Origin of the sequence: Pandoraea sp. PE-S2T-3 (assembly GCF_002179965.1) — a bacterium.
Lineage (GTDB): Bacteria > Pseudomonadota > Gammaproteobacteria > Burkholderiales > Burkholderiaceae > Pandoraea.
In genome coordinates, this window is the sequence record NZ_NGUQ01000037.1 from 57,672 (window position 1) to 115,342 (window position 57,671).

The following is a 57,671-nucleotide window of genomic DNA, read 5'->3' on the forward strand; positions in this document are numbered from 1 at the left end:
TGCCCACGTCGAACTTGCCGAGCCTGTCGAACCCGTCGAACGCGGCGAACCACTGCCGTTCGCGAACCATACGTTGCGGCCACGGCACGCGGCCGTATCGTGGCCATCGATCCGAATCGCGCCGCCCCCGCGTGTCACACCCGAACCGTTATCACCCGCGATCGCGGGCGGTGTGTATGCCGCACCGCCATTCGAGCCGGACGATGTGCGCGCGGCGAGCCATGCCACCGACCCCACCGACCCGTTACTGAACACTGGAAGTGCCATCGCCACTTGGACCATGACCCGCGCATTACGCGTGGGACTGAAGTCGCGCACGGTGCAGGTGGGCGGGCTTGCGCTTGGCGCGGTGAGCGTGGCCGCAGCGGCCCGATATGCCTACGACCGGGCCGCGTCATGGCTGAGCGACGATCCGCTGCGGGTGGATTCGCCAACGGATTTGCAGGCAGAGTCACCGGCGGGTTCATCCGCAGAATCGCCCTCGGCTTCGCCCATCAGCGAAGCCCGGCGCGCAGAGGGACCGCCGCCACCGCCGGCCGTCCGGGATCTGCGAGATGGCTTGAGTCTGAGCAAGTTGCTGACACTGGGCGACTGGATGGCATGGGACGACGCCGCGCACACTTACCGGGATGCGGCGGACTCGCACACCGCATGGTTGATCAAGGACGTGCTGACGCAGCGCAGTGCGGGCCTTGTGCCGTCGAACGTGACGGCGATGCTCGACGAATGGGTCAACGTGACGTATCGCTCGATCCCGTTTCTCGTCATGGGGAACGCGCATGGCGTGCCGTCCATGACGTTGACGACCGTCGAGAAGTACCGGTTGCGGGACGTCGCACTGGGGCATCACTACCAGAAAGAGTCACTGAAGCTGGGGGCGACAAAGGAAGTCCGGTCGGTAGCGGTCAGCGACGGTAATCCCGAGGTGGCCCGCTTGTTGAACGCGGTCAACAACGACGACTTCCGGCAGGCCTTGCACGACGCCGACATCGCCCATCTGGCGCAACTGGAACGTGCGCCGGAGGCGGTCGCGGCGTTTGGGCACTACGTCAATGCCCGCACGTTTGCCATGATCTTGCAGGCGAGATTGTCCGAAGGCAGCCCCGCATGGGCCGCCGACATCGTGAAGCAGGCCGCTGCCGAAAGCGAGCGAGGCAACACGTTGCGCCTGTTGACGTTCCACAAAAGAGTCATGCCCGGCTTGCTGGCGGCGCGCCATACCAACGGTGAAAACGCATTGCTGGTCTCGCTCAAGAGCGGCACTTGGCTCTGGTGGGATCGAACGGTCGAGCGAGGCGCGCTCTTCCGGGAGTTCATGACGAGTCACTTGTCGGCGCGCGATCTCGTCAAGCTCGACAACCCCGTACACATCAGCGATCTTCAGTTCCGTATCGGCAGGAAGACGGGCCCGGGGTCGGGCATCGGCTGGGGGCCGGGCGACGGCGGGCCGGTCGGCCTATGGTTCGCCAATACCGAGACGCGGCGGGAGATGTATCAACCCGACTTCGAGTTCCAGTCGAGCAACGCGATCCGGGACGAGTTGTGGAAGGCGGAAGTCCGCACCGTGCGCGAAAACATGGGCGTACGTATTGCCACCAAGTCATGGCGCGATCGCCGCGACCGGCTCGCGATACAGCACGCGATGCTGCAAGGCTCCGGGGTGTTTTTCCCGCTCCTGTTCGGCGCATTCCCGTTGTCAGTCTGGGTGTCGCCGGCCGCGTTCGGCACCGGGGTGGCGACCAGCTTCGCCAACCTGATGCTGATTTCGGCGGAGGCCAAGGACACCGATCTGGCCGGCATGCGCAAAGCGCAGCACGACATGAAGCTGGGCACGCTGATGATGTTCGTGCATCTCTTGCCCATCGGCGCGGCCGAATGGCGGATCTTCAGGGCGGCGTTCGGCTACACGCTGGCGGCGTCGGGCCATTTGCTACGCAGCAGTTATGCGGCCATGGACGCCATGCCGTCCCCGAATTCCGACGAACGCCGCGCCATGGTGCAGAGCCTTGTCGGTCTCGCCGACCTGCATTTGCCTGATAACGCATCGCCGATGGAAACGCCGCAACGCCCGTGGGATGTCATCGATCATGTGCGCGCGGCCTATGGCGGGAGCAGCGACAGCAATATACGCAGGACGGTGGCCATCCGAAACCGCAACGTCAACGGCTTTCTCGGGCTGCGACTCGCCCCGGTCACGACGCGTGATGAACTGTTGCGATTGCCGCAGGGATACGCCATCGCATTGGCCGACGAGTTCGGCACAATGTTCTTCGCCGGCATGACCTGTGGTGACGGCGAGGTGGTGGGCAGCGGCACCGATCCCGCCATCGTGACGTTGCCGACGGATTTTGCGGTCATCGATTTCGCCGGCAAGCATGCCGACATTCTGACGTTTCACGGCAACGGCAGCGTGGAGGTCTCCGGTGCCATGTTCTCGATGTTCATCGACGAAACGATTCGCCAGCGCGTGCCCGCCATCCCGATATTCGACCCCGACGCGGGGCGCGTGGCGGTGCGGCCCGTGCCGTCGGCAGCGCCCGAGACGATACTGCCGAATCCTCCCCTGAATCCGCTGCCGGGCCCGCCGCTGAGCCCACTGGCGAGACTGCTGCCGGCATCGCAAACGTTTGAAGAAAAGGTGTCGTGGTCCGATATCGTGGCGCTGTGGCGAGCCAATCGGTTAGGCATGCGGTTGCGCAAGATCGATCAGATTGCAGCCTATCAAGTGTCCGGGTTTCGTCATCAGATATTCCAGCGCTGGAATGTGTCCGAATTCAAGGCAGCATTGTCCGACGTGCTCGCCCGTGTCGAGACGGGGCTGCTGCTCTGGCACCTGCCGTTTCTCGACGCGGCGAATCAGGGGCTGGCGTTGCGGCGGCTACAAGGGGTCGAGCCACTGCGTACGGCGCGCTTGTACGACGCCACGTTGTACGGCGTGGTGGCATTGAGCGGTGTCGACCGGTTGGATGAAGCGCGGGTGTCGGACGGTGTGCGCAACTACCTGCTGCTGTCGCTGATCACGGGAGACGCGTTCGGCTGGACGGGCAACCTCACGATCAAGGGACGGCAGGCCTTGCAAGCGTTCGTCAGGCCCCATCTCAGCGAACACCGGCTGTGGGTCTACCGGGGCTTGCTGAACGAGGATGGTGCGGTGCCCGGCGTGCCCGGCGACGCGAGCCCGGACCCGCTGGCCGCCGTGACCTTCGTGACCCGTCGGGGCGGGCATGGCGATATGGTGAACGACCTGCATAGTCGAATCTTCTGGGACCTGCATTGCCGGGCCAGCGCGGTCGACATCTGTATGCAGGACGACCGCTCGCACGACCTGCTGTTTCTGGTGGCCTATGCCGCCAGCGTGTTGCCGCCGGACGATGCAAAAAAGCTCACCCGCGCGGTGCGTGCGCTCTTGCGGCCGAGGACATCCGATACGCCGTTTGCACCGCCCCGCGAGATCACCGATGCGGCGTTGGTCCATACCCGATGGACGGGCCCCGATCTCTCGCTGGCCCATTCCATCGGACTGATGGCACGTGAAGCGGCTGCCGCGAACGGCACGTACCCACTGGCCGGCAAGGCACCGGATGATGCGGTGATGCAGGCGATCAACTTTGTCGATGCGCACCTGACGCCTTACACCAAGGGCGTGGCGCGTGGCGAGATGGCCGGCCTCGTCGAGTGGGGCGTGGGCAGCAGCACGTTCGGCCGGTCGCTGCTCAACGCCAGCTTCCATATGCAGGCGACCGACCGCTTTGCGGCAGTCATCGACACCATCTGGGATTCGATGCCGATCAGCGCCGATGGCTACACGTCCGGGACGTCCGGGCGGGGGCTCATCCGCATCAGCGACGCGCCATCGTTCGCCGCCGTGCCGCCGGGCTATCGCCTCTTTCTGACCAGCCCGCTGGGGAACGACTACGACGTGCAGGTGTGGTACGAAATGTTCAGTCTGGGGCAGGGCGTCGTGGCGGGATGGACGAGACGCTTCGAAGATGGACGCCTGCCGCCCCGTCTGGAGCGCATCGATCTGCTGGCAAACAATACGTTGCTCGCATTTACCGGCGACGGTGTGGTGTTGAAAGACGGCACGCCCGTCTCGATGTGCGCAGAAGGGCTCACGCCGGGAATTCATATCGAACCCCGCTGCCCGCCTGCCAGCAACGGGACGGTCGACGGGACGCTGCTGGAGCAGGAGATCGTGGCGGTGCCGCTGGTGCTCACGGCCATCGAGCGGCGCTCGGACGGCGCCGACGCCAATCTGCTAGCGGCGATTCATGCGGCCATGCAACGGTTCAACGTGACCAACATTCGGTGCCGTGTCGTGCTGACGTGGTCGCACGCCAATCAATTCAAACCCGATTGGTCCTATGCGCTGGTCGGCGATGCCGAAAAGCCGTTCCGCCGAAGCGAGACGCCTTGCCGGGTCGTCGTCGATATTTTCGCGAGTCATGCACTGCCCGATACGCTGCATCCCCCGTACTTTGGGTACATCGTCAGCGAAGCGCAGTGGCAGGCCGCTTACATCGCACGGGCGGGTAAGCGACACGTCAAATACGTTGATTTCGACACGATTGAAGACGCTCTGAATGCCGCGCCGACGTTTGCCGATTCGCGGGGCGTGTTGCCGTTCGACTATCAGGAGAATGCGTTGCTGTTGCACGCACCGGCATGGCCGAATTTTCCGCAGCCGGGCTGGCACCCGCGGCAGAACTTCCGATGACACCGGAGGGCATCAGCGGCGCTTAGTGGTCAGTGTTTAGCGGTTAGTGTTTAGCGGTTAGTGGTTCACGGGGCGGCGTGCATGGCTCGGCGGTACCGTTTCGAATTTGTGCCACACGCGGCGCATATGACGCGCCGAAGCGAAACCCGCGCGCTCGGCAATACGTTCAAGATCAAGCTGACTGTTGCCGAGCATTTCTCTCACCAGCGCAATGCGCAGGCGATGCAAGTAGTCGATCGGGGCGGTGCCGGAGTGTTCGCGAAAGAGCCGCGTGACCTGCCGCTCGCTAGTGCTGGCGATCTCTGCCATGGCGGCGAGTGTCCAGTCGCGCGCGGGATCGGCGGCGATGGCGTCTTGCATGCGGTGCAAGGCCGGGTGCAGGTGATTGCGGCCTTCGAGCCACGGCGAGAGTTGCGGGTCGGCGCCTGCGCGGCGCGAATAGACGACCATCTGGCGGGCAATTGCAGCCGCACACAGTGGGCTGGTGACTTCGGCAATGAGCGTGAGCATCAGGTCAAGGCCGGTGGTCACGCCCGCGCTGCTCCAGACGTTGCCATCCTGCACATAGAGCCGGTTGTCGGCCACACGTGCGCCCGGTGCCAGCGCCCGTAGTGCGTCGCAACTGCCGTGATGTGTGGTGCACATGCGCCCGTCGAGCAACCCCGCCCGTGCGGCGAGCAACGCGCCGGTGCAGATGCAGGCCAGCCGGTGTGTGGGACGCACCGTGCGCCGCAGCCACGCGACGGCCAGTGATTCGGCTTCGTCGCCCGAGTCAACTGAGCCGGCCAGTGCCGCCGAAGCCGCCGCGTCGTCGTGGGCCGCCGCGATCGGCAGCGGCTTTTCCACCGTGCCGGTCACGACAACCCATGCATCCTCGGGGACGCCATCGGGCAGCACGGTCAATGGGGAAAGCCGCAACCCGATCGACGTGTCGACCGACGCCCGGGTGCCCACGTAATGCAACACGAAGCGAACCGTATCCTGCTGCAAATTGGCCATGCGCAACGCTTCGGCTGGCGCGGCGATATCGAGCAGCAGCGCGTCAGGCATGACCAGCAGGTAGACAGGTTGAATTCGCGGCATCACGTGAGCGCCCAGACAACGGACAATTTCGGACAGACCCCGACGTTACACCGCCGCGAGCGCTTCCTCAACGGTGACGATGCGCGCGAAGCGGTCGACGAGCACGGTTTCGGTACGTTCTTTGAGGTCTGCCACCGACAGTTCACGGCCAGTGCGCGGGTGCGTCATCGGGAACGTGAGCGTGGCTTCGGTGACGAAATCGACTTGGTAACCGGCGTCGGACGCGGCACGCGTGGTCGTCTCGCAGCACTGTTCGGTGCGGATGCCCGACACGATCAGGCGCGTGATGCCATGTTCCACCAGCCACGGACCGAGCGTGGAGCCGGCCAGTGCGCTGTGCTTGACCTTATCCACCGTAAAGACCGGTTCGATGCGAAGCTCTTCGAGCGTACGCACGAAGCCCGAGGCACGCGCGAACACGCCCGAGTCGATGTGAAAGACCTGCACGACCGGCACGCCACGGGCGACTGCGCCGTCGACCAGTGCCTGTTGACGCGAGAAGTACGTGGCCAGATCGTCTTCACGCCAGTACGGGCGCTGGCGGAACGATTCCTGAGCATCGATGACGAGCAGGGCGGTGCGGGACGCTTGTGACGATTGAGCTTGCGACATGACGAACTCCGTGGGGTGGTGTGACGATGGCCCCATATTACGGAGGTTCACGCGCGGGCGACAGACCTTGTGCGGACGGGAATCGGACGGATTCGGACGGATTCGGACAGGCCTGCGGCGCTCAGATGGCGGCGCGTACCCCAACGTTTTCGCCTGACGGGGTCTGCGCACGCCGATACAGCGCGGCGGCCAGCGCGACGTCTTGCGCGCCCATGCCGAGCGATTTGAACAGCGTGACCTCCTCTGCGCTGGTCCGGCCGGGGTGTCGGCCGATGACCAACTCGCCGAGTTCGGCCAGCAGATCCTCCGGACCGATGCGGCCTTCGGCGGCGGCGGCGAGATAGTCGCCCGATTCGTTGACGGTCGACTCGCGGCGGTCGACAAACAGTCTGGCGCGTGCCATCAACTCGGTATCGGCTTCGCGATGGCGCGGCGTGCTGCTGCCGACCAGATTGACGTGCGTGCCCGGTGCGAGCCAAGCCGAGTGCAACACCGGCTCGGTGGTGTTGGTGACGGTCACGACGATATCGGCATCGCACACGGCGGCTTCGACACTGTCGGCGGCCTCCAGCGTGAAGCTGTAGTTCGGTTGCTCCTTGTCGACAAACGCCTGTGCACTGGCGCGCGAGCGGCTGGCCACGCGAACGTGTTGCAACGGTCGCGCGGCAGCCAAGGCGGCAAGGTGCCAGTGCGCCTGATGGCCCGCGCCAATCAGCGCGAGACAGGTCGCGTCATGGCGTGCAAGCAGGCGGGTCGCCAGCCCGGTGACGGCGGCGGTGCGAATGCCGGTGATCTCGGCGGCATTCATGATCGCCAGCAACTCGCCCGTCTCGCCGCTCATCAGCACGACGCAGCCTTGATGCGGGTCTTTCCCCAGCGTGCTGTTGCCGGGGAAGAATGTGCCGACCTTCGCGCCGTAGACCGGCGGCTTGTCTCCGCCCGCTCCATTCCCTGCGCTTCCGGCAATGAACGCCGGCATCATCCCCAGCATGCCTTTCGCACCGAGCGCTTCCGGCGGCCGGATGATCTGACGCAGGGGCAAATAAATTTGCTCACGCGCCAGTGCGGCGAACATCTCCGACATGACGGGAATTGCGTCGGCGACGGGCATCAGCGCCGCGACTTGTGCGGCGTCGAGCAGCAGAACGGCAGGCGAGGGCGAAGTAGCGGTCATCGTCGATCAGGCGTTGGCTTCTGCCGCCAGTGCGGCGTCGATATGGCGCTGGAACGTGGCCGGGTCGGTGTTCGTGCCGCACAACAGCACGCCCACGCGCTTGCCGGCAAGCGTCTCGCGCAGCGGCCCCATCAGGGCAGCGGTGGCTGCCGCGCAAGCCGGTTCCACGGCCAGCTTCAACTGACGGAACAACGTCAGCATGCCGGCGCGCATCTGGTCGTCGGTCACCGTCACCAGTTCGTCGATATGACGGCGGCACAGCGTGTAGCTGTACAGCTCGGTGTGCGGTGCCATCAGGCTGTCGGCAATGCCCGTCATCGGCCCCATCTTGACCGGACCGTTGTTCGCAAAGCTCTGCGCCATGGCATCGGCACCTGCCGGTTCCACGCCGTAGACCTTCACGTGCGGGGCGAACAGCTTGAACGCAGTCGCGACACCCGCGATCAGGCCGCCGCCGCCGATCGGCACGATGACGGCGTCGAGATCGGGGGCTTGTTGTGCCCATTCGTAGCCGAGCGTTGCGGTGCCCAACACCGTGCGATAACCATTGAACGGATGCACGAAGAAACGGCCTTCCTCCTGCTCCACGCGCTTGACCGTCTCGAACGCCTCATGCACGTTCTCGGCCAGCACGAGGTCGGCACCGTACTCGCGGCACAGCGACGAACGTGCGGGGCTGGCCGTCTTGAGCATCACCGTCTTCGCGCTCACGCCCATCGCCTGCGCAGCGTAAGCAACAGCCACGGCGTGGTTGCCCGCAGAAACGCAGGTCACACCGGCCTGACGTTGCGCATCGCTGAGCGCCAGCAGATTCGAGAACGCCCCCCGTGCCTTGAACGTGCCCGAGGCTTGCAGCAGTTCGTACTTGAAGGTCAGTTGCGTGTCGCCCAGCGTGGGGAAATCGCGACGCGTGAAGACCGGCGTATTGCGCACGTACGGCTTGAGTTGCTCGTGCAGCGCGGCAATGGCTTCTTTGGTGGGCGTGGGCTGGCCGTCGATGGTTTCAGCGTGCAGGTCCGGGGTGGCGTTCGGGTGAGTCACTTGGACATTGTCTCCAGAATAGGCGCGGCGGATAGCGTTAGCGTAGACCGATGCTACGCACGCGCAGCAGGGCGGTAATGCTGATCAATGCCGCAAAAATCAGATAGAAGCTCGGCGCGAGCTTGTTACCGGTAGCGCCGATGAGCCACGTGATGATAAACGGTGCGAAGCCGCCGAACACGGTTGCCGCGATGTTATAGCCCAGCGACAGGCCCGTGGTGCGCACCTGTACCGGGAACAACTCGGTGAGCAGGGCGGGCAGGGCGCCGAAGTAGGTCGTCATCAGCAGACCCAGCACGATCTGGAACACCATGAGCGAACCGAACGTCGGGTTGGCATCCAGAAAGCGGAACATCGGGTAGACGAGTACCAGCAGTGCCACGGCGGCGGCGAGCATCGGCTTGGTGCGGCCATGCGTGTCCGACCAGTGGCCGACGATCGGCGCGACGATCAGTTGCACCACGCCCGTCAGCAGCACGGCCGAGAAGGCGGCCGATGACGGAATGCCCAGTTGCTTGACGGCATACGTCGGCATGTAAAGCACGAGATACGTGGCAACGGTCGCCATGACCACCACACCGATGGCCAGCAGCAGGCGCTCCTTCTGGCTCGTGAACGTGTCGCGCAGCGGGCTTTGCGTCGGTTCGGCGTCGAGGAATTCAGGCGTCTCATCCAGACGGCGGCGAATGTAGTACGCGACCGGGCCGATCAACAGACCGAAGAAGAACGGCACGCGCCAGCCCCACGAGGCCATGGCTTCGGGCGTCAGGTTGCCCGTGAGCAATGCGCCGAAACCGGCTGCGAGCAGCGTGGTGAGGCCTTGGCTCGCGACCTGCCAGCTCGAGAAGAAGCCACGGCGTTGCGGCGCGTGCTCGGCCAGAAACGCCGTGGCACTGCCGAACTCGCCACCGGCGGAGAAGCCCTGAATCATGCGGGCGAGCACGATGCCGATAGGCGCGAGAATGCCGATCGACGAATACGTCGGCATGATGGCGATGAGCAGCGTGCCCACCATCATCAACAGGATCGAGAGCGTAAGGGCAGCCTTGCGGCCCGCGCGGTCGGCATACACGCCGATCACGATGGCACCGAGCGGTCGCATGAAGAACGACACGCCGAACGTGCCCAGCGCGATCAGCAGCGACACCGTGTCGTTACCGGTCGGGAAGAACAGCTTGGCAATGGTCACGGCAAAGAAGCCGTACACCACGAGGTCGAACCATTCGAGGGCGTTGCCGATCGAGGCCGAGACGATCACACGCCAGGCGTGCGGGGAAGTACGGGCGGCCGGGGCCGTCGCGTCGGGGGCTGCTGCGCTCATGTGCGAGATCTCCAGATCCTGTCGTGCGTTATGTATGCGTTGAGTGCTTGTTATCTTGCTCGTTTGGACGTCCTGTGCGCTCTTGCGAAAGTCTTGGCGTTGCGATGCTTTCGACGGGCGTCTGGTACTGCGATCAGGTACTGCAACGCGCTTCAGGGGCGAAGCGCCATGGCAACGGGCCGCACCCAGAAGCGGAATGCGGCCCGGTGATACGTCAGTCGGTGCGGTTGCCGAAAGTGGCTCAGGCAGGGGCTCAGGCGCCGACGGTGTTGCTGCGAATCAGCTTTTGCAGGAACGATTCGCACTGGGCGATCTGTTCGAGCGAAACGAATTCGTTCGGCTTGTGGGCCTGTTCGATATTGCCCGGGCCGCACACGATCGACGGCACGCCTGCCAGTTGGAACTGACCGGCTTCAGTGCCATAGGCCACCTTGCGCTTGTCGGTGTCTTTGGTGAGGGCGCGCACGAGTTGCGTGATGGCGTCCTGCTCCGAAGCGTCGAGCGCCGGGGCGGCAGCAATCTTCTTGAACTCGATGCCGGCGTTCGGGTGTTCCTTCTGCATTTTCGGCACCAGCTCTTCGATCGCGTATTGCTGAATGCGCGCGAAGATGCCTTCGGCGTCAACGCCCGGCAGGTTGCGGTATTCGAAAACGAATTCGCACAGCGCCGGGATCGTGTTCAGTGCGATACCGCCCGAGATCGTGCCCGTTTGCGCCGTGGTGAACGGCACATCGAACAACTCGTCGAACGGGCCGACTTGCTTGAAGTGATCGGCCAGATCGCGGATGTAGCAGATCAGGCGCGCGGCGTATTCGATAGCGTTCGAGCCCTTCGGCGTGAGCGACGAGTGCGCGGCATGGCCACGCACGCAGCACTGATAGGCGTTGATGCCCTTGTGCGCCACGATCACGCGCATGCTGGTCGGCTCGCCGACGATGCAGCCATCCGGGCGAATACCGCGCTCGCGCAGTTCGGCCAGCATCACCGGTGCACCCACGCAGCCGATTTCTTCGTCGTAAGAGAACGCGAAGTGGAACGGCGTCTTGAGCTTGGCGTCGCGCATCTGGGGCAGTTGGGTCATGACCGAGCCGATGAAGCCCTTCATGTCGCAGGTGCCGCGGCCATACAGGTTGCCATCGCGAACTTCGGGCTTGAACGGATCGGTGTCCCACGGCTGGCCGTCGACCGGCACCACGTCGGTGTGGCCCGACAGGACGATGCCGCCTTGCGTGTTGCCGTCGGCCGCGGGCAGCGTGACGAACAGATTGGCCTTGCGTTTGGTGGCGTCATACGACAGCCACGGTTCGACGCCGGCGTCCTTCAGGCTGTCGCGCACCGTCTCGATCAGGCCGAGATTCGATTCGCGACTCGTCGTGTCGATGCTGACCAGCTTCTTGATCCAGTCGAGCGATGCGGGTTGGGCGTCGTTGGCGGCTTGCGTCGCAGAGCTCAGGGGGGAAGCGCTTGTCATTCGAATCTCCGGGAATCTTCCAGTCATACGTACCGGGAAATGGTACTCAAAAATAATTTAGAGGTAAAAGATTGCTTGCACAACCATTCTTGCATTGCGGGAATTCATCGTTATTTGCGCGGGTAAACCATGCACGCCACGCACGCGCATGCGGGTTTGCCCTTGGTTTTCTTCCGATGAATTGCCCGCGGTGTGTTGCTCATGTCAGGCCGCACGGGCGCCGGGTGAACTGATGGCGCGCAAGGTTTCCTTGATCGCACGCACGCGATCGGTCAGTTGCGGGTGCTTCGCTTCGATGCGCAGTTTGTCCTGACCGGCCAGTTTGATGTGGCGATGCTTCTGCACCAGTTCGATGATGCGCATCGGGTCCACGGCGGGCGTGGGCTCGAATTGCAGGGCGATGGCTTCTTCGCTCGCATCGATCTTGGTGATGCCCAGCGGCTTGGCGAGCAGACGCATGCGGTGCGTCTCGATCAGCGCCTGCGCCTGCTGCGGCAGCTTGCCGAAGCGGTCGACCAGTTCTTCCTGAATCGTGTCGATCGCATCGGCGTTCGTGCCGTTGGCCAAGCGCTTGTACAGCGACAGACGCTCCTGCACGTCGCCGCAGTAGTCGCTCGGCAAGATGGCGGGCACGTGCAGGTTGATCTCTGTGGTGACAGCCAGCGGGGCGTTCAGGTCCGGCTCGCGGCCTGCCTTGAGTGCGCTTACGGCGTCGGCGAGCATGTCGGTGTAGAGCTGGAAGCCGATCTCGTGGATTTCTCCCGACTGCTTGTCGCCGAGCACTTCACCTGCGCCGCGAATTTCCAGATCGTGCATGGCCAGATAGAAGCCGGCGCCGAGTTCTTCCATTTGCTGAATCGCTTCCAGACGTCGCTGAGCCTGCTTGGTGAGCGATTTCGGATCGTGCACGAGCAGATAGGCGTAGGCCTGATGGTGTGAGCGGCCGACTCGGCCACGCAACTGGTGCAGCTGCGCAAGCCCGAATTTGTCGGCGCGGTGCATCAGGATAGTGTTGGCGGTCGGCACGTCGATGCCGGTTTCGATAATCGTCGTGCACAGCAGCACGTTGGCGCGCTGGGTCACGAAGTCACGCATCACGCGCTCGAGATCGCGCTCGTGCATCTGCCCGTGGGCGACGACGATGCGCGCTTCGGGCACCAGTGCCTCCAGTTCCAGCTTGCGGTTCTCGATGGTCTCGACTTCGTTGTGCAGGAAGTACACCTGACCGCCGCGCTTGAGTTCGCGCAGCATGGCTTCGCGAATGACGCCGTCTTCCTCGCGTCGCACGAACGTCTTGATGGCCAGACGTTTTTGCGGCGCGGTAGCGATCACCGAGAAGTCGCGCAGGCCTTCGAGTGCCATGCCCAGCGTGCGCGGAATCGGCGTCGCCGTGAGTGTGAGCACGTCGACTTCGGCGCGCAACGCCTTGAGGGCTTCCTTCTGACGGACACCGAAGCGGTGTTCCTCGTCGATGATGACCAGCCCCAGACGCTGGAACTGAATGTCGTTCGAGAGCAGCTTGTGCGTGCCGATCACGATGTCGACCTGCCCCTCGTTGATGGCCTTGACGCTCGTGTTCACTTCCTTGGTGGTCTTGAAGCGCGAGAGTTCGGCAATGCGCACCGGCCAGTCGGCGAAGCGGTCGGAGAAGGTCTGGGCATGCTGTTCGGCGAGCAGCGTCGTGGGGGCGAGCAGGGCAACCTGCTTGCCGTCGAGCACGGCGATGAACGCGGCACGCAGCGCGACTTCGGTCTTGCCGAAGCCGACATCGCCGCACACCAGCCGGTCCATCGGCTTGCCGCTGGTCATGTCGGCCATGACGGCGTTGATGGCGGCGGCCTGATCGGGGGTCTCTTCGAAACCGAAGCTGTCGGCAAATTTTTCGTAGTCGCGCGGCGAGAGTTCGAACGCATAGCCCGAGCGCGCGGCGCGGCGGGCATACAGGTTGAGCAGCTCGGCTGCCGTGTCGCGAATCTGCTGCGCGGCCTTGCGTCTGGCCTTCTCCCATTGGCCCGAGCCCAGCGAGTGCAGCGGCGCGGTGTCCGGGTCGGCGCCGCTGTAGCGCGAGATCAGGTGCAGTTGCGAGACGGGGACGTAGAGCTTGCTCTGGCCGGAATAGTCGAGATGCAGGAACTCGGTTTCCCCTTCGCCGAGGTCCATGCTGATCAGCCCCTGATAGCGGCCGATGCCGTGCTGGCTATGCACCACCGGGTCGCCGACCTTGAGCTCGGCGAGGTCGCGCACCATCGAGTCGACCGACGTCGCCTGTTCCTGACGGCGTTTGCCGACACGGCGCGCCAACCCTTCGTAAAGCTCGTTTTCTGTGATGAACGCGAGGTCTTCCGTCGGCAGCAGAAAGCCTGAAGCGAGCGGTGCCACGCCAATCGCGAAGCGCGCATCCGAGGTCAGAAAATCTTCGAGCGATTCGACCGGGACCGGACGCAGATCGTTGTCGTGCAGCAGTTGCAGCAGTGTCTCGCGACGGCCCGCAGAGTCGGCGCAGAGCAGCACGCGCGCGGGCGTACGGGCGAGATAGGCGCGCAGGGCGGCCAGCGGATCGTCGGCGCGGCGGTTGACCGAGATCGCCGGCAGCGGGATCGCCCAACTGCCGTCGCCGGGCTTCGCCAGCGTCAGGCGGGCGAAGGGCTTGGCAAATGTGAAGAAGTCCTGATCGAGCAGGAACAGTTGCTCGGGCGGCAGCACCGGGCGCTCGCGGTCGTGCGAGAGGAAGTTGTAGCGCTGGCGCGTGTCGCTCCAGAAGCGCTGGATCGCGCCTTCCAGATCGCCGACGAACACCAGTTGGGCATCGGGCGGCAGGTAGTGGAAGAGCGTGGCGGTCTCTTCGAAGAACAGCGGCAGGTAGTACTCGATGCCTGCGGAGGGCACGCCGCTCCCCATGTCCTTGTAGATCGTGCTGCGGCTCGGGTCGCCCTCGAACACCTCGCGCCAGCGCCCGCGGAACGCGGTGCGGGCGGGTTCGTCGAACGGGAACTCGCGCCCCGGGAGCAGGCGTACTTCCTTGACCGGATACAGGCTGCGCTGCGTGTCCGGGTCGAAGGCGCGGATGCTGTCGACCGTGTCGTCGAACAGATCGAGACGGTAAGGCAGGGGCGAGCCCATCGGGAACAGATCGATCAGGCCGCCGCGCACGCAATACTCGCCGGGACGCATCACCTGCGATACATGCTCGTAACCGGCGAGCGTGAACTGCGACTTCAGCTTCGCTTCGTCAAGCCGTTCGCCTTGCCGGAAGTAGAACGTGTAGGCCGCCATGAAGCTGGCGGGGGCCATGCGGTAGAGCGCGGTCGTGGCGGGCACGAGCACGATGTCGCAGCGTTTTTCGCCGAGATCGTGCAAGGTGGCCAGCCGTTCCGAGATCAGGTCCTGGTGCGGCGAGAACGTGTCGTACGGCAGCGTTTCCCAGTCGGGCAGCAGACGCACGCGCGCATCAGGCGCATACCACTTGAGTTCTTGCTGGAGTCGCAGCGCGTCGGTCGCCTGCGCGCAGACAACCGCGAGCAGCGGCATGCGCTCCCGATTGGCTGCGAAGTAGCGGGCGATGAGCAGGGCGTCGGACGACGCGTGGGCACCGGCGAAGGCGTAACGCTGTCCCGCTTTTACGAGCGGCACAGGCACGGTATTACGGGATATGGCGTTAGCGGATGACATAGAAAAGCGTTGCAGAAATGGCAAAGCACGGGGCTGCATGAAGATGGGGCCCCGTGAAGATCAGCGTCTATTATAAAATCCCCGCTTTACCCTTACCTGCGTTTTATCGTGAGCGACCGACTTTTTGCTGTCATCCCGTGCGCCGGGGCCGGTGTTCGCGCCGGGGCCGACGTGCCCAAGCAGTACCGGAGCGTGGGCGGACGCGCCATGCTTCACTATGCGCTCGCCGCGTTTGACGCCTGCTCCGAGTTCGCCCAGACCGTGTTGGTGCTGGCGCCGGACGACAATCACTTCGATGGCCGCCGCTTTGGCCCGCTGCGTTTCGCCGTGCGCCGCTGCGGCGGGGCGTCGCGTCACGCGTCGGTGCTTGGCGGCCTTCAGGCGCTGACCGAATTCGGCGCGCAGGACAGCGACTGGGTGCTGGTGCACGATGCCGCCCGCCCGGGCATCACGCCGGCGCTGATCCGCACGCTGGTCGAAGCCCTGCGCGACGACCCCGTCGGCGGCATTCTGGCGCTGCCCGTGGCCGACACGCTCAAGCGTGAAGCCGCACCGGCGGGTGCCGGCGCACTGGCGGCCGTGGCCGCCACCGAATCGCGCGATGGCCTGTGGCAGGCACAAACGCCGCAGATGTTCCGTCTCGGCATGCTGCGTCAGGCGCTCGAAGACGCGCTTGCCGCCGGCGCTGAAGTGACTGACGAGGCCAGCGCCATCGAGCGCATGGGGCACGCCCCCAAGCTCGTGCGTGGCAGTCTGCGTAACTTCAAGGTCACGTATCCCGAAGATTTCGCGCTGGCCGAGGCATTTCTCGGCACGGCTCGCCCGGCATAAGCCGGGTCTCCTGCATTTGACGATCCCTTCATGACTGAACAAGCTGTTTCTTCTATTTCGCTCGCCGCCTTGTCCAAACTTCGCATCGGTCAGGGTTACGACGTGCATGCGCTCGTCCCGGGGCGCCCGCTGGTGATGGGCGGTGTGACCATTCCGTTCGATCGCGGCCTGCTCGGCCACTCGGACGCCGACGTGCTGCTGCACGCAATCACCGATGCCGTGCTCGGCGCGGCGGCGCTCGGCGACATTGGCCGTCACTTCCCGGACACAGACCCGACGTTCAAGGGCGCGAACAGCGTCGTGTTGCTGCAAGAAGCCATGCGCCGGGTGCGTGCGCAGGGCTACGAGATCGTCAACATCGACTGCACGGTGATCGCACAGGCGCCGAAGCTGGCACCGCATATCGCCGCGATGACGCAGTCGATTGCCGATGCGCTGGGGATTACCGTCGGTCAGGTCAATGTGAAGGCCAAGACCAACGAGAAGCTCGGTTATCTCGGCCGTCAGGAAGGTATCGAGGCACAGGCGGCGGCGTTGCTGATCGGCGCGTAAGGCTTGAGATGTGAGGGGGGGCATGCCCCCTTGCCAATGAAAACGGCGCTGCGGGGATAAACCCGGCAGCGCCGTTTTGCTTGATGCGTCGTCAGACGAAAGCCTGACGATGACCTTTCGACCTATCGGCTTTATGCCGCTTCAGCAGCGATCACTTGCGCGGCAGCGTTGATGACAGCGGCAATACGGCCGACGTCACGCAGTTGCGCGGTGCTCATGCCTTGTTCGGTGGCGAGCAGGTGATAGTGCGACTTCACGCAGAAGTGGCACTTGCCGACGATGGACGCGGCCAGCGCGTACATCTCGAAGCGTCGCTGATCCACGCCGCCACGGGTGGCGTAGGCGTTCATGCGCAGTTGGGCCTTCTCGTTCTTGAGCTCGGCGTTGTCCGCCATCTCAAGATACGGGTACCACGTGTTGTTCATGCCCATGAGCGCGGCAGCGGTCAACGCGCCTTCCAGCTCTTCCGGGGGCAGCACACCCGATTCACGGATGGCCTTGATCAGCGGCTGGCTCTTCGCGGCAAACGCAGCGGCAAGGGCCACGCCCACGGCATCGGTGCCTTCCAGCGAGGAACGAGCGATCGTACCGTCGAGGTTCAGGCGGATGTCCTTGGCGTAATCGGGAATCTGCGCCTTAATCGCGTTCAGGAATTCCATAAATTTCTCCTATTGCGTTGGGCTGAAAAAGCCCGCTCGCGCGGGCTTCGAGGCAAAACTTACAGCGTGTTGCCACCGACCGCACGGTTGCACGGGCAGAGTTCGTCCGTTTGCAGACCGTCCAGAATACGCAGCACTTCTTCCGGGTTACGGCCGACGTTCAGGTTGTTCACCGAAACGTGCTGGATGACGTTGTGCGGGTCAACGATGAACGTTGCACGCAGGGCCACGCCAGCTTCCTTGTCACGCACGCCGAGCTGATCGATCAGCGAACCGGTCACATCGCCGAACGAGTAGTGGTTCAGCTTGTTCAGGTCCTTGTGCTCACGGCGCCATGCCAGCTTCACGAATTCGTTGTCGCTCGAACCGCCGAGCAGCACAGCGTCGCGATCGGCGAAGTCGCCGTTCAGCTTGCCGAATTCGACGATTTCGGTCGGGCACACGAAGGTGAAGTCCTTCGGGTAGAAGTAAATGATCTTCCACTTGCCCGGGAACGAGGCTTCGGTGATGGTTTCGAAAGCCGACACGCCGTTTTCTTCGTGGTTGTTGAAACCAGGCTTTGCCGCTTCTACCGAGAACGCTTCGAGTTTGTCGCCGACAGTTTTCATCGATTTACTCCTTAATTGATGCGGTTAACGTTGGATGTCTTCAAATACATCGCAACCTGCAACTACCCGGGTTCACGCGATCCCGGGCAACTAACGGATTATACGCTATCGAACGATAGACAGCAATAGTTTGTATTTATTGCGGGGATAGTTAAATCAAATCCCGTCGACAGGATTTTGTGAGTGGCCCGGGGTGAGGGCCATCATGAAGCGATTCGGAACCCCATTCGCGAGGGCCAATTTCCGCACGATACGCCTTATTTAGCAAGCGGAAATGACACGATGATTTCAAGACCGGAGCCGGGGCGCACGTTACTCAGCGTTGCCTGCCCTTTGTAGCGCGACGCGATGCGCTGCACGATGGCCATGCCGAGCCCCGTGCCGTCGGCCTTGGTGCGGGCGGTGTCTACACGGTAGAACGGACGGAAGACCAGTGCGAGTTGTTCCTCGGGAATGCCGGGGCCGGTATCGCGCACGCGCATCTCGACGCGCTCACCGAGCACGCGTGTCGTGATGTGGACGTTGGCGATGTCGCTCTCGGCATCGCGTCCGTACTTGCGGGCGTTCTCGATCAGGTTGTTGAGCAGGCGCTTCAGGTCCGTGCGCTCGGCGAGCACGAAGGCCTCTTCGCCCAGTTCGACGGTGATGTTCAGATCTTCGCGGCCCTCGAAGGCGTGCACCGTTTCGCGCACGGTCTCCGAGAGATCGATGGTTTGCAGCACAGTGCGCGAGGCCGGGCGGGCGTAATCGAGGAAGCGGCCGATGATCTCGTCCATCTGTTCGATGTCGCTGATCATGTCGCGCTTGACCGATTCTTCCGAGGGGCTCATCTCGGTTTCCAGCCGCAGACGTGCCAACGGCGTGCGCAGATCGTGCGAGATGCCCGCGAGCATCAACGCCCGGTCGGCTTCCAGCCGCTCGAGCTCCTGCACCATCTGATTGAAGCTGCGGTTCGCCTCGGCGGCCTCACCCATGCCGCGCTCCGGCAAGGGGTCGGGCCGGTGGCCGCCGCCGATGGCGCGCGCGGCGTGCGCGAGCCTCGCGAATGGCCGGTTCACCAGCGCCGTGATGAAGGCCGCCCCGATCAGCGAAAGCGCCAGCGCGAACGTGCCCCAACTGAACAACTGCAAACCGGTGGCGGTGTCGATGCGATCTTGTTCGATGGCGACCCAGTAGTCGTCTTCATCGATCTTGAAGCTGATCCACATCGCGGGGATTTCATTCACCGACGAGGCGATCACCGTGTCGGTGCCGAGCCGGCGCTGCACGTCGCGGGTGATCAGATCGGTCACCACGCCGCTGGCTTGCTTCTCGATCTTGTCGGCGGGTTCGCGCGGGTACACGCGAATGCCTTCGTTGCTCTCGAGATCCTGCAAAAGGGCGCGGCGCAGGTCGGGCTCGGAATAGAGCAGGGCGGTGCGCGTGAGTTTGACGATCGAGACGAGTTGCTGCGCCACGCGTTGCGCGCGCGGTTCGCGCTCGATCACGCGAAAGCTCTGATACCAGGCGGCCAGACTCACGCCGATCAGCAGGGCAATCAGGAAGAAAGTACGCCAGAACAGACCGCCGAACAGCCCGCGTACCATCCGGATCGGATGCATGGGGTTGCTCCGTCTAATGCGAAATGCGTGCGTGCACGGTTGCCCGGCCGGCCATCAGTGGCCTGCTCGGATAAGACACGACGCCGGTGCGCGAAGAGGTCGCGACCGGCGTCGTTTTAATGCGTGAGACGTGAAGCCGAGCGATCACGCGCCGCCGTCCGGGATGAAGACGTAGCCCAGGCCCCAGACCGTCTGAATAAAACGCGGGCTGCCCGGGTCCGGCTCGATCAGCTTGCGCAGACGCGAGATCTGCACGTCGAGGCTGCGGTCGAAGACTTCGTATTCGCGACCGCGTGCCAGCTCCATCAGCTTCTCGCGAGAGAGCGGCTGGCGCGGATGGCGGGCGAACACCTTGAGCACGGAGAACTCGCCGGTGGTCAGTGCAATTTCCTGACCGTTCTTGGTGAGCGTGCGCGTTGCGAGGTTCAGGGCGAAGTCACCGAACTCGAACGTCTCCATGGTTTCACTGGGCGCACCGGGGAGTTCAGGCGGGGCCTGACGGCGCAGCACGGCGTGAATGCGGGCGACGAGTTCGCGTGGGTTGAAGGGTTTCGGCAGATAATCGTCCGCACCCATTTCGAGGCCGACGATTCGGTCGACATCCTCGCCCTTGGCCGTTAACATGATGATCGGCGTGCGGTCGTTCGCGCCACGCAGACGGCGGCAAATAGAGAGACCGTCTTCACCGGGGAGCATCAGGTCCAGCACGAGCAGATCGAAACGCTCGCGCACCCAAAGCTTGTTCATGGCCGTGGCATTTTCGGCCACGAAGACATTGAAGCCCTGTTCCCCGAGGTAACGACGCAGCAAGTCGCGCAAGCGCGGATCGTCGTCGACAACCAGAATTTTGGAAGCGTTTTTATTTTCCATGCCACGTATCTTAGCTCGAAATGCCGCGAACTGAGGAGGCCGCCAAAGCGGGTTACAAAGGGTTACATAATTTACCCTACGGCTTGTGCGCTGACCATAGGCAGTGGGTACACTTGCACCCCTGCCAGGGCGAAAACCTGCCGCGTGGCATGAAGGACATACGCAAAAGATGAGATGGGCTGCTGAGTTTTCGCTACTGTTCGGGGGGATCATGCTCTGGGGACACCTGAGCGTGACGTATGCCCGTCCCGTGCCGCATTTCAGCGCCCAGACGCACGCCGCTCCGAAGGTCGAGCGTGCTTCGCCACAGCAACGCAACGCGCCAAAGAATTCACCCGCCAACGATTCGAATGCCGAGCGTCGTGCCGACGATCTGCCGAATCCGCCGGCGGGCCGCCGTCCCAACGGCCACATGACCCCGGAAGACCGGCGCTTGCTTCGTCAGCATATTCAGGATGCGGTGCGCGAGTTGTATAGCCACTGATCCGTTTAAAGACGAAGCCCAGCCCCGTTCGCCAACGTTGCCCCCTGTGATGCGAGCGCCTCATGAAGCCGAACCGAATCCAGCCAGCCTCGATCGACGCTGGCTTTTTTTGCGCCCGCCGTTGGCCGGGACGTATAGCTTCCGAACGGTTCGTTCGGCCCGATAGCGCGGTAATTGCCCGGTCATCTCTCGCCGCAGCGATGGTGGCGGTAGTCGCGCTGACAGCACTACCCGGGCAGAACGCCGGTGCCAAGCCAGCCATGGCCACGCAGCATGCCTCACACCGCGCAACCCACGCTCCCACCGCTGCCGATCCGGCTCAGCGCACGTTGAGCGAAAGCGATGCCCGCTATCTCCTTACACGGACCGGTTACGCCCCCGACGCACGTGAGCTGGCCCCGTTTGTCGGCCTGACCCGTGCCGAGGCAGTCGACCGGTTGCTCGCGCAGACCCGCCGCACGGCGGTGACGCCGGTGCCCGCATGGGTCAACGAGGGGCCGCTCTACGGCGAGGCGGTCAAAAACCTGACCCAAGAGCAGCGCCGTGCACTCGACCAGCGCCGCAATCTCATGGCGAACCAGTTGGCCGGCTGGTGGGCGCAGGAGATGGCAACCACGCCGTCACCGCTCACCGAGCGCATGACCATGTTTTGGCATAACCACTTCGTCTCAAGCGACGACAAGGTGCGCGAGCCGGGGGTGCTCTATCGCCAGAACGTATTGCTGCGTGCCAATGCACTGGGAAACTTCGGCACCTTGCTGCACAGCGTGTCGAAAGACCCGGCGATGCTGATCTATCTCGATGGGGCAGGCAGCCGCAAGGGACACCCGAACGAGAACTTCGCACGCGAAGTGATGGAATTGTTCACGCTGGGCGAGGGGCATTACACCGAACTGGACGTGCGCGAAGCGGCAAGGGCCTACACCGGCTGGAGCATCGACCGGCCGACGATGACTTACCTCTGGCGGCCGAATTTCCACGATACCGACACCAAGACCGTGCTCGGCCAGACGGGGAGTTTCGACGGCGACCAGATGCTCGACATTCTGCTCGCCCGGCCTGAGACCGCGACGTTCGTCACCACCAAGCTGTGGCGCGAGTTCGTTTCGCCGACCCCCGACACCGCACAAGTCACCCGCGTGGCCGACGTCTTCCGTTCGAGCGGTTATGACATTCGCGCGGCGTTGAAGGCGCTGCTGCTCACCCCCGCATTCTGGGACGCACGAACGCGCGGCACGCTGGTCAAATCTCCATCGGAGTTCGTGACGGACACGGTGCGTGAGTTCGACATCGGCTACGACGATCCGGCGATGCTCGCTCAGCAGATGCGGGTACTGGGGCAGGACTTGTTCCGCCCGCCAAATGTGAAGGGCTGGCCCGGCGGCGACGCGTGGATCGACAGCACGACGCTGCTGGCGCGCAAGCAGTTCGTCGAGCGCATGTTCCGTGCGACGGAGAACGCCAACGCGGGCGGCCCGGCGATGGCGCCGCAGATGGTGACGGCGCGCCCGGGCGTGCAGCGCACGGCGTTCCAGCCGCCGTCTTCGATGCCGCGCACGGTGGCCGGCGTTCGGTTCGATCTGGCGCGCTGGCTGCAACCCTATGCATTGGGGCCGGTCAATGTGCCCGAGGCGGGCACGCGCGACGCCTTGCAGCGGGCGGTACTGCCGTTTGCACCGGCCGCACTGCAAACGGCTAGCGAGAATAGTGCAGCGTATTTGCAGGCGTTGTTGATGGATCCGGCTTATCAGTTGAAGTGAGGTGTGACATGCATCGACGCGATTTTCTGACCTTCGCCGGTGGCCTCGGGGCCGCATGGCTGACCCCGGCACCGTTGCTGGCCGCCACGCAATCGCTCGGCGGTGCGTTCCCGGGGGCGCTTGCCGGGGCGGGCAACTACGGCAATCTGCTGATTCTGATCGAGCTGAAGGGCGGCAATGACGGTTTGAATACCGTGATCCCTTACGCCGATTCTGCCTACGCGACGCTGCGCCCGACCATCGGCATCAAGCGTGATCAGGTCGTGCAGCTCGACGACCGTAGCGGGCTGCATCCGTCGCTGCGGGCGCTCATGCCGATGTGGCAGGCCAAGGAATTGGCGATCGTGCAGGGCGTGGGGTATCCGCAGCCGAATCTGTCGCACTTCCGTTCGATCGAAATCTGGAACACTGCGTCGCGCTCGGACGAGTATCTGCGCGACGGCTGGCTCTCGCGGGCGTTTGCCGAACACGCGGTGCCGACCGGTTTCGACGCCGATGGCGTGATTGTCGGCAGTGCGGAGCTAGGGCCGCTGGCGGGTGGTGCACGCGCGGTTACGCTGACTAACCCGGCGCAATTTCTGCGCGACGCCAGTCTCGCGTCTGCCAATGCGGCGCAGGTAAGCAACCCGGCGCTGGCACACGTGCTGCGCGTTGAGAACGATATCGTGAAGGCCGCCGACGGCTTGCGCCCGCGTCAGGGGCAATACGTGCTCAAGACGCCGATGCCGCAAGGCGCATTCGGCAACGTGGTGAAGACCGCCTTGCAGGTGGTGGCTGCGGCCGATTCACCGACGGGGGTGCCACAACCCGGGCGCGGCGTGGCCGTGCTTCGCCTGACGCTGAACGGATTCGATACGCACCAGAACCAGCCGGGGCAGCAGGCGAACCTGCTGCGGCAGTTGGCGGACGGGATGATGGCATTGCGCGCCGGGTTGACCGAGTTGAATCGCTGGCAGTCGACGATGATCGTGACGTATGCCGAGTTTGGCCGGCGCCCGCGCGAGAATCAGAGCAGCGGTACCGATCACGGCACGGTGGCGCCGCACCTTGTGGCGGGTGGGCGAGTGCGTGGCGGGATGTATGGCGACGTGCCGCGACTGGACCGGCTCGACGGTAACGGCAACCTGCCGTTTGCGGTCGACTTCCGCGATGTCTACGCGACGGTGTTGCAGCGGTGGTGGGGGCTCAACCCGCAATCGGTGCTGGGCGGCCCGTTCCCTCCGCTGGATATTTTGCGGGCATAGCACGGTGTTGCTGGCTGGCGGCAACGTGCCGCCAGCCGTTTATCGTGCTCGCCAGGCGCGCCAGAACTTGCGCAGCGGCGTGAGATCGATACGTTGGTGCAGCACCTGATAGTCGCTCGCGGCGACTTCATCGAGCAGGGCGAGTTGCAGGGCGGCGAGGGCGAGCAGCGGCTTTTGCTTGCGGCGGTCGCGCTTGGGGATGGCGGCCATGGCCTCGCGAATGGCTTTGCGCGCCCGCGCATCCTGAAACTTCATCAGGGCGAGAAATTCCGGCGAATACTTGCCGTTCTGAATATCCGCGGCGGTCACGCCAAAGCGCTGCAATTCATCGATCGGGAAATAGACATAACCGGCGCGGGCATCGACGCCCGCCTCGGTGACGCGCCGTGCCAGCGCGATGGCATGTCCAAGCGCACGCGCGTGTGCGGGCGTCTGCGCGTCGTCGAAGCCATACACATGCGAAGCGAGTTCGGCGGGGGCGCCGCCGGCGGCGTCGCAGTAGTGATTCAGGCCGGCGAAATCCAGATAGCGCATCTGCGACAGATCCATCTCTGCGCCATGCAGTACCGCATCGAACGCGGTGCGCGACAGCCCCGTGTCCTTGATCACCGGCGCGAGCGCCCGCGTGACCGGATGCACCGGTTTGCCTGCAAAGAGATTCGTGAGTTCCTGCCGCCACCAGTCGAGCTTCGCGTGCGCGACGCCGGGGTCGTGCACGGCGCTGTGAATGTCGGTGATTTCCTGACAGAACGCGTGCACGGCATAGGCGGCATCGCGTTTGGACGGCGGCAGTTGCAGCAGGGCGTAGTAGAGCGCCGAGCCTTGCGGCCCCGCTTTCTGACGGCAATACTCGTTGGCCTGTGTGGGGCCGGCGGGGGTGCCGACATCGTCGTCGGCTGTCTCGTGGGGTTGCATGCGCTTCGGGGTATCGGTCGGGTCATTGGCCCGAACGTCGGCGCGCAGACGCGCAGCCGGGGCAATGCCATGAATTGGGGCGAATTCTAGCATTGCTGTCCCGAGGCGGCCTGTCACATGCCCACGCATGAGCACTTCATGACAGTACGCCCTCGATACCCCATCACATCACGCGCGCATTCCAGACGCAATGACGCACCGCCTCACGCCGCTTCTGCTTCCAGTTCGGGGTAGTCGGTGTATCCCTTGGCATCGCCGCCGAAGAACGTCGCCGGATCGGGCTCGTTGAGTGGCGCGTCGCGGCGCAACCGCGTGACCAGATCCGGGTTGGCGATAAAGGCACGGCCGAAGGCGACCGCGTCCACGATGCCTTCCCGAATGCGCGCCTCCGCCGCTTGCGCCGTGTAATTGCCGGCGGCGATGATTTGCCCGCTGTACGTCGCGCGCAAGGCAAAGCGGAACGCGTCGGACAGTGGCTTGCCACCGACCCAGTCGGGTTCCGCCACATGAATGTAGCCTGCACCGAGCCGATTCATTTCCCCCGCGAGATACACGACCGTGTCTTCGGCATCGTGATCCGACATGCCGAACGCCGTGAAGTTGGGCGACACCCGAATGCCGACCCTGTCGCGCCCGAAGACGCCTTGCACGGCCTCCACGATTTCAATGACGAGACGCGCGCGGTTCTGCACGCTGCCGCCGTAATTGTCGGTGCGCAGGTTCGTGTGCGCGGAAAGGAATTGATGCAGCAGGTAGCCGTTCGCCGCATGCACTTCGACCATGTCGAAGCCCACGCGCTTGGCGCGCTCGGCAGCCGCGACGTATTGCTCGATGATGCCGGGCAACTCATGGGCTTCGAGCGCACGGGGCGTGTCGGCGGCGATCATGCCGAACGAACCGTCGTCATGACGCACGAAGACCGTGGTGTCCTCTGCACGAATGGCCGAGGGGGCGACCGGCCGCTCGCGGTCCGCTTGCAACAGGCTGTGCGACACACGTCCCACGTGCCAGAGTTGCAGCGACATGCGCCCGTCTTTGGCGTGCACGGCGTCGACGACTTTTTCCCAGCCGGCTTCCTGCTCATCGGTATAGAGACCGGGCGTGCCGAAATACCCCTGACCCTGCCGCGAAATCTGCGTGCCTTCGGTCACGATCAGGCCCGCATCGGCGCGCTGCTGATAGTAGGCGACGTTGAGTTCGGTGGGGACGTCCCCGGGTTGCGCGGCACGGTTGCGCGTGAGCGGCGCCATGACGACACGGTTATGCAATTGCACGCCGCCGATACGCAACGGCGAGAGCAGGTTTTTCAATGACATGGGAGGTCTCGTAAGCAAATGGCTTTATAAAAACTGGGCGTAGCGTCGACTTCACTGAATTCGCCTTCAGCCTACGCAATCGCTTGCCTTGCCGATAGAATCCCGCGCCGAATTGACTAGTCGTTTTCTCTCAACAGTGGTGCGTGCGCAGGGCCGCCGCTTGCCTCGCTGCACACTGCGCAATAACGAATCTCGTTCCGGATTTCCCGCCCGCGAACCCGCAGTGCGATGCGCAGGCACAACGCTGTCAGGGAACCGTTCTATTGTTCAAAGCGGTGTAATTTTGTTCTATATCCGGTGAGAGAACATTGTCGAGAATGACGACGTACCCCCGGTTGCGGGGCGAAACATCGTGCGTTGAAGGCGATGCCGGAAGCCGGGCGGAGTGATGGCGTGGAGATGGCGTAATTGTCATTTCCGGACCGGTCGATGTCAGCGGATGGAGGGAGGCGGTTATGGAGTCGGAATCGCGCGTTGCTACGGACGTCGGCTTGCGTGGCGGTGACGATGGCGTGGTGTACGTCGTCGACGACGATGCCGGTGTGCGTCGCGCCTTGGCGACGCTCATGCGCTCGGTCGATCTGAAGGTCGAGACGTTCGCGTCGGCGCAGGACTTCCTCGAGTATGCCCGTCCGCTCGTGCCGAGTTGTCTCGTCCTCGACGTTCGGCTGCGAGGCACCAACGGTCTTGCGTTCCATCAGGACATCGTGCACAGCGGCATCCAGCTACCGGTCGTATTCATTACCGGGCACGGCGACATCGAGATGTCCGTCAAGGCGATGAAGGGCGGCGCTGCCGATTTCTTTACCAAGCCGTTTCGCGATCAGGACATGCTCGACGCCATTTCGCAGGCGCTTGCCCGCGACCGCGCGCGTCTGGCCGTCGAATCCTCGCAGGCCGAACTGCGCCTGCTGTACGGCTCGTTGTCCGCGCGCGAAAAGGAAGTCATGGGGTATGTGTTGAGCGGGCTGCTCAACAAGCAGATTGCGGCGCGCATGGGTCTGAGCGAGATCACGGTGAAGGTGCATCGCGGACAGGTCATGCGCAAGATGCTGGCGCGCTCGATCCCGGATCTCGTGCGCAAGGCCGACGCGCTGGGTGTACGGCCCCATGCCACCTCGCCGTAAGGTCTGCCGCCGGGAGTTATTCCGGCAGCGGCGAGCCGATCGCGATCGACAGCCAGTGCTTCATATCGGCCACCTGAAATGGCTTGGGCAATAGCACGAGCGCGCCGTTGGCCGACGCCTTGGACACGACGGCGGGTGTGGCGTAGGCGCTAATGAAGATCGTCGCGGGCCGAAGGCCATCCGCCAGGAGTTGCTCGTGCATTTCGACGCCCGACATCCCCGGCATGCGCACGTCCGACACGAGGCAAGAGGTCGTGCTCGCTTCGCCGGACGAAAGAAATGCTTCCGCCGAGGCGAAGATATGCGCTTCGAGGCCCAGCGAACGAACCAGACTGGCGAGTGCGTAGCGCACGGCGCGGTCGTCGTCGACGATGGCCACGACAGGTGTCTTTGGCAACATGGGTCCCCCTGAATTGCGTCGTGCCGTGGTGCTTCATCGCACGGCTGTTTATCGCTAGCGTAGTGCAAGCGCAGGGTGGGCGCGATGATACCTATGTATATAGGCGGGCTCACGCCGTCGGCAGCGCGGCGAGCCTGAAGGCGAACGTGGCGCCGGTCGCGCCGTCCTTTATGTTCATGCCGGCGTCGCGCGCCGTCGCATTGTTGATGGCTTCGATCGTGCCCCCGTGCGCTTCGACAATCGATTGGCAGATGGCGAGCCCCATCCCCATGCCGGTTGCCTTGGTCGTGAAGAACGCGTCAAAGATCAATGGGATATCCACGGCAGCGATTCCCGGGCCGCTGTCACTGACCGACACCCGCACCCGGCCGTCAGGCAGGCAAACCGACGCGAGCCGGAGGTAACGCGGTCCCTCCTGCGTGGCCATGGCTTGCACGGCGTTGAGCATCAGGTTGATGAGTACCTGCTGAAGCTGGATCGGGTCGCCGCTCACGCGCGGCATTGTCGCCGAGAGGCATAACTCGGGTTGCACGCCGTTCGCGTCGATATCGTTGCGGATCATGGCCACCGATTCATGAATGAGCCGGTTGACGTCTACCGCCTGCACTTCCGGTGCGGCCCCTTTCATCAGCCGGCGCACGCGCTGCACGATCTCGGCCGCCCGGTTGCCTTCTTCGGTCATCTGCACCACGCAGCCTTCCACTTCGCCGTAGTTCGGCGGTGTCCGGTGCAGCCAGCGCAGGCATGCTTCGCCGTTGGTGGTGATGGCCGCGAGCGGCTGACCGACTTCGTGCGCAATCGACGCGCTCAACTCGCCCAGCGCCGTAATGCGGCTCGCCCGTGCAAGCTCGGTCTGCGCTTGCCGCAGCCGGGCGGCCGTCTGACGCGCGTCGGTGACATCCATGACAGCGCCGATGAACTGGCGGCCGTCGGCCTGTGTGATGGTCTGTGCGGTGGCTTCGCGTGCAACCACATGCAGGTATCTGATACGGCCACCGGGCAGGACGATACGATGCTCGAGATCGAAGCGGCTGCCCTGCGCCGTGACGTCGGCGAGCATCGCTTCGAACATCGGCAGATCGTCGGGGTGGATGCGCTCGCGTACAAAGGCGAGGCTAGGGGCAACGTCGGGGCTGGCTTCGAAAATCTCGTACGCCTGCGGCGACCAGAAGAGTGCGCCCGTATCGAGATGCCAGCCAAAGCTGCCGGTTTTTGAAAGGCGTTGGGCTTCCTCCAGATACTGCGCCTGAATCTGATGCAAGCGCGCTTCGGCCTGCTTGCGGCGGGTGACGTTGTTATTGGTCTCCAGCGTGCCGAGCGGTTCTCCGTTGGCGTCGCGCTGCATCGCCCAGCGGCTGGCGACGGTCACGCGTGAGCCGTCGCGCTTGGTGTGCACCAGTTCTCCTTCCCACTCGCCGTCGCGCAGGTAGGCCGCCTCGATGGCGGCCAGCGGCGCGGGGAACTCCGTTTGCAGCAAATCATGTGAGCGCCGGCCGATGGCCTCGTGCCGCCGCCAGCCATAGAGCATCTCTGCCGCGTGATTCCAGTACGTGACGATGTCGTTCGCGTCGCGCACGAAGATCGTGTCGTGCGTGAGGTCGAGCAGGCGCGCATGTTCACGCTGGGTGCGCTCGGCGTCGCGGATACGGCGCACGAGCGAGGTGACCAGCAGCGAGCACAGCAGGAAGGCGGCCAGTGGAATGTAGTCGACGGCCTTGTCGATGCGCAGGCTGAAGACGGGCGGCGTGAAAAAGATGTTGAGCAGCAGCGCCGACGTCACCGAGAAGATGACAGATGACACGAAACTGTCGAAATAAGAGAGCAGCACCACCACGAGCAGCATCGAGAATCCGGTCGTCGCGAGCCGCAGTTGCAGCGTCAGACAAAGCCACGCGATACCGCAAAGTGCCGCGCATCCCGCGATCCATAACGGAATGAGGTAGCCGAGCCGGTTACGCCGTTGCAAAGCCGCGATGTCGATCATGCGATGCCTCTCGATACCGGTTGACGGTGGCGGCGCCGGCGAACTCGCGTTCCCGGCGTGCTTTGGCAGTTATACCTCTGTATGGCCGCGCGTTGGATTCGGTTAAATGCTTACCCGCAGCGCCGGCGGCCCGGCCTCGCGCGGTGACCAGTCCGCCCGTGGCCGCACCTATACCGCCATATACCCCGGCGATGCCAATGCGGCATTCCGATATCTCACCGTAGAGTAGCTTCCCGGGTTTCGCGCACCTACGCTTCAGTCATCGCGGCACCACCTCTCGGGGGCAAAAAATGCTTGGCGCGCTAACTGAATTCACGACGGATCCGTGGCTGAGCACATTGGCCGCGATTGAACGGTTCTCCCTGCCACCCGGGGCGTCGAATCACCCCGCAGTACCAATCTCCCGCTCCCGCAAACCTCCGCGCACTGCCGCCTCCCCGGCGAGCCGCAGCGCGATCTCCATTCGCGTGATCGAACGGCTACCCAATTCGTTCGTCACGCTCTCGTGGCATGACGCCACGCTCTGCAACTACGAAGAGCAACTGTGGGGCGCGACACCTGCACCACGTCACGGCCGGTGCCCGATGTCGGGGGCGCGCATTCGCAAAGGCACGCTGGTCTACATGCCACGCCTGACGCGCAAGGTGCCGCCACTCAACGTGCACGCGATGATTCTGGCGGAAGTGCTCGACGGTGTTCTCCGGAGCCGGGGCACCGACGCGCTTGATATGACCGATGTCGCGACCGATGTCGCGAATCAGGTCGAAGGGGCCAATGATGAAACTTTGCCGGCCTGACGCGCCTTGGTTGCCGGTGCCACGTCCCGTACCGGCGTGGCAGCACCGGGTGCGTTCCGAGGGGGTGGATGGGACCCATCACCCCCTCAAGGAGATTTCATTGTCGCGTGCGGGGCGTCAAAGCGTATCCCGAACGCGGGTTTATTCGGCTTGCCGGGATAGTCATACTTGCGCCGGGTTCGATTGCCGCGTGAATAGCAACAAGCCGTTGCCGGAGTCGGAGAACGTGGGTGCCGCCCCGCAATTTTGCGAGTGAGTGTCATGGACAAACTACAAGCGATGCTGGTCTTTACCAAGGTTGTCGATACCAAGAGCTTTGCCGGCGCGGCAGATACGCTGTCCATGAACCGCTCGTCGGTGACCACGTTGATCCAGCAGCTCGAAGCCTATCTCAAGGTGCGCCTGCTCAACCGCACCACGCGGCGCATCAGCGTGACGCCCGACGGCGCGTCGTATTACGAGCGCTGCGTGCGCGTGCTGGCCGAAATCGAAGAGACCGAAAGCTCGTTCTCCACGATCAGCATTCCGCGCGGCAAGCTCAAGGTCGATGTGCCGGGCTCGCTCGGCCGGCTGATGCTGGTGCCTGAGCTGCATGACTTTCATTTCCGCTTTCCCGACATCGAACTGATGCTCGGCGTGGGCGATCGGCCGGTCGATCTGGTGCAGGACAGCGTCGATTGCGCCATCCGCATCGGCCCGCTGCAAGACTCCACACTGGTGGCCCGGCGTATCGGCGCGACGGCGTTCGTGACCGTTGCCAGCCCGGCCTATCTGCGCAAGTACGGTGCGCCGCTCTCGGTCGACGATCTTGAGCGCCACGTCGCCGTCAACTATTTCTCGAATGGCCGCATCGTCCTGATGGACTTTCTGGTGGACGACGAGGCCATCGAAGTGCGCATGCCGTCGCATCTGGCGGCCAACGATGGCGACGCTTATCTGCAATGCGGGCTGCGTGGACTAGGCCTGATACAAGTGCCGCACTTTCTCGCGCATCCGCATATCGAGGCAGGGGAGTTGATCGAAGTGCTCGCGCCGTTCCGTCCGGCCCCGTATCCGATTTCGGTGGTGTATCCGCAGAACCGGCATCTCTCGCCCAAGGTGCGGGCGTTTGTGGACTGGTCGGCCGAACTCGCCGGTAAATGCGACCTGCTGAACATCGACAACGTGCGTCCGGCGGCGTTGATGCAAGCCCGGGGCAAGCGCCACGGTGCCGCCCGGCCGGACGCAGAGGGCGGCGCACTGGCGGACCTCGGACGCGATGACGACGCGCAAAACGATGAGGTCGGCCATCTCGCGAGTGACACACACCACGGCGGACGATTCGGAAATTCTGAATTGTCCTATCGGGAGTAGCCGGTTTATCGCGCGCATCGTTCTACGGACAATGGTGGCCGTCGGGTGTGACACGTTATTCGCCTGACAGCCGGCACCTGCTGCCAAACCTCCGACCCACTGAACCGCTGCACCGACGAACGATGGAACAAGTGCTGGACATTACCGACGTGAGCGTGAACGGATACTCGCAGCGCATTACCTTGCGCTCGTATCTGCCCGCTGCCGCGAAGACGCTGCCGATCGTGCTGTGCTTTCACGGGGGCAATTTCGTCGGCGGTTGCCTGAACGACAACCGGCAGTTGGCGATCCAGTTGGCCCAGACACTGCCGGCCTGGGTCGTCAGCGTGGGTTACTCGCTGGCGCCGGACTTTCCGTTCCCGGCGGCTGCCGAAGACGCCTATCTGGCGCTGAAGTGGGCGGTGGCGCATGCCGCGTCCTATCGCGCCGACGGGCAACGTATCGCTGCCGTGGGGATAGAAGCCGGCGGCAATATTGCGGCGAGTCTGGCGGCGATGGCGCGAGACCGCGCGGTAACGCCCTTGCGGGCGCAGGTGTTGATGGCGCCGCTGCTCGATCCGAGCATGACGCGTGTGGCGAATGTCGTGCCCGCGTCGGCGGACGACCATCGCGCACGCGCCTGTGCCGAGCACTACCGGGCCTATCTGCCTGCCGTGAGCGACCGTACGCATCCGTACGCGGCGCCCCTCGAATCGAAACGGCTGGCGCACCTGCCGCCGACGCTGGTCGCGAGTGCCGGGCGCGATGTGTTTCGTGCCGATGGCGAGGCTTACGCCCGCGAACTGATTCCCGCCGGGGTGCCGGTGGTGGCGACCCGATTTGCCGACGTCGGCGCGCAAGAGATCGCCGGGCACACGCCGGCCGTCGATGCTGCCATGGCGTTTCTGCGCCAGCACTTGGGCCGTGTGGCTCGATAGCCCGAAGGCCTCAACAACTGTCGCTCGTACAGATACAAAGCAACCACGATTGGTGCCTTTATCTCCGGATGTCCGAAATCCATACTTCGTTCAACACGAATAGGAGATGAGGTACGGAATGAATTCCCTCGCGTTATTCGAGAACACCTTATTGTATTAAGGAGTACTACCTATGATTCGCAATCGCAAGCTGTTCTACAGCTCGTTGAGCGCGCTCGCGCTCGCCAGTGTGATCGCCGTGGCAGGCATCGCGCGACATGAAGCGTCCCCGGTCGGGCTCGCACATGCCGCCGATGCGCCGCCGCCGGCCGCCGAGGTCGACGTTGCCGCTGTCATCTCACGCACCATCACCGAGTGGCAGAGCTATTCGGGGCGCCTCGAAGCCGTCGATCGCGTCGACGTGCGTCCGCAAGTCTCCGGCACCATCGTGGCCGTGCAGTTCAAGGACGGCGCGCTGGTCAAGAAGGGCGACGTGCTCTTTATCATCGACCCGCGGCCATACGCTGCCGAAGTCGACCGCGCCACAGCGCAAGTCGCTGCGGCCGAGGCGCGAGCAAGCTACGCCACCACCGACGCGGCCCGCGCCGACCGCCTGATCGCCGATAACGCGATCGCCAAGCGCGACTATGAAGAGAAGCAGAACGCGGCGAAGGAGGCTGTCGCCGGGGTGAAGGCGGCCAAGGCGGCGCTCGAAACCGCGCAGGTCAACCTCGGTTACACGAAGGTCGCGGCCCCCGTTGCCGGGCGTGTCTCGCGCGCCGAGCTGACCGTGGGCAACGTGGTGACAGTGGGGCCGAACGCGCCCTTGCTGACCACGCTCGTCTCGGTCTCGCCGATCTACGCTTCGTTCGAAGTCGACGAGCAGACCTATCTGCAATATCTGGGTCGCGACCGCAACACCAAGGTGCCGGTCGCGCTCGGTCTGGCCAACGAGAACGGCTACTCCCGCAAGGGCGTCGTGACCTCGGTCGACAACCGCCTCGACACCTCCTCGGGCACGATCCGCGTGCGCGCCAGCATCGAGAACGCCGACGGCGCCCTCGTGCCGGGCCTTTATGCCCGCGTGAAAGTCGGTGGTGGCGATGCGCACCCGGCGGTGCTGATCGACGACGCCGCCGTGGGTACCGATCAGGCCAAGAAGTTCGTGCTGGTGGTCGACGACAAGAGCCACGTCCAGTACCGCGAAGTGCAACTCGGCGGCCTGAGCGACGGCCTGCGTGTAGTCACTGCCGGGCTCAAGCCGGGCGAGCGCATCGTCGTGAACGGGTTGCAACGCGTGCGTCCCAACGATCCGGTCAAGGTGAAAGCCGTGAACATGATCGACGCGGCCAAGTCGGCTGCGTGAATCGACGCCATCCCAAGCGATCGGAGTCGCTCACATGAATATCTCTAAATTCTTCATCGACCGGCCTATCTTCGCGGGCGTGCTCTCGGTGGTCACAGTGCTGGCAGGCTTCATTGCCCTGCTGCAACTGCCGATGGCCGAGTACCCGGAAGTCGTGCCGCCCTCCGTGGTGGTGCGCGCCAAGTATCCGGGCGCGAACCCGAAGGTGATTGCCGAGACGGTGGCCTCGCCCATCGAAGAGCAGATCAACGGCGTCGAAAACATGTTGTACATGCAGTCGCAAGCCAACAGCGACGGCAACATGACGACGACCGTGACCTTCAAGCTCGGCACCGACCCGGACAAGGCACAGCAGCTCGTACAGAACCGCGTGTCGCAAGCCATGCCGCGACTGCCCGACGACGTGCAGCGTCTGGGCGTGACGACCGTGAAGTCGTCGCCCACGCTCACCATGGGCGTGAACGTGGTGTCGCCAAACGGCCGTTACGACCTCACGTACCTGCGCAACTACGCGCTCATCAACATCAAGGACCGGCTGGCGCAGGTGCCCGGTGTGGGTGAAGTCGCGATGTGGGGCGCGGGCGATTACTCCATGCGGGTCTGGCTTGACCCGACCAAGGTGGCACGTCAGAACCTGACGGCCACCGATGTCGTGAAGGCCATTCGCGAGCAGAACGTGCAAGTAGCCGCCGGTATCGTGGGCGGTGCCCCGATGCTGACCGACGTCCCCATGCAGTTGAGTGTGAACGCGCAAGGGCGCCTCAAGACCGAGGAAGAGTTCCGCAACATCATTCTCAAGACATCGTCCGACGGCGCGATCGTGCGTCTCGCCGATGTCGCGCGCGTTGAACTGGGCGCGGCCGAATACGCCTTGCGGGCAAGTCTGGACGGCAAGCCCGGCGTGCAGCTCATCATCTTCCAGCAGCCCAATGCCAACTCGCTGCAAATCTCGACCGACGTGCGCCGTATCGTCGCCGAGTTGCAAAAAGACATGCCGGAGGACGTCAAGGCGGAGATCGTCTACGACCCGACGCAGTTCGTGCGCGAGAGTATCGACGCGGTGGTTCACACGCTCTTCGAGGCCATTCTGCTCGTGGTGATCGTCGTGATCGTGTTCCTCCAGTCGTGGCGGGCTTCGTTGATTCCGTTGCTGGCGGTGCCGGTCTCGATCGTCGGCACGTTCTCGCTGATGCTGGCGTTCGGCTTCTCGATCAATGCGTTGTCGCTGTTCGGGATGGTGCTGGCCATCGGTATCGTGGTGGACGATGCCATCGTGGTGGTCGAGAACGTCGAGCGCAATATTGCGGCGGGGCTCAGTCCATTGGAGGCCTCATACGCCGCGATGCGGGAAGTAAGCGGGCCGATTATCGCGATTGCCCTCACGCTGGTCGCTGTGTTCGTGCCGCTCGCGTTCATGTCGGGCCTGACGGGTCAGTTCTACAAGCAGTTCGCCATGACCATCGCCATCTCGACGGTGATCTCGGCCTTCAACTCGCTCACGCTCTCGCCGGCGCTGTCGGCCATCCTGCTCAAGGATCACCACGCACCGAAGGACCGGCTCACCCGCGTGATGGATCGCGTGTTGGGACCGTTCTTCAATGGCTTCAACAAGGTGTTCAACCGTGGCTCGGAGAAGTATGGCCACGGGGTGCGCGGCATCATCAACCGCAAGGCCGCGATGATGGCCGTGTACGTGGTGCTGATCGGTGCCACGCTGTTGCTGGGCAAGATTGTGCCGGGCGGTTTCGTGCCGGGTCAGGACAAGGACTATCTGGTCAGCATTCTGCAACTGCCGCCGGGGGCGTCGCTCGACCGTACCGCCAAGGTGGTGGCCGAAGTGGGCGAGATTGCCCGCAAGCAACCGGGCGTGGTGCACTCGCCGGAATTCCCGGGCCTGAACGTCACGGGGTTGATGAACTCGTCGAGCAGCGGTCTGGTGTTCCCGGTGATGAGCCCGTCGAAAGAACGGGGCAAGGGCGAGTCGGCCAACGACATCGTCGCGAACCTGAACAAGGAGTATTCGGGCATCAAGGGCGCGATGATCGCCACCTTCCCGCCGCCGCCGGTGCAGGGGCTGGGCACCATTGGCGGCTTCAAGCTGCAACTGGAAGACCGGGGGGCGCTGGGCTATGAAGCGTTGAACAAGGCCACGCAGGACTTCCTCGCGGCGGCGGCCAAGGCACCCGAACTCGGCCCGTCGTTCTCGAGCTACCAGATCAATGTGCCGCAGTTGAACGTCGAACTCGACCGTGAGAAGGCCAAGCAACTCGGCGTGTCGGTGACCGACGTGTTCGACACCATGCAGATCTATCTCGGCTCGCTGTACGTGAACGACTTCAACAAGTTCGGCCGCGTGTATCAGGTGCGGGCGCAGGCAGACGCGCCGTACCGCGCCACCGCCGAGAGCATTCTTGCGCTCAAGACGCGCAACGCCAAGGGCGAAATGGTGCCGCTGTCGTCGCTCGTGAAAGTCACGCCGACGTATGGTCCGGAAACCGTGATTCGCTACAACGGCTTCTTGGCGGCCGACATCAACGGCGGTCCGGCACCCGGGTATTCGTCGGGGCAGGCCATGGCGGCGGTGGAGCGGATTGCAGCCGAAACCCTGCCGCGCGGTATCAAGTTCGAATGGACCGACCTGACGTATCAGCAAATCATCACCGGTGATACGGCGTTCTGGGTGTTCCCGATCAGCGTGCTGCTTGTGTTCCTGGTGCTGGCAGCGATGTACGAAAGCCTGACGCTGCCGCTGGCCATTCTGCTGATCGTACCGATGAGCATTCTGTCGGCGCTGTTCGGGGTGTGGCTGACGCGCGGAGATAACAACATCTTCACGCAGATCGGTTTGATGGTGCTGGTGGGGTTGTCGGCGAAGAACGCGATTCTGATCGTGGAATTCGCCCGCGAGCTTGAGATGCAGGGCCGCACGATCGTGCAGGCCGCCATTGAGGCTTGCCGCCTGCGTCTGCGCCCGATTCTGATGACGTCGATCGCTTTCATCATGGGGGTGGTGCCGTTGGTGATCTCGACGGGCGCCGGTTCGGAAATGCGCCGTGCGATGGGCATTGCGGTGTTCTTCGGCATGCTGGGTGTGACGTTGTTCGGCCTGTTGCTGACGCCGGTGTTCTACGTGCTGCTGCGCAAGCTGGCGGGCGGCAAGCAACTGCGCGACAAGCATGGCAACCACCCGAACATTCATGGTCCGGATGAGCACGAAGCTGACGTTCGTCCCGACGGCCGTGTCACCCAGCCGGCGTTGCACGACTGAGCCCGGAGCAGACCCATATGAAAGGAATGACGCAAATGAAATCCGCATTTACAGGATCGGCGCTGCTCAGCGCGCTGCTGTTCCTCGCGGGCTGTTCGCTGGCACCGAAGTACGAGGTGCCGTCCACGCCGATGACGACTGCGTTCAAGGAAGACGCGAAGCTCACGCCGGAACAGGCCGGCACGTGGAAAGTGGCCCAGCCGTCGGAGGCCGTGGCGCGCGGCGAGTGGTGGACCGTGTTCGGTGACGAGACGCTCAACGCACTGGAAGCGCAGGCGCTCGATGCCAACCAGAATCTGGCCGCTGCGGCGGCGCGCGTGAAGGAAGCGCGCGCCATGAATCAGGCGGCGCGGGCGGGCTTCTTCCCGACGCTCGACGCCGGGTTCGGTCCGACGCGCCAGCAGGTCTCTGCGGCGTCGATGTTCCAGCCCGATGGCTCGACGGTGCCGCAACAGACGTTCTGGCGTGCGCAGGCCGGCTTGTCATACGAGGTCGATCTGTTCGGCCGCGTGGCGGCTACCACGGATGCGAGCAAGGCGGAAGTGCAGCAAAGCGAGGCGCTGTTCCGTTCGGTGCAGCTCACCTTGCAGGCCGATGTTGCGCAGAACTATTTTGCGCTGCGCGAACTCGATGCCGAGGCCGAGGTGTATGCCGGTGCCGTCACGCTGCGTGAGCAGGCGCTCAAGCTGGTGCAGCGCCGCTTCGACGAGGGCGATATTACTGAACTGGATCTCTCGCGTGCCAAGACGGAGTTGGCGACAGCCCAGTCCGATTCGATGACCGTGCAGCGGCTTCGCGCGGCGTCGGAGCATCGTCTGGCGGTATTGCTGGGCAAAGCGCCGGCAGAGTTCTCGATGGCGCCCAACCCGTTGACGGCCGTGCAGATTCGCGTGCCGGCCGGCTTGCCGTCGTCCTTGCTGGAGCGCCGGCCGGATATCGCCGCGGCGGAACGTGCCATGGCGGCAGCCAATGCGCGTATCGGTGTGGCGCGCTCGGCGTTCTTCCCGTCGCTGACGATCACGGGCACGGGTGGTTTCGAGTCGGCCACGCTCGGCGATCTGTTCAAGTGGAGCAGCAAGGCGTTCCTGCTCGGGCCGTTGGCGGGCACCGCGCTGAATATCCCGATCTTCGACGGTGGCCGCCGTTCGGCGAATCTCGATAACGCGCATGCGGTGTTCGAAGAGGATGTGGCGAAGTATCGCCAGCAGGTGCTCACCGCGTTCCGTGAAGTGGAAGACAGCCTGTCCGATCTGCGCATTCTCGACACGCAGACGAAGGTGCAGGGGCAGGCCGTCGTGGCGTCGCAGCGGGCCGCCAAGCTCTCGCGTACCCAGTACGACGAAGGGGCGGTCAGTTACCTCGATGTCATCGACGCCGAGCGCACCGTACTGCAAACGCGCCGCAATGCGGTGCAGTTGCAGGGCGTGCAGGCGGCGGCATCGGTCAATTTGATCCGCGCGCTGGGCGGGGGCTGGGACGGGGTGCCCTTACCGACGGCCGTACCGTTGGCGCAGAAGTAGCACCCGGTAGTCGAGAGTAGAAAGAAAAACGCCGCATCGCAGGTTGGACGCGGCGTTTTTTCGTTGGAGTGGAAGAGAAGCGCGACTTACTTGCCTGACGGTTGTTGCAGTGTTTCGGCCAGATGGTTCACGACGGCGCGCGTTTTGGCGGCCATCTTTTGCCCCAGCGAGATGATGGCGTGCACCGGCGGACCGTCGGCATCGCAGGCGGGCAGCAGATGCACGAGCCGTCCGTCATCGACATAAGGCTGGGCAACGCGGTCGAGAATTTGTGCGATGCCGAATCCCGCGACGGCGGCTTCGACCAGCGCCTGCCCGTCGGCAAGCACGAGTATCGGCTGGGGGGCGAACTCGTGGGTGGCATCGCCATCACGCAGCGACCACGCGCGCAGGCGGCCCGTGGGGCCGCGAAACACGACGGCGTCGTGCGAGCCCAGTTCCGATGCGCTACGCACTTGTCCGCGCCGGGTGAGGTAGTCGGGCGACGCATACAGTCCGAGGCGCAGATCGCAGAGCTTGCGCACGGTCATCTCGCTGTCTTCGGGCAGCGCGCCGATGCGCACTACGACGTCCCAGCCTTCGCCGACCGGGTCGGACATGCGATCGGTCAGCGCCACTTCAAGCGTGAGCTTCGGGTATTTGTCGCGCAGGTGAATGAAGCTGGGCAGCAGCAGGCGGCCGAAGCCAGCGGGCAGGTCGATCTTGACGCGCCCGGACGGCTCGGCCCGGCGCGATGCCAACTGCTGTTCCGCGTCGCGCAGCCCATTGATGGCGTCTTTGGCAGCGACCAGATAAGTCTCGCCGTCTTCGGTCAGGCGCACCGCGCGTGTCGTGCGTTGAAACAGCCGCGTGCCGAGGCGCGCTTCGAGGCGCTGCACGGCTTTGCCGACGTTGGATTTGCTGCTGCCGATGTCTTCGGCGGCGCGGGTAAAGCTGCCGCTCTGGGCCACCGCAATGAATGCCGCGATATCGTTGATTTGTGCGTCGGCGCGTTCGCTCATGCCATCACTCCATACCTGAGAGGGTTGGTGTTGCAGACTGTATCAGAGGCGGCGCAAAGCCGTTTTTGCGGGCCCGCACACGCAGACCGTCGGCCGTGCACTTGCGCCAGTCCTCTGGGGGAGTCGTCTTGTCTTACGAGACCGAGAACGACAGTGCCCCCGGGGTGAGCCGGGGGCATGGTTTGCTGACGAGGCATCGTCGGATGTCTCGTCGAAGGGTTTGCTGATCTCGCCTACATGGCTATGAAGCGCGCGGGGCCAGTTCGGCATCGGCTTCGTCATCCTGCGCCGGGGTGCGGCTCAGGAAGGCGAACGTGGCCAGTGCCGAGAACAACGTGATGACGATGAGCACGTACAGCAGGTTCGTGAACGCGCCGGCATAGCTCGCGGCCAGCGCCTGACGGGTGACTTCCGGCAGGACAGCCGAGGCGTTCGTCATGTCGCCCGCGGTGATGCGTTGCGAGGCTTCGGCAATGCGGGGCGCGAGATCGGCCGCGTTGCCGGTGACGGTGCTCACCAGCGTGCTGTGGGCCAGCGCGGCGAGAATGGCCGTGGCGATGGCGAGGGCAATGCCTTCACCGGCCACACGCGTCGTGCTGAAGATGCCCGACGCCATGCCGGCGCGCTCTTTCGGCACCACGCTGACCGACAGCCCATCCATCAGGCCCCACGGCATACCGGCACCGATACCGATGACGATCATCGGCAGCACCAGATCGAGCTTCGGACCGCTGAAGCTGACCGTGCTGAGCCAGTACAGACCGGCGGCAGCAATCAGGAAGCCGATGCCCGAGAGCACACCGGCGGAGAACCAACGCGTGAACGAGGCGACCAGCATCGGCACGACAAGCATCGGGGCCGACAACGCAATCATCAGCATGCCTGCATCGATTTCGCTCAAGCCTTCTGCGCCGATAAAGCGCAGCGGCAGCATCACGATCAGCACGATGTAGCAGTAGCAGGTGCCTACCGGCAGGATCTGCACACCGACGAAGCGCGGGTAGCGGAACAGCGACAGGTCGAGCATCGGGCGCTTGGCGCGCGTTTCCACTGTGATGAAGGCCGCGAGCGAAATGGCTGAGGCGACCAGCAGCGAGACCACGAGCGGGCTGCTCCAGCCGCTTTCCGGTGCCTGAATCACGCCGAACGTGAACAGGGCGAGCGTGGCGGTGAAAGTGATCGTGCCGGGGTAGTCGAGACCGGTCGCCCCCGGGTCGCGCGTTTCGCGCATGCGGGGCACGCCGAAGACGAACGCGGCGGTGCCGATGGCGGCGATCACGAGGAAGATGGCGCGCCAGCCAAAGTGCTCGATCAGAACACCGGCCATCAGCGGGCCGAACGCGAGGCCGATACCGAAGCTGGTGCCGAGCATGCTGAACGCGCGGGTGCGGGCATGGCCGTCGAATTCTTGCGCGAGCGAAGCGGCGCCGCTGGCGAGCGACGCGGCAGCGGCGACACCTTGTGCACCGCGCAGGATGTCGAGTATCAGCGTGGACGGTGCAAAGCTCATCGCGAGCGACGTGATGATGAAGCCACCGAGACCGTAGACGAAAAGGCGCTTGCGGCCGAACTGGTCAGACAGCGCGCCGGCGGCCATGAGCAGGCTGCCGAAGCTGAGCATGAAGGCGTTGGTGACCCACGTCAGCATGACGGGGCTGCCGCCGAGGTCACGGCCAATGGCGGGGGTGGCGACGGCGCCCCCGGAGAACGAGAGCGGAAGCACCAGTGCGGCGAGGCAAACGGCCAGAAGCACCATTCCCTTGCTGCCACCGTTGCCGGTTGGCGTTGCAGTATTCATGACGATTTATCCAAAGAGACTAGCGGCGTTTCGAACGGAGGTAACCGATCGCCACTCGCACACGTGGACGCCGGACTGCCTGAATTCTGGTGATGAACGCCATCGGGATAAACCGTCGACGCGTGGTCAGAGCGTCGCTGCGACGGCGACAATCGTCGCGAAGCCGTCATGAAGGTAGGTGCGGCGCCGCATTGTCGCCGCGTGGGCGTGCTGTCGCAGCGCAGGCGACAGAGCATCGCTCGTACGGGTCTTTTTGCGGATGAGGGGCGTCGATACGATGGGGGCTCTTCTGGTGCTGCCGACGTGCACAAGTGATATCCCCATGACGAATTTCTCGAACCCCTCGAATCTCTCGACCGACAACACGGCCATCGTGCCGTTCCGAATCGACATTCCCCAAGTTGAACTTGATGACCTAAAACGCCGGCTGGATGCGACGCGCCTGCCGGAGCGCGAGACCGTCGGCGACGCATCGCAAGGCGCGCAACTGAGGCAGGTCGCCGCCCTGATCGAGTACTGGCGCACCACGTATGACTGGCGCCGTCTCGAATCGCGCATCAACGCGTATCCGCAGTTCAAGACCGAGATCGACGGACTGGGCATCCATTTCCTGCATATTCGCTCGCTGCACGAGAACGCGTTGCCGGTGGTGATGACGCACGGTTGGCCTGGCTCGATCGTTGAGTTTCTTGATGTGATCGATCCGCTGGTGAATCCGACGGCGCATGGCGGCCGTGCGGAAGATGCCTTCCACGTGGTGCTGCCGTCGATTCCGGGGTATGGCTTCAGCGACAAGCCCACGGCGAAGGGCTGGGACCGCACGCGCATCGGTCGGGCGTGGGACGTGCTGATGAAGCGTCTGGGCTACCACGAGTACGTGGCGCAAGGCGGCGACTGGGGCAGTGTAGTGACCACCGAAATGGCACGTCTGAAGCTGGACGGCCTGCGCGCGGTGCACGTCAATCTGCCGTTTGTGGCGCCGACGCCGTTCCCCGAAAACCCGACGATTGAAGAGCAGGCGGCGATTGCACAGTGCATGCGTTTCGCCGAAGACGGCTCGTTCTATCACCACCTGCAAACCACGCGGCCGCAGACCATCGGCTATTCGCTGGCCGATTCGCCTGCGGGGCTGGCGGCGTGGATTTACGAGAAGCTCGGCGCGTGGAGCGACAGCGGTGGCGAGCCTGAAAGCGTGTTCACCTACGACCAGATGCTCGACAACATCATGATGTACTGGCTGACCAACAGCGGCGCGTCGTCGGCGCGCATGTACGCCGAGCATCCGGGGCTTACGTTTGCCGCTGTGCCGCTTGAGATTCCGGTGGCGGTGAGCGTGTTCCCGGGTGAGATCTACACGCCGCCGCGCGCTTGGGCCGAGCGCACGTTCAGCCAGATGTACTACTGGAATCGCACCGAGCGTGGTGGCCACTTCGCCGCGTTCGAGCAACCGGCGATCTTCGTGTCGGAAGTGCGTGCCGCGTTTGCATCGAAGCGATAGCTGCGAGGCGGGGCGGGGCGGGGGGATTGTGCCCCGCCCCGCCTGCGGTTTGCGTGGGCGGCCGGTCAATCAGTCGCCGAGTGGTTCGCTGGTGTCGATGCTGTCGACGCGGTTGGGGTAGAACGCGACGTAACCGGCGATGGGCTTGACAGCATCGAACGGGGTTTCGTAGGTCCAGATCACGTTCTCTCCGGCTTCACCCAAATCGGCGATGGAGTAGTACGACGCGTCGCCCTTGTAGGGGCAATACGTCTGGTGATCGGTGCGGGTGAGGCGCGACATGTCGACGTCTTTGCGCGGGATGTATTGCACTGCGGGGTACGAGGCTTCGCGAAGCGTGAGGGCTTCGCGCGTGTCGGCAATGGGGCGTCCGTTGGCGCGCACGACCACGCGCGTGGTGGCGGGGGTGACGGTAATCGGATGATCGGGCGAGGGCACCAGTTGCTTGCGGGCGGGGGCTGACGGGTTGGGGCTAGTGGTCATTCGGGGCTCCTGACAAATCGCGAAAAATTCTGACAAAGAGACGTTGCCGCACCAGTATCCGCACGATCTTCGCGCGCATCAACCGAGGCGCGCGGCAGTCGAACCAAAACGCAGTAATTAGTTCTGATTGTCGCGCCCGCAATGACGGTGCGTATCCCGTTGCAGGGTTTATCGCGGGGCGGGCGCGACGCATACTTTTTTCGACTGACTTGAGCGGGGCGGTGGCGATCCGCGCCGCTCCATTTTTTCCATTCATCCCTGTGCTGCGCGATCTGGCGCAGGACTCGAGACCCAAAGCATGTTGAACCGGCAATCCATCTGTTCCGGCGCGTATCTGGAGAGTTTCGATTCGCTGCCGAAAGACCTTCTCTGGACGCAGGCACAAATCGATCAGTCGCTGGCCGAGGCATTGGCGGCTCGCCCCGATGACGGCGATGTGTGGGTGTTCGCGTACGGCTCGTTGATGTGGAACCCGATTTCCGAGTTCGACGAGCGCGCGGCGGCCACGCTGGACGGCTGGCACCGCAGTTTCTGCATTCACCTGATTGCGGGACGGGCGTCACCGACGCAGCCCGGGCGCATGCTTGCGCTCGAACCGGGCGGCCACACCGAAGGCGTGGCGTTGCGCATACCGCAGGCGAAGCTCACGGAAGAGCTGCGCATTCTGTGGATTCGCGAGATGGTCACGGGGGCGTACACGCCGCGTTGGCTGCCGGTGACGCTACGTAGCGGGGCGGTGGTGCAGGCGTTGGTATTCGTCGCCAATCCGGGGCATGCGCAGTATCGCGGAGAAGTGCGCGCCGACGTTATCGCGCCGCTGGTTGCGAGAGCGGAAGGCGTGATCGGTACTAACGCCGAGTATGTGTACAAGCTGCTCGGCGCGCTGACGGATTGCGGCATGTCGGACCCGTATATCGACGCGTTGTCGCAGGTGATCGCGCGTTACGCGTGAGCGCGGCATGGAGGCGGACATGTGGTCGGCACGGCTGCCGAGTTCGATGCACGCCGTTCGTTGATTGTGAAATGACTATTCGCCGTAGGTGCCTTTATTCCGCTTCGCGTGGCCGCTAGATTCGACGTAACGGATCTCACGCGAAGGAGCCTGCCGTGAATTGTCAGGAAAGATTAACCCCGCCGCCTCCGACAAGGTTGTTGGCCCGTGCGATGAGCGAGGTATTGCACGCGGTTCATGTCGGGGGCGGTTTTTTTATTGCCTCGGTGGTTCAGATCGCGCAGTGGGGTTATCGCAGCGTCGTGCGAGGGCGGGTGTGGTGTGAACGGTATAGCGCGCGCCGCTCGGCGTCGCGTATTGACTTCCTCTGATCGCGCGGAGGATGCCGTGGAACAGCCCATGTTGATATCGGCGGCGTTGCTCGCACCCTTGTTAGCGATGATGTCGCCGGTGCGGGTTCGGCACGGCATGTTGAGCGCGACATTGTTCCTGTTGGCGACGGCGAGTTGCGTGATCGCGGGGCGCTCACCCGCAGAGGTGCCCGGCGGCTATGCGGGCCCGACGTTTGCCATGTTGCATCCCGTGTTGCTGGCGGGCGCTTTGTCGAATGGCGCCCCGCGAGAGCAGCGTCATCCGTCGACTTGGCACGGGGTATTTCCCGCGCGCACTTCGCTGCTGGGGCTTTGGCTGGGCATGCCGATGGTGAGTTGGCTGGCGTCGATGTTCGCATCCCCGGCGCTGTTTCGTGTTGCGGCATTGCTGACGGCCGTCGCCGGCGGTTGGTTGTTGGTGCGCGATGGAGCGGCTTCCACGTCGCGCGGCGTTTCCGGCGAGGTGCGTGAGACCGATGACGTACCCGGCTCGAGGCACGTTCCATTCCCGCTGCTTGGCCCGGTACTCGCCATTGCGTTGCAGTACGCGGCCATGTTCTCGGTTTTCTCTCACGCGCACGTCTACCTCGCGTCCGGTGGCGATCTGGATGCCGCTGCGGTCGGTTTCCTGATGGTGGTGTTTGGTATCGGCGGCGTGTTCGGTGCGTTCGCGCTCGGCCGGTGGATGACACACCTGCCGCGCACGGTGACGTGTTTGCATCCCATGGCGCTTGCTGCGTCGTTTCTGCTGCTCAATCTGTTTGCGAGGAACTCAGGTATGTCGTCATTTGCCGTCGTATTTGTCTGGGGCGCGGTGCACACCACTGGCATGTTGCTCACGCGGCTGCTGTTGGGACGGTTGGCGCAGCGGCGCCGGGATTCGGCCGCCGCATTGCACATTACGGTCGCTGCGGGCGGGGCGCTGGTGGGTGTGGCGTTGGCCAATGGGTTGGGGCGCGCTTATGGCCCCGAGGCGTTTGTGCTGTGCGGTTCGCTGCTGAGTTTGGCGGCGTTCGTGGTGATCAGTCTGCAAATTGCCTTTGAGGCGCGAGTGCCGGTGATTGTCTCCCGATCGCGCACAGAGTGACGCTTTGCGTGTTGTTTATCGCCCGATGCAATCTGCCCATACTTCATCTCACTGGCGCGACGTGTGAAGCGCCTTGTTAATCCGGAAGCACTGCCAACGCCGGGAGAGCCCGGCAAGCGTTACCGGTTCAATTTCTTACTTAGTGAGTCATCGACATGAAGCTCTACATCGCCCAAGCCACCTGCTCGCTCGCCGCGCAAACGATCGCCAACGAAATCGGCCTGACGCCTGAACTCGTCCACTTCGACGTGTTCGGCAAGTCGTCGTCGGACGGCAGTTCGTTTGCCGACGTCAATCCGTTGCTGTATGTGCCTGCGTTGGTAATGGACGACGCTGAACAGGGCGTGCTGACGGAAACCGTCATCGTGACGTCGTATCTGGCGGACAAGCATCCTGAGTTCAATCTGATTCCGGCGCGTGGGACGTGGGCCCGCGTGCGCATGGACTCGTTGCTGACGTTTGTCGCTACCGAAATTGCCCAGAAGCACATTCCGTTGATGCGCAAGCTGATGACGCCGGAAGGTATTGAATTCCATACGAACAAGCTGCTGACGGCATACGGCACGCTGGAAGACATGCTGGCCGATGGCCGCGAGTATCTGACGGGCGATACGTTCACGGTGCTCGATGCTTACGTTTGGGCCACGTTGTGGAACGAGCGTTCGGGCGTGAACATTGATCATCTGAAGAATTTTGCGGCGTTCATCGCGCGTGTTGAGGCGCGTCCGTCGGTGCAGAAGGCCTTGAAGGACGAAGCCGAAATCGTCGCTGTGCATAAGGCGAAGCTGGCGGCTTGAGGGAAGTGAGCCTGAGTTGAGGTTAGGCAGTTGTTGGTAGTGCCCGGGGTTCGCGCGATGGTGTTGTGACCCCGGGCGGGAAGTACGAAATTCATCGACGTTTGTCGGGTATCCCTGTCTCCCCCTGTTGCCCGCCCGGCAGGCGTTGTATGAAGTGCGTCGCGAAGTTGTCCCCCTTTGCGACGCGAACGAGCCATCGCGTGTGTTATCACCGCCGGTAGCGATGCTCATGTGGTTTGCTGCGTGATCCCCAAGGCGCGGCACACTTCTCGCAGTTGTGGTGAAAGATCCCGTTCGCACTGGCGGTAGTGCGGCGGGATTTTTCTTTTGTAGTAGGGGAGGTTGAGGGGGCCTTGATTCGACGTTGCTTGGACGTTGATTGAATGTTGATTGAGCGTGGAAATCGACTTGCTTTGCTGATGATTGCCGACGATTTTCAGTTCGTGTAGAATGCTCGCCTGCTTTGACGCATGCAGCGGGGCGACCAGTCCCCCTTTTCATGTCCGACTGGACCGCATGCCGTCGACCCGATGCCGGGATGTCGACACCTTACCGAGGTGACCGACACCCACGGGCTGCGAGGATGGCGAAATTGGTAGACGCACCAGGTTTAGGTCCTGACGCCCGAAAGGGTGTAGGGGTTCGAGTCCCCTTCCTCGCACCAACTCCCCGTTTTGGCATCGGTTTTGTAGGTCTCACTTCTTCCCTGAAATTCGCGCGAAACATCGTCTGGTGAGACCAGGCGAGGGGCTTTGTGCGAATTCCGATTGCCTCCCTTCTTCACCCAAAATCTCACCTGCTCACGCCTAATACCGGGGCGGCCTCCCGAGGCAATCGTGTTTGGGAATGGTCACGTCGTAATCGATGCGTCTCTTGGTGACCGTGACTTTCGGGGAAGCCAGCGACTGCGGCGATGGACATCGACGGCTCGTGCCAGCCCAGCTACGGTGAGTCGACTGCGTATCGGTCCAACTAGAACAGCCCGCCCGCAGAGACGTAATGCCGGGTAATACAGGCTTACAAATTCACGTAGGTGTCGCGTCAACATTCGTCGGCGACCGGGCGTTACTACGGCAAGGCCCACTCGTTTCAACTCAACAAGGAAGAGAGATACCGATGAAACTCAAAACTATCCCCATGCTTTTGTGCGCGGCTTTGATGGTGAATGTTGCGTTTGCCGATGAACTTCACGACAAGGCGATGGCAGCCACGCATGATCTTCAACGCTCGATCGAGGAAATGCACGTCATCCAAATGGAACACGGCGGCGAGTTCGGCGGCCACATGGCGCGAGCAGAGCAACTTGCGCGACAAGCCGAGCAGGAACGCGTCGCAGCGCTTGAGTACTACCGGGCACGCCATCCGGGCTGGCAGTAAGTTTCGGCGCAATCCGCCGGCAACAACGATTGGGTGGTCAAAATGAAATCAAAACGGTGTTACACGTTGGTCGCGTCGCTGCTGGTGGGAGCGTCGCTGTCCGGCTGTGTCGTCGCGCCAGTTGAACCAGCGGCAGTTGCCCCGGCCGGCGTTGTCTACGTTGCGCCGGTTGGGGTGGTGCCGGGGCCAGGTTATTCGTGGCGGTATCACCCGCACCATGGCTGGGGATGGTGGCATCCGCGCTATGGGTGGCATCGCGGCTGGTAACGATAGGTGATGGTGCGCGGGGACGCCCGCGCACGCGCAGGCGGATCGTGCTTCTCAATGGCCGACCCGATATATGCGACCGCTGTGTACCCCTTCGACGCTACGCCGGTAGGCCATTGCGACACGTGCCGCCGGCACGCCTTCGTAGCCTGGAAAGAACGGACCAAATCGGTTCATTGACTCAATCAGCACGGTCGGACTAACGGCATTGATGCGTATGCCTCGATGAAAATCGCACGCAGCAGCACGCACGAACCCTTCGATCCCGGCATTCGACGCGGCAGCATGGGCGCCTTGCGCAATGGGATCATCTACCGCGATGCCGGAAGTTAGCGTAATCGATCCGCCATCTCGCAGGTAATGTTGACCAATTAGCGCGACGCGTACCTGACTGAGCAACTTGTCCTGCAAGCCCTTATGGAAATTGGCCGCCGTCATCTTTTCAACCGGCGCCAGAATGACATTGCCAGCCGCAATAATGATGGCGTCGACGGTACCGATCCGCTCGAACAATGCGCTCACGCTTTCGTCGCTAGTAATGTCAACCTGATCATCCCCTCGCGTTCGACCGACACGAATCACCTCGTGCATGTCATCTCTAGCAAGCTCATCCGCTACGGAACGACCCACGTCCCCTCCCGCTCCCACCACGACGATCTTCATCACCACTCCTTTTTGAATTCAGATTCGAACGTCACCATTCTTCCCTGAATCAAAAGCGCCATAAATATGCTCTAATTTCTGACACTACTAACCACCAGTTCGCAATATGGATAAGTTGCGTGCCATGGAAACCTTCGTCGCTGTCGTGGAGGAGGGGAACTTTACCGAAGCCGCCAAACGGATGGAGATATCCGCGGTCATGGTCGGTAAATACGTGCGTGACCTTGAGGAGCGTCTCGGTGCGCGCCTGCTAGAGCGCACCACGCGCCGGCAGAATCTGACCGATGCCGGCCGAGTTTTTTCGAAGATGTGAAGCGAGCGCTTGAACACATGCGTATCGCTGAAACTTCGGTTGAACGGCTTCGCGCGTCTCCGTCCGGTACGTTGCGTATCAGCGCGCCGATCACCTTTGGCGGTTGCGTCATCGCCCCATTGGCGGCGACTTTCCGTCAAAAGTATCCGCTCGTGCGCATCGAGCTGGAATTATCCAATCGCAATGTTGATCTGATTGACGACGGTTTTGACGTCGCGATCCGCATCGGTGACTTGGGCGATGCCGACTTGATTGCAAAACCGTTGACCGCATATCGAATGGTCATTTGCGCATCGCCGGGTTATCTCGCTCAATACGGGCGTCCGCAGACACCGCAAGATCTGAGCGCACATCAGGTCCTGTCTCACTCAGTGTGGAGTCGCCACGGCGGATGGAATCTGGAGGATGACGGCAACGCGGATGCCACAACTGATTCAATGTTTACTTGCAACGATGGCAACGGCTTGCGGATGGCGGCAATCGCAGGGGCAGGCCTGTTGCTGCAACCGGAGATACTGGTCGCCTCCGATCTGGCAAGTGGAACGTTGGTGCAGGTGTTGCAAGCCTATGCGCCCCAACCTCGACCGGTTCACATCGTATATCGGCGCGACCAGCGCCCGTTGCCGAAACTCACCCGGTTTGTGGCGTATTTGCTTGATCACATATCGGAGCGAGACACGTCCCATCGCAACACGAAGCCTCCGACGAGTGGATGACGGCTCCCGGCCGGCCTCTGCGCACTGGCACAAGCTCACCGAGTGCCAACATGCCGGTTCAAAGTTATCGATTTCTCAAAATCACACCACTCATGTGTATAGGGTCGTGGAGAACTCAGCGTATCCGGGGCGAGCGAAAAAACAGAAACAGCAGTGTTTCAACATGGATTTTCTCTGACTCGTAGACGCTTGACGATATCCTCCATGTCTAGACGAAATTGCAGTCTTCCTGCTCATAAGGTATCGCAGATGTTTCGAATTTCAGCGCTCCCCATTTTTCTTTGCTTTGTGTCATTCGTTGGCAGCGCGTTGGCGGTTGAGCAATCCGAGAAGCATGCCGGGCCGGCCGTTAGTGTTCATTTCGACTACTACCGAACGGACTATGCAACCGTTAGAAATCTTGAGGCGCGTCTTGGGAAAGCCATCAAACGCGCCCAAGTGGGCGAACTGAGCGAAAGCGAATTACACCTTGATGGAAATGACGGTTACCTCTACATGTACGGGCCCGATCCTGATCGACTGTATGACGTTGCTCGTCCGATCTTACGAGCCTATAGGTTGACCGCAAACGCGGAAGTTACGAAGTGGCGTGGCACGCGCACGGAGACGTTCTTGCTTTTGCCGGAAAAAACCGACCCGCCTTCCAGTGGAACAAATCGCGTTTCGACTCGTTCCAGGTGATCCGGTCCTCACGAAGATCGTCGCGATCTGCGTGAAGGGCGTGAAGGGCGTGAAGGGCGTTTATCACCAACGATGTCTGGCGACGGGTGGTTGAAAGTCGCGCCGAAGACCGTCCGGTAAGGCTGGGATGGGCCGCGCCGCGCGTCGGCACCCACTTTCGCCCCTTCGCCCGTAGCCGATCACCCCCCCGTTACAAAAAAAGTGTGCGGATTTCCCCGTCGCCGTTCGTCATGTCATTGAAGCCGTAGTCAATGGCAGAGCGAAACGTTCATCGGTATCGGGGGCACACAATGTTTGTGCAGGGCAAGCGGGGAGAAGCCGGACCACGGGAGAGACTGCCGTGGATCTGAGTACCGAGCATGGATCGGGTCAGCCCGGGGAGGTCGGCGATGCGGCAGCAGCGCCTCGCCACAACGACGAATCCGGACGGGAAAACCCCGCCGGTGCACAACTGCGCGAGTGCCTGACGTCGAACTACGACCGGCTGCTCAATCGTCTGTCGCGCCGCCTCGGCTGCTCAGATGCGGCGAGCGACAGCCTGCACGAAGCCTGGGTACGTTTGGGCAGTGCCACGCTGCCCGACGCGGTTCGCAGTGCCGAGACGTACGTTTACCGCATGGCCTACAACCTCGCCGTCGACCAGATGCGCGGGCGGCGCATGTGGGCCTCCGTCGCCGACGAGAACGATATCTTCGACGTTCTGCCCGATCGCGGGCCCGGCCCGGAAGCCGTGGCCGATGCCCGTTCCGAGCTGGCGGCGCTTGCCCGCGCACTGGAAGACATGTCGGGCCACCACCGGCGTGTACTCATGGAGTTGCGCGTCGACGACCTCACCCGCGAAGAGGTGGCGGCACGCTACGGCCTGTCGCTGCGCAAGGTCGACACGCTCCTGCGCCAGACCCTCGACTACTGCGCCATGCGCACGGGCCGTACGGCACACGGTGGCGTGCGCACTGAACGTCGCCCGGCAAGGCGCGGCACGATGCCGTCGCGCGACGAAAGCCAGTCCATGTGCCCGGACGAGGCTTGATGTGCTAACCCAAGGGCGCTGTCGGAAAGACGTTTGCCGTCTCGAAAGTCTGTCGTTTGTCACTGAAAATTCACATTATTCAACGACAGTGCTGGCGAGACAGCGGTTCCACGCATGCTTAGAACTCCGACAATCGTGCCACCGAAATGAGAGGCAATCCGCCATCGGCCAGTGGGCTAGTGCTGGCCGGCGTTATGTGCGGCTTGAGTTTCCTGTGCGCATTCGGGAGCGCGTTCGCGCAATCGCCTGAGGCCGCCGCATCGGCGTCCGAAGACACCGCCGAGCGACGGTTCACGTTCGATATTCCCGCACAACCCCTCGATATGGCACTGGATAGGTTTTCCACGGTTTCGGGCCGCGCCGCTGTGTTCAGCAGCGCGCTTGTCGCCGGGCGTATGGCCACCGCTGTGTCGGGACGCTTCACACCGCTCGAAGCGCTGCGCCTGCTGGTCGGCGGCACGGGGCTTGTCGTGGAGACGGCCAGCAGTCAGGGCGTGACTACCTTCGTGCTGGTGCCAGGCGGTGCGGCTACGCTCGAACGGGAGGCGCGCCAGCGCGCCGAGCGAGCGCGTCTGGCGGATTACGACGCGCTGGTGCAGTCCGAGGTCTGGCAGGCAATTTGCGACAACCCACGCACGGCACTCGCGCGCTACCGGGCGCTGCTGCGCTTTCGGGTCGCACCGGACGGGCAGGTTGTCGACGTCACGATCCTGTCGGCCCAATCGACTTCATCGGTCTCATCGGCCTCATCGGCCTCATCGGCCAAAAGCGGACCGCCCATTGGCCGGCCGCTGATCGACACGCTATCGCGTGTGCGTATTTCGCAGCCGCCGATGCCCGACCTACCGCAGCCCATCGCCATGCTGATCCTGCCCGAATCGCCCGACGGGCCTGCCTGCCGCCCCGGGGGGCATCAGCCATGACCGAGGAAGTCCGGCTGGCGCTGATGGCCTATCTGTCAAAGCGCTATGGCGATCTGAAGCGTCATCTCGTGCGTTCGCTGCGCAACCCGGAGCTTGCCGAAGACGCGCTGCACGACACCTGGCTGCGGCTCACGCGGCTAGAGGATCAGGAAACGGTGCTCAATCCGCACGGCTTCCTGCTGCGCATGGCGACCAACATCGCCATCAATCATCTGCGCAGCCATAGCCAACAGGCGAGTGCGAGCGATATCGACGAAATTCTCGAAATGCCGGACCCCGCGCCGGGCCCCGAGCAGACCGCCGATGCGCGCGCAGAGATGGAAGCGCTCATGCGTGTCATCGGCCGACTGCCGCAGCGCCGGCGCGACGTGTTGTTGCTCGTGCGCTGGGAAGGCATGCCGCAAAAGGACGTCGCGGCACACCTTGGTGTGTCGGTGAGCGTTGTCGAGCATGAATTGCGGCGGGCGCAGGCATTTTGTGCCGAACACATGGCCGCGCGAACGCCACCCCCACGGCCGTCAAAAAAATCTGGCGGAAAAGTGTGACGAAAAATGTCATCCATATGAAGGCCAAAAAAATTCTGCCCGGCGAATGAGAAAAGCATGGGCACCCGAAAGCACGGGGTTACAAAACCAAACACGCGACATGCATCACCATGAGAACACCATTGCCACCTGGATATCCGACTGATTCGAACGGCCCGGCCGAACCGGGACGTTCGCGCGACGACGTACTCCGTCAGGAGGCCCGCGTCTGGCTCGCACTGCTCGCGGGCGGCGACGTGCGTCAGGTCGATCTGCACGCGTTCCGCCGCTGGCAGGGGGCAAGTGTTGCGCACGCCGCGGCCTTCGACGAGGTAAAGCGCCAGTGGCATGCCATGCGTCCTGCCATCGGCGAGCTGCTGCGCAAGGACCCGGCGGTGGCGGCGCGTCACCGGCGGCTGATCGGCGGGGACGTTGCCGCCGGTCGCCGTGCATTCCTCGTCGCCGGTGCGAGCGTCGCAGCCGTCGCGGGCGTGGCTGCCGTCTATTCGCCGCTGGGGCTTTGGCCCGCTCTGCGGACCTGGGGGGCCGATTACCGCACGGCGACGGGTGAGCAGCGAGACGTTGCGCTGGCCGGGCGAGTCAATGTCGTGTTGAACACGCAGACGAGCGTTCGTCAGCAGGCGAGTGCCGATGGCGCACACGGTCTGAAGCTGATCACCGGGGAACTCGCGGTGGACATGACCGCGGCACGTGACCCGTTCGTCGTGGTCGCGGGGGCTGGGCGCAGCGTGGCGACGGCAGGTCGGTTCGAAGTCCGCAACCTTGACGGCCGCGTCTGTGTGAGCTGTCTCGAAGGCACGGTACGGGTGATGCACCCGGCTGGCGAGCGCCGATTGATTGCGCGCGAGCAAACGGTCTATCGCGACGACGCCATCGGTGGCGTGGCAGGCATCGAGCCAGCCGCTGTGTCGGCATGGCGGCGCGGCGAGCTCGTGTTCCGTGAAACACCCTTGGTGAGGGTGGTGGAAGAGATCAACCGGTATCGCCCGGGCCGGGTAGTGCTGATGGCGGACGCCCGTCGCAATAGCCCGGTGAGCGGGCGCTTCGCCATCGCGATTCTCGACGAGGCGCTGCTACAGATCGAACGCTCGTTCGGGCTGAATTCGCGTTCGTTGCCGGGAGGGCTGCTGATTCTGAGTTGATGCGACCAAGCGCGCCACGAGGGGTTCGTCGAAAAAAGTTGGTGGTTTTTGTGCAGTGCACGTGTCTTTAGGAAGACGAATCCACCATGGGCTGAATCGAAATGAACACAGTCGGGCATCAGGGCACAGCAACGAGGTTTTCACGACGCCGCACGCAAAGCACGCGGCGCTTCCTTCCGATGTCGCCCGTGATGCAAGCGGTCGCCGTCATGCTCGCGACCGGCGGCATCTGGGGGCAAGCACACGCCCAGCAAGCGTTCAGCAACGCATGGTTTGGCGCACGCGGTGCCGCGCAGGCGACCGCCACGCAGACGGGGCGTCTGCCCAACGGTGCGCCGGTGAGCTCGCTCATGGACCCGTCGGCACAGCAGCAACAGGCCAACGCGCAGTTGCAGACGTCGATTGCGAATCTGAGCACGGCAGCACAAAGCATCGCCGCGATGCAGGCCGCGCAGGCGACGGCGCGCGCCGCAGCAGCCAATACCAACGCCACGATTCCCGACGGCTTGTCGGAGGGCGGCCTCAAGGTCGACACCAACAGCCTGACCAAAGGCTGGATCAACGCCAACGCACCCACGCAGACGGCGTCCAACGGCAAGACCAACGTCAACATTCAGCAGACGGCCGACAAGGCGATCCTGAACTGGGAGACGTTCAACGTCGGGCGCAACACGTCGGTGAACTTCCAGCAGCAAAGCGACTGGGCAGTGCTCAACCGAGTGAACGATCCGCAGGCGCGTCCGAGCCAGATTCAGGGGCAGCTTCACGGCGACGGTACGGTGCTGATCCTGAACCGCAACGGCGTGGTCTTCGGTGGCACGAGTCAGGTCGATACGCGCAACCTCGTGGTGGCGGCAGCGCGCATGAGCGACGCGCAGTTCACGAGCGGTCTCTATGGCGCGAACGGCACCACACCGAGCTTCACGGATGCACTGGGCAAGGTCGAAGTGCAAGCCGGGGCCACGATCACGACGCGCACTCCGACGTCGGTCACGCAGGGTGGCGGGTACGTGCTGCTGCTGGGCAAGGAAGTCAGCAACGCGGGGACGATCACGACGCTGCAAGGTCAGGTGGCGATGACCGCAGGCGACAGCTTCGTGATTCGCAAGGGCGTGGGCACGGACGCGAATACGGCATCGACCACGCGAGGTAACGAAGTCTCGCCGCAGTTCGTGGCGCAAAGCACGGCGGGCAAAGTCGTGAACACGGGCTTGCTGATGGCGCCCGAGGGCGACGTGACGATGGCGGGGCGGGACGTGCAGCAACTGGGCGTGGCAGTCGCGACGACCACGGTGAACACGCGCGGCACGATTCACCTGCTGAATTCGACGAGCGACACGCTGGGCAAGGTGACGATGGGCAGTGGTGCGCTTACGTCGGTGCTCATCAGTGATAACGGTGCGACGGCACTCGACAGCCAGCGCGCCGCCATGATTCAGGACTCGGCAGCGCAAGACCTCATCCGAACGCAAACGGTCTCCGGCCTGTTCGATAACCTCTCGCGTCTGGGCGACCGCCGGGACCAGTCACGCGTAGAAATCGTCAGCGGCGGCAACGTCGAATTCCAGAGCGACTCGCTGACGCTTGCCACCGGTGGTCAGATCGCCGTGAGCGCTACCGGGCGAAGCCTCGTGGCCACGCGTGCACAACTCGATGTCTCGGGCGCGGTGGGCGTGTCGCTGTCGATGGACAGCAACAACGTCAAGGTGAACGTGCAGGGCAACGAACAGCGCGACGCACCGGGCAACCGCGACAACACCGCGCTGAACAATGCGAACGTGTACATCGATCGCCGACGTTTGATTTATGTCCCCCCGACCGTCGGCGGGTATGCCAACCAACGCTGGTACACGGGCGGGGGCTTGCTCGAAGTCGGTGGCTATTTGTCGAACGTGGCGCATGGCATCGGCGAGTGGGCGGCGCAAGGCGGGACCATTGCGCTGAGCGGCGGCAATGCCGTCACGCAGGCCGGTTCGGTGCTCAACCTCTCGGGCGGCTCGCTGAATGTGCAGACGGGGTATCTGAACCAGACGTGGCTTAAAGGCGTGGACGGTCAGATATACAACGTCAATTCCGCGCCCGCGAACATGATCTACACGGGCGTGTACACCGGATTTAGCGTGGAGCACCCGCGCTGGGGCACTACGGCGACGGAAAACTACGCCAACCCGCTGATCGCGCCGCAACGTGTGCTGCAAAACGGCTACACCGTGGGGCGCGACGCCGGGCAACTGATCCTCGCCACGCCGAACGCATCGCTGGCGGGCGATGTGGTGAGCGCCAAGTATCAGGGGCCGTCGCAGGTCAAGGCTGTGCAGCCGGGGTTGGACGGATATCTACAGGGGCAGGGGGCGGTCGCACGGGGTGCCCAACTGGTACTCGGTAACTACACGTCCGCCGCCAACTGGGATGCGACACTCGGACCGACCGGCGTGTTCTACAACCCCTCGCCAGTCGCGCAGAACATTGTGTTCACCGATGGGCCCTCGCCGGTGGATGCGGTGGCAACGCCCGGCGTGCTCTCACTCGACAGTCAATATCTGGGCCGCATCGGCTTCGGCTCGATTCTCGCTGCGGCGGGACAGACACTCACCCTGACGGGTTCGCTAGCCGTCATGCCGGGCGGCACGATTGCGCTCTACGCGCCGCAGCTCGTCGTCGGTGCAGACCTCACCGCGCACAGCGGCAACATTCTGCTGGGCAACGTCTTCAACACGGTTTCGCAGACGGGCGTCACGGTAGAGACGGCAATTCGCAGTGCACAAGGCAACGCCACTGTGACCGTGGCGCCGGGCGTTAGGCTCGACACGAGTGGACTGTTGAGCAACCTGTCGCTAGACGCAGACAACGCCTCACTCGTGCCGTTTGCCAGCGGGGGCAACGTGCGCATCAGCAGCACGGGCGACGTCAGCGTCGGCAGCGGCGCGCAGATCGACGTGTCGTCGGGTGCAGTCCTGCGTGCGAGCGGCGTGCCCGATGCGACCCAGGGGGGCAGCGTGACACTCGCCGCCGGTCATATCGTCGACAGCGTGGGCGGGCAGGGACGTCTCGACCTGCAAGGCGATGTGCGCGGCTATGGCGTGGCGGGCGGCGGCACGCTGACCATCGAGACCAGCGGCAATATCGTCATCGGCAAGGCGGCCAACGATGCCTCGGTGCTCACCGGCAACGCGGCACCGATCGCACTCGATCCCGGCGTGTTCAACACCGGTTTCTCAAACTATGTCGTCAATGCGCATAACGGCCTCGCGATCACCCCCGGCACGCAGCTAGACGTGAGCATGCCGGTACTGCGAATCGTCCCGGGCACACTCACGTCGGTGGCGACCGGCGGCGATCCGCGCGCGGCGCTAATGGTCTGGACGCCGCCGCTTTACACGGAATCGGT

43 protein-coding genes, 1 tRNA gene and 1 pseudogene (2 of these 45 cut by a window edge) are annotated in these 57,671 nt (G+C 63.5%); 26 read left to right on the plus strand and 19 right to left on the minus strand.

The features are described from left to right. A protein-coding gene (locus tag CDV46_RS22680) for a hypothetical protein (protein ID WP_087725128.1) crosses the window boundary here: on the plus strand, positions 1-4,717 show its 3' portion. It extends 1,289 nt beyond the left edge of the window; only the last 4,717 of its 6,006 coding nucleotides appear in the window; its start codon lies off the left edge, out of view; the stop codon is at positions 4,715-4,717. 57 nt (positions 4,718-4,774) lie between these two features. Here CDV46_RS22680 and CDV46_RS22685 read toward each other — a convergent pair whose 3' ends face one another. The 7 genes from CDV46_RS22685 to mfd all read right to left on the minus strand — a co-directional run bounded on the left by CDV46_RS22685 (position 4,775) and on the right by mfd (position 15,088). Then, positions 4,775-5,800 (minus strand): GlxA family transcriptional regulator, encoded by a 1,026-nt coding sequence (locus tag CDV46_RS22685; RefSeq protein ID WP_087687120.1) that lies wholly within the window; start codon positions 5,798-5,800, stop codon positions 4,775-4,777. A gap of 45 nt (positions 5,801-5,845) precedes the next feature. Continuing rightward, positions 5,846-6,412 carry a cysteine hydrolase family protein gene (locus CDV46_RS22690; RefSeq protein ID WP_087687121.1) on the minus strand — a complete coding sequence of 189 codons (567 nt, stop codon included), beginning with the start codon at positions 6,410-6,412 and terminating at the stop codon, positions 5,846-5,848. A gap of 121 nt (positions 6,413-6,533) precedes the next feature. Next, positions 6,534-7,586 carry an ornithine cyclodeaminase family protein gene (locus CDV46_RS22695; protein WP_087725131.1) on the minus strand — a complete coding sequence of 351 codons (1,053 nt, stop codon included), beginning with the start codon at positions 7,584-7,586 and terminating at the stop codon, positions 6,534-6,536. Between the two features lie 6 nt (positions 7,587-7,592). Further along, the gene (locus CDV46_RS22700) at positions 7,593-8,627 is read right to left on the minus strand and encodes a threonine/serine dehydratase (protein ID WP_254916172.1); all 1,035 of its coding nucleotides are present in this window, start codon (positions 8,625-8,627) and stop codon (positions 7,593-7,595) included. 37 nt (positions 8,628-8,664) lie between these two features. Further along, positions 8,665-9,948, minus strand: a complete 1,284-nt coding sequence (locus CDV46_RS22705) for an MFS transporter (RefSeq protein WP_087725133.1) — start codon at positions 9,946-9,948, stop codon at positions 8,665-8,667. A 253-nt stretch (positions 9,949-10,201) separates the two neighbouring features. Beyond that, entirely contained in the window at positions 10,202-11,419 is a 1,218-nt protein-coding gene (gene argE / locus CDV46_RS22710) for an acetylornithine deacetylase (RefSeq protein WP_087725135.1), read from the minus strand. 204 nt (positions 11,420-11,623) lie between these two features. Continuing rightward, a complete protein-coding gene (mfd, locus tag CDV46_RS22715; protein WP_087725137.1) occupies positions 11,624-15,088 on the minus strand; it encodes a transcription-repair coupling factor in 3,465 nt (1,154 codons plus the stop codon). 108 nt (positions 15,089-15,196) lie between these two features. Between mfd and ispD the strand changes: the two genes are divergently transcribed. Beyond that, a complete protein-coding gene (gene ispD / locus CDV46_RS22720) occupies positions 15,197-15,919 on the plus strand; it encodes a 2-C-methyl-D-erythritol 4-phosphate cytidylyltransferase (RefSeq protein ID WP_087725139.1) in 723 nt (240 codons plus the stop codon). A 30-nt stretch (positions 15,920-15,949) separates the two neighbouring features. After that, positions 15,950-16,471 carry a 2-C-methyl-D-erythritol 2,4-cyclodiphosphate synthase gene (gene ispF / locus CDV46_RS22725; protein ID WP_087725141.1) on the plus strand — a complete coding sequence of 174 codons (522 nt, stop codon included), beginning with the start codon at positions 15,950-15,952 and terminating at the stop codon, positions 16,469-16,471. 131 nt (positions 16,472-16,602) lie between these two features. Here ispF and CDV46_RS22730 read toward each other — a convergent pair whose 3' ends face one another. The 4 genes from CDV46_RS22730 to ompR form a co-directional block, all read right to left on the minus strand. Next, entirely contained in the window at positions 16,603-17,130 is a 528-nt protein-coding gene (locus CDV46_RS22730; protein ID WP_058378275.1) for a carboxymuconolactone decarboxylase family protein, read from the minus strand. 59 nt (positions 17,131-17,189) lie between these two features. Then, positions 17,190-17,738, minus strand: coding sequence for a peroxiredoxin (locus tag CDV46_RS22735; protein WP_058378276.1), 549 nt, complete (start codon positions 17,736-17,738; stop codon positions 17,190-17,192). Between the two features lie 257 nt (positions 17,739-17,995). Continuing rightward, positions 17,996-19,339: an ATP-binding protein gene (locus CDV46_RS22740; protein ID WP_087687128.1), complete on the minus strand. Its 1,344-nt coding sequence runs from the start codon at positions 19,337-19,339 to the stop codon at positions 17,996-17,998. 144 nt (positions 19,340-19,483) lie between these two features. Next, a complete protein-coding gene (gene ompR, locus CDV46_RS22745; protein WP_058378278.1) occupies positions 19,484-20,209 on the minus strand; it encodes an osmolarity response regulator transcription factor OmpR in 726 nt (241 codons plus the stop codon). A gap of 169 nt (positions 20,210-20,378) precedes the next feature. Between ompR and CDV46_RS22750 the strand changes: the two genes are divergently transcribed. The 3 genes from CDV46_RS22750 (at position 20,379) to CDV46_RS22760 (ending at position 23,697) form a co-directional block, all read left to right on the plus strand. Next, a complete protein-coding gene (locus CDV46_RS22750) occupies positions 20,379-20,693 on the plus strand; it encodes a hypothetical protein (protein ID WP_140413464.1) in 315 nt (104 codons plus the stop codon). A 200-nt stretch (positions 20,694-20,893) separates the two neighbouring features. Then, on the plus strand, positions 20,894-22,453 hold the full coding sequence (locus CDV46_RS22755; RefSeq protein WP_254916173.1) for a DUF1800 domain-containing protein: 1,560 nt from the start codon (positions 20,894-20,896) through the stop codon (positions 22,451-22,453). A gap of 8 nt (positions 22,454-22,461) precedes the next feature. Next, entirely contained in the window at positions 22,462-23,697 is a 1,236-nt protein-coding gene (locus tag CDV46_RS22760; RefSeq protein WP_087725145.1) for a DUF1501 domain-containing protein, read from the plus strand. A gap of 39 nt (positions 23,698-23,736) precedes the next feature. On the opposite strand, the gene hpnD is transcribed toward CDV46_RS22760, so the two are convergent. Beyond that, the gene (gene hpnD, locus CDV46_RS22765; protein ID WP_254916174.1) at positions 23,737-24,705 is read right to left on the minus strand and encodes a presqualene diphosphate synthase HpnD; all 969 of its coding nucleotides are present in this window, start codon (positions 24,703-24,705) and stop codon (positions 23,737-23,739) included. Between the two features lie 110 nt (positions 24,706-24,815). Then, complete coding sequence (locus CDV46_RS22770; protein ID WP_087725150.1) at positions 24,816-25,928, minus strand: alkene reductase; 1,113 nt, start codon at positions 25,926-25,928, stop codon at positions 24,816-24,818. Between the two features lie 455 nt (positions 25,929-26,383). Here CDV46_RS22770 and CDV46_RS22775 point away from each other — a divergent pair, with 455 nt between their 5' ends. Continuing rightward, positions 26,384-27,055, plus strand: a complete 672-nt coding sequence (locus CDV46_RS22775; RefSeq protein WP_087725152.1) for a response regulator transcription factor — start codon at positions 26,384-26,386, stop codon at positions 27,053-27,055. A gap of 16 nt (positions 27,056-27,071) precedes the next feature. Here the strand turns inward: CDV46_RS22775 and CDV46_RS22780 are convergent, their stop codons facing one another. After that, positions 27,072-27,455 (minus strand): response regulator, encoded by a 384-nt coding sequence (locus tag CDV46_RS22780; protein WP_176399163.1) that lies wholly within the window; start codon positions 27,453-27,455, stop codon positions 27,072-27,074. 109 nt (positions 27,456-27,564) lie between these two features. Then, the gene (locus CDV46_RS22785; RefSeq protein ID WP_087725154.1) at positions 27,565-29,439 is read right to left on the minus strand and encodes an ATP-binding protein; all 1,875 of its coding nucleotides are present in this window, start codon (positions 29,437-29,439) and stop codon (positions 27,565-27,567) included. Positions 29,440-29,729: 290 nt separating this feature from the next. On the opposite strand from CDV46_RS22785, the gene CDV46_RS22790 reads away from it, so the two are divergent. The 6 genes from CDV46_RS22790 (at position 29,730) to CDV46_RS22815 (ending at position 38,639) form a co-directional block, all read left to right on the plus strand. Next, complete coding sequence (locus CDV46_RS22790; protein WP_087725156.1) at positions 29,730-30,236, plus strand: DUF3331 domain-containing protein; 507 nt, start codon at positions 29,730-29,732, stop codon at positions 30,234-30,236. A 261-nt stretch (positions 30,237-30,497) separates the two neighbouring features. Next, positions 30,498-31,589, plus strand: coding sequence for a LysR family transcriptional regulator (locus tag CDV46_RS22795; RefSeq protein ID WP_087725158.1), 1,092 nt, complete (start codon positions 30,498-30,500; stop codon positions 31,587-31,589). Between the two features lie 122 nt (positions 31,590-31,711). After that, positions 31,712-32,506 carry an alpha/beta hydrolase gene (locus tag CDV46_RS22800; protein ID WP_087725160.1) on the plus strand — a complete coding sequence of 265 codons (795 nt, stop codon included), beginning with the start codon at positions 31,712-31,714 and terminating at the stop codon, positions 32,504-32,506. A gap of 172 nt (positions 32,507-32,678) precedes the next feature. Further along, positions 32,679-33,851: an efflux RND transporter periplasmic adaptor subunit gene (locus CDV46_RS22805; protein WP_087725163.1), complete on the plus strand. Its 1,173-nt coding sequence runs from the start codon at positions 32,679-32,681 to the stop codon at positions 33,849-33,851. Positions 33,852-33,885: 34 nt separating this feature from the next. Further along, positions 33,886-37,119 (plus strand): efflux RND transporter permease subunit, encoded by a 3,234-nt coding sequence (locus tag CDV46_RS22810; protein WP_087725164.1) that lies wholly within the window; start codon positions 33,886-33,888, stop codon positions 37,117-37,119. 26 nt (positions 37,120-37,145) lie between these two features. Then, positions 37,146-38,639 (plus strand): efflux transporter outer membrane subunit, encoded by a 1,494-nt coding sequence (locus CDV46_RS22815; protein ID WP_087725166.1) that lies wholly within the window; start codon positions 37,146-37,148, stop codon positions 38,637-38,639. A gap of 86 nt (positions 38,640-38,725) precedes the next feature. On the opposite strand, the gene CDV46_RS22820 is transcribed toward CDV46_RS22815, so the two are convergent. Together CDV46_RS22820 and CDV46_RS22825 are read right to left on the minus strand one after the other, a co-directional pair. Next, on the minus strand, positions 38,726-39,640 hold the full coding sequence (locus CDV46_RS22820; RefSeq protein ID WP_087725168.1) for a LysR family transcriptional regulator: 915 nt from the start codon (positions 39,638-39,640) through the stop codon (positions 38,726-38,728). Positions 39,641-39,881: 241 nt separating this feature from the next. Further along, on the minus strand, positions 39,882-41,438 hold the full coding sequence (locus CDV46_RS22825) for an MFS transporter (RefSeq protein WP_087725170.1): 1,557 nt from the start codon (positions 41,436-41,438) through the stop codon (positions 39,882-39,884). A 322-nt stretch (positions 41,439-41,760) separates the two neighbouring features. On the opposite strand from CDV46_RS22825, the gene CDV46_RS22835 reads away from it, so the two are divergent. Then, positions 41,761-42,936 carry an epoxide hydrolase family protein gene (locus CDV46_RS22835; RefSeq protein WP_087725174.1) on the plus strand — a complete coding sequence of 392 codons (1,176 nt, stop codon included), beginning with the start codon at positions 41,761-41,763 and terminating at the stop codon, positions 42,934-42,936. 69 nt (positions 42,937-43,005) lie between these two features. Here the strand turns inward: CDV46_RS22835 and CDV46_RS22840 are convergent, their stop codons facing one another. Next, the gene (locus tag CDV46_RS22840) at positions 43,006-43,419 is read right to left on the minus strand and encodes a DUF427 domain-containing protein (RefSeq protein ID WP_087725176.1); all 414 of its coding nucleotides are present in this window, start codon (positions 43,417-43,419) and stop codon (positions 43,006-43,008) included. A gap of 298 nt (positions 43,420-43,717) precedes the next feature. Here CDV46_RS22840 and CDV46_RS22845 point away from each other — a divergent pair, with 298 nt between their 5' ends. The 5 genes from CDV46_RS22845 (at position 43,718) to CDV46_RS22865 (ending at position 48,003) form a co-directional block, all read left to right on the plus strand. Next, positions 43,718-44,371, plus strand: coding sequence for a gamma-glutamylcyclotransferase (locus CDV46_RS22845; protein ID WP_087725178.1), 654 nt, complete (start codon positions 43,718-43,720; stop codon positions 44,369-44,371). 387 nt (positions 44,372-44,758) lie between these two features. Beyond that, the gene (locus CDV46_RS22850) at positions 44,759-45,829 is read left to right on the plus strand and encodes an MFS transporter (RefSeq protein WP_140413465.1); all 1,071 of its coding nucleotides are present in this window, start codon (positions 44,759-44,761) and stop codon (positions 45,827-45,829) included. Positions 45,830-45,984: 155 nt separating this feature from the next. Continuing rightward, the gene (locus CDV46_RS22855; protein WP_087725182.1) at positions 45,985-46,626 is read left to right on the plus strand and encodes a glutathione S-transferase family protein; all 642 of its coding nucleotides are present in this window, start codon (positions 45,985-45,987) and stop codon (positions 46,624-46,626) included. Positions 46,627-47,203: 577 nt separating this feature from the next. Beyond that, a tRNA-Leu gene (locus CDV46_RS22860) sits at positions 47,204-47,290 on the plus strand. Positions 47,291-47,742: 452 nt separating this feature from the next. Beyond that, a complete protein-coding gene (locus CDV46_RS22865) occupies positions 47,743-48,003 on the plus strand; it encodes a hypothetical protein (RefSeq protein ID WP_058378282.1) in 261 nt (86 codons plus the stop codon). A gap of 321 nt (positions 48,004-48,324) precedes the next feature. Here CDV46_RS22865 and CDV46_RS22875 read toward each other — a convergent pair whose 3' ends face one another. Beyond that, on the minus strand, positions 48,325-48,933 hold the full coding sequence (locus CDV46_RS22875) for a short chain dehydrogenase (protein WP_087725187.1): 609 nt from the start codon (positions 48,931-48,933) through the stop codon (positions 48,325-48,327). A gap of 106 nt (positions 48,934-49,039) precedes the next feature. Here CDV46_RS22875 and CDV46_RS22880 point away from each other — a divergent pair. From CDV46_RS22880 to CDV46_RS22910, 7 genes and pseudogenes are all read left to right on the plus strand, one after another. Further along, a pseudogene (locus tag CDV46_RS22880) lies at positions 49,040-49,962 on the plus strand (LysR family transcriptional regulator). Between the two features lie 249 nt (positions 49,963-50,211). Beyond that, positions 50,212-50,643 carry a hypothetical protein gene (locus tag CDV46_RS22885; RefSeq protein ID WP_254916175.1) on the plus strand — a complete coding sequence of 144 codons (432 nt, stop codon included), beginning with the start codon at positions 50,212-50,214 and terminating at the stop codon, positions 50,641-50,643. A gap of 340 nt (positions 50,644-50,983) precedes the next feature. Continuing rightward, on the plus strand, positions 50,984-51,673 hold the full coding sequence (locus CDV46_RS22890) for an RNA polymerase sigma factor (RefSeq protein ID WP_176399164.1): 690 nt from the start codon (positions 50,984-50,986) through the stop codon (positions 51,671-51,673). Positions 51,674-51,819: 146 nt separating this feature from the next. Further along, on the plus strand, positions 51,820-52,596 hold the full coding sequence (locus CDV46_RS22895) for an STN domain-containing protein (protein WP_140413466.1): 777 nt from the start codon (positions 51,820-51,822) through the stop codon (positions 52,594-52,596). After that, a complete protein-coding gene (locus tag CDV46_RS22900) occupies positions 52,593-53,141 on the plus strand; it encodes an RNA polymerase sigma factor (protein WP_087687939.1) in 549 nt (182 codons plus the stop codon). Before CDV46_RS22895 ends, CDV46_RS22900 begins: the two co-directional genes overlap by 4 nt. A 122-nt stretch (positions 53,142-53,263) precedes the next feature. Then, positions 53,264-54,283, plus strand: coding sequence for a FecR family protein (locus CDV46_RS22905; protein ID WP_176399165.1), 1,020 nt, complete (start codon positions 53,264-53,266; stop codon positions 54,281-54,283). A 179-nt stretch (positions 54,284-54,462) separates the two neighbouring features. Beyond that, a protein-coding gene (locus tag CDV46_RS22910; RefSeq protein ID WP_176399166.1) for a filamentous haemagglutinin family protein crosses the window boundary here: on the plus strand, positions 54,463-57,671 show its 5' portion. 8,995 nt of this gene lie beyond the right edge of the window; 3,209 of the gene's 12,204 nt are visible here — the first part of the coding sequence; its start codon is at positions 54,463-54,465; its stop codon lies beyond the right edge, outside the window.

Excerpts from the sequence above, each read along its gene's own strand:
- CDV46_RS22775 (WP_087725152.1), top strand. The coding sequence starts at position 26,384 with ATGGAGTCGGAATCGCGCGTTGCTACGGACGTCGGCTTGCGTGGCGGT.
- CDV46_RS22770 (WP_087725150.1), bottom strand. The coding sequence starts at position 25,928 with ATGTCATTGAAAAACCTGCTCTCGCCGTTGCGTATCGGCGGCGTGCAA.
- CDV46_RS22835 (WP_087725174.1), top strand. The coding sequence starts at position 41,761 with ATGACGAATTTCTCGAACCCCTCGAATCTCTCGACCGACAACACGGCC.
- CDV46_RS22790 (WP_087725156.1), top strand. The coding sequence starts at position 29,730 with ATGCTTGGCGCGCTAACTGAATTCACGACGGATCCGTGGCTGAGCACA.
- CDV46_RS22840 (WP_087725176.1), bottom strand. The coding sequence starts at position 43,419 with ATGACCACTAGCCCCAACCCGTCAGCCCCCGCCCGCAAGCAACTGGTG.
- CDV46_RS22730 (WP_058378275.1), bottom strand. The coding sequence starts at position 17,130 with ATGGAATTCCTGAACGCGATTAAGGCGCAGATTCCCGATTACGCCAAG.
- CDV46_RS22690 (WP_087687121.1), bottom strand. The coding sequence starts at position 6,412 with ATGTCGCAAGCTCAATCGTCACAAGCGTCCCGCACCGCCCTGCTCGTC.
- CDV46_RS22845 (WP_087725178.1), top strand. The coding sequence starts at position 43,718 with ATGTTGAACCGGCAATCCATCTGTTCCGGCGCGTATCTGGAGAGTTTC.
- CDV46_RS22885 (WP_254916175.1), top strand. The coding sequence starts at position 50,212 with ATGTTTCGAATTTCAGCGCTCCCCATTTTTCTTTGCTTTGTGTCATTC.
- CDV46_RS22865 (WP_058378282.1), top strand. The coding sequence starts at position 47,743 with ATGAAACTCAAAACTATCCCCATGCTTTTGTGCGCGGCTTTGATGGTG.
- CDV46_RS22755 (WP_254916173.1), top strand. The coding sequence starts at position 20,894 with ATGGTGGCGGTAGTCGCGCTGACAGCACTACCCGGGCAGAACGCCGGT.
- CDV46_RS22780 (WP_176399163.1), bottom strand. The coding sequence starts at position 27,455 with ATGTTGCCAAAGACACCTGTCGTGGCCATCGTCGACGACGACCGCGCC.
- CDV46_RS22875 (WP_087725187.1), bottom strand. The coding sequence starts at position 48,933 with ATGAAGATCGTCGTGGTGGGAGCGGGAGGGGACGTGGGTCGTTCCGTA.
- hpnD (WP_254916174.1), bottom strand. The coding sequence starts at position 24,705 with ATGCTAGAATTCGCCCCAATTCATGGCATTGCCCCGGCTGCGCGTCTG.
- CDV46_RS22895 (WP_140413466.1), top strand. The coding sequence starts at position 51,820 with ATGAGAGGCAATCCGCCATCGGCCAGTGGGCTAGTGCTGGCCGGCGTT.
- CDV46_RS22695 (WP_087725131.1), bottom strand. The coding sequence starts at position 7,586 with ATGACCGCTACTTCGCCCTCGCCTGCCGTTCTGCTGCTCGACGCCGCA.
- CDV46_RS22685 (WP_087687120.1), bottom strand. The coding sequence starts at position 5,800 with ATGCCGCGAATTCAACCTGTCTACCTGCTGGTCATGCCTGACGCGCTG.
- CDV46_RS22900 (WP_087687939.1), top strand. The coding sequence starts at position 52,593 with ATGACCGAGGAAGTCCGGCTGGCGCTGATGGCCTATCTGTCAAAGCGC.
- CDV46_RS22805 (WP_087725163.1), top strand. The coding sequence starts at position 32,679 with ATGATTCGCAATCGCAAGCTGTTCTACAGCTCGTTGAGCGCGCTCGCG.
- CDV46_RS22705 (WP_087725133.1), bottom strand. The coding sequence starts at position 9,948 with ATGAGCGCAGCAGCCCCCGACGCGACGGCCCCGGCCGCCCGTACTTCC.
- CDV46_RS22815 (WP_087725166.1), top strand. The coding sequence starts at position 37,146 with ATGACGCAAATGAAATCCGCATTTACAGGATCGGCGCTGCTCAGCGCG.
- CDV46_RS22740 (WP_087687128.1), bottom strand. The coding sequence starts at position 19,339 with ATGCATCCGATCCGGATGGTACGCGGGCTGTTCGGCGGTCTGTTCTGG.
- CDV46_RS22795 (WP_087725158.1), top strand. The coding sequence starts at position 30,498 with ATGGACAAACTACAAGCGATGCTGGTCTTTACCAAGGTTGTCGATACC.
- ispF (WP_087725141.1), top strand. The coding sequence starts at position 15,950 with ATGACTGAACAAGCTGTTTCTTCTATTTCGCTCGCCGCCTTGTCCAAA.
- CDV46_RS22825 (WP_087725170.1), bottom strand. The coding sequence starts at position 41,438 with ATGAATACTGCAACGCCAACCGGCAACGGTGGCAGCAAGGGAATGGTG.
- CDV46_RS22735 (WP_058378276.1), bottom strand. The coding sequence starts at position 17,738 with ATGAAAACTGTCGGCGACAAACTCGAAGCGTTCTCGGTAGAAGCGGCA.
- ompR (WP_058378278.1), bottom strand. The coding sequence starts at position 20,209 with ATGGAAAATAAAAACGCTTCCAAAATTCTGGTTGTCGACGACGATCCG.
- CDV46_RS22820 (WP_087725168.1), bottom strand. The coding sequence starts at position 39,640 with ATGAGCGAACGCGCCGACGCACAAATCAACGATATCGCGGCATTCATT.
- argE (WP_087725135.1), bottom strand. The coding sequence starts at position 11,419 with ATGACAAGCGCTTCCCCCCTGAGCTCTGCGACGCAAGCCGCCAACGAC.
- mfd (WP_087725137.1), bottom strand. The coding sequence starts at position 15,088 with ATGTCATCCGCTAACGCCATATCCCGTAATACCGTGCCTGTGCCGCTC.
- CDV46_RS22750 (WP_140413464.1), top strand. The coding sequence starts at position 20,379 with ATGAGATGGGCTGCTGAGTTTTCGCTACTGTTCGGGGGGATCATGCTC.
- CDV46_RS22800 (WP_087725160.1), top strand. The coding sequence starts at position 31,712 with ATGGAACAAGTGCTGGACATTACCGACGTGAGCGTGAACGGATACTCG.
- CDV46_RS22855 (WP_087725182.1), top strand. The coding sequence starts at position 45,985 with ATGAAGCTCTACATCGCCCAAGCCACCTGCTCGCTCGCCGCGCAAACG.
- CDV46_RS22785 (WP_087725154.1), bottom strand. The coding sequence starts at position 29,439 with ATGATCGACATCGCGGCTTTGCAACGGCGTAACCGGCTCGGCTACCTC.
- CDV46_RS22810 (WP_087725164.1), top strand. The coding sequence starts at position 33,886 with ATGAATATCTCTAAATTCTTCATCGACCGGCCTATCTTCGCGGGCGTG.
- CDV46_RS22760 (WP_087725145.1), top strand. The coding sequence starts at position 22,462 with ATGCATCGACGCGATTTTCTGACCTTCGCCGGTGGCCTCGGGGCCGCA.